Origin of the sequence: Burkholderia sp. 22313, from assembly GCF_052045245.1 — a bacterium.
In the GTDB taxonomy this organism is placed as follows: Bacteria; Pseudomonadota; Gammaproteobacteria; order Burkholderiales; family Burkholderiaceae; genus Burkholderia.
Genome location: NZ_JBQEON010000004.1, coordinates 190,533 through 246,790 on the forward strand (window position 1 = coordinate 190,533; position 56,258 = coordinate 246,790).

The 56,258-nt window shown below is 68.8% G+C and carries 52 protein-coding genes (2 of these 52 cut by a window edge); 22 read left to right on the top strand and 30 right to left on the bottom strand.

Annotated features, from left to right (window positions below):
* The 3 genes from dalD to ACTJKF_RS05740 all read left to right on the top strand — a co-directional run.
* Window positions 1-104 carry the end of a D-arabinitol 4-dehydrogenase gene (dalD, locus tag ACTJKF_RS05730; protein ID WP_440622590.1) on the top strand. 1,291 nt of this gene lie to the left of the window's left edge, so the window shows 104 of its 1,395 coding nt (coding positions 1,292-1,395); the start codon falls outside the window, past its left edge; it ends in the stop codon at window positions 102-104.
* A gap of 127 nt (window positions 105-231) precedes the next feature.
* A complete protein-coding gene (gene xylB, locus ACTJKF_RS05735) occupies window positions 232-1,713 on the top strand; it encodes a xylulokinase (protein WP_440622591.1) in 1,482 nt (493 codons plus the stop codon).
* Between the two features lie 124 nt (window positions 1,714-1,837).
* Entirely contained in the window at window positions 1,838-2,794 is a 957-nt protein-coding gene (locus ACTJKF_RS05740; protein ID WP_440622592.1) for a sugar-binding transcriptional regulator, read from the top strand.
* A 62-nt stretch (window positions 2,795-2,856) separates the two neighbouring features.
* Here ACTJKF_RS05740 and ACTJKF_RS05745 read toward each other — a convergent pair whose 3' ends face one another.
* From ACTJKF_RS05745 to ACTJKF_RS05780, 8 genes are all read right to left on the bottom strand, one after another.
* Entirely contained in the window at window positions 2,857-3,966 is a 1,110-nt protein-coding gene (locus ACTJKF_RS05745) for an ABC transporter ATP-binding protein (protein WP_440622593.1), read from the bottom strand.
* Window positions 3,967-4,042: 76 nt separating this feature from the next.
* The gene (locus ACTJKF_RS05750; RefSeq protein ID WP_440622594.1) at window positions 4,043-4,726 is read right to left on the bottom strand and encodes an HAD family hydrolase; all 684 of its coding nucleotides are present in this window, start codon (window positions 4,724-4,726) and stop codon (window positions 4,043-4,045) included.
* A complete protein-coding gene (locus tag ACTJKF_RS05755) occupies window positions 4,723-5,574 on the bottom strand; it encodes a carbohydrate ABC transporter permease (protein WP_440622595.1) in 852 nt (283 codons plus the stop codon). The genes ACTJKF_RS05750 and ACTJKF_RS05755 overlap by 4 nt, the downstream gene beginning before the upstream one ends.
* Window positions 5,571-6,524 (bottom strand): carbohydrate ABC transporter permease, encoded by a 954-nt coding sequence (locus ACTJKF_RS05760; RefSeq protein WP_440622596.1) that lies wholly within the window; start codon window positions 6,522-6,524, stop codon window positions 5,571-5,573. The genes ACTJKF_RS05755 and ACTJKF_RS05760 overlap by 4 nt, the downstream gene beginning before the upstream one ends.
* A gap of 114 nt (window positions 6,525-6,638) precedes the next feature.
* Window positions 6,639-7,964 carry an ABC transporter substrate-binding protein gene (locus ACTJKF_RS05765; RefSeq protein ID WP_440622597.1) on the bottom strand — a complete coding sequence of 442 codons (1,326 nt, stop codon included), beginning with the start codon at window positions 7,962-7,964 and terminating at the stop codon, window positions 6,639-6,641.
* An 82-nt stretch (window positions 7,965-8,046) separates the two neighbouring features.
* Complete coding sequence (locus ACTJKF_RS05770; protein WP_440622598.1) at window positions 8,047-9,405, bottom strand: D-tagatose-bisphosphate aldolase, class II, non-catalytic subunit; 1,359 nt, start codon at window positions 9,403-9,405, stop codon at window positions 8,047-8,049.
* Complete coding sequence (locus tag ACTJKF_RS05775) at window positions 9,393-10,349, bottom strand: sugar kinase (protein ID WP_440622643.1); 957 nt, start codon at window positions 10,347-10,349, stop codon at window positions 9,393-9,395. Before ACTJKF_RS05775 ends, ACTJKF_RS05770 begins: the two co-directional genes overlap by 13 nt.
* Window positions 10,350-10,421: 72 nt before the next feature.
* The gene (locus tag ACTJKF_RS05780) at window positions 10,422-11,198 is read right to left on the bottom strand and encodes an L-iditol 2-dehydrogenase (protein WP_440622599.1); all 777 of its coding nucleotides are present in this window, start codon (window positions 11,196-11,198) and stop codon (window positions 10,422-10,424) included.
* Window positions 11,199-11,526: 328 nt separating this feature from the next.
* On the opposite strand from ACTJKF_RS05780, the gene ACTJKF_RS05785 reads away from it, so the two are divergent.
* From ACTJKF_RS05785 to ACTJKF_RS05800, 4 genes are read left to right on the top strand one after another with little or no spacing between them, the layout of a single operon-like run.
* Window positions 11,527-11,988, top strand: coding sequence for a Fur family transcriptional regulator (locus ACTJKF_RS05785; protein WP_440622600.1), 462 nt, complete (start codon window positions 11,527-11,529; stop codon window positions 11,986-11,988).
* A gap of 47 nt (window positions 11,989-12,035) precedes the next feature.
* Window positions 12,036-12,959: a metal ABC transporter solute-binding protein, Zn/Mn family gene (locus ACTJKF_RS05790; protein WP_440622601.1), complete on the top strand. Its 924-nt coding sequence runs from the start codon at window positions 12,036-12,038 to the stop codon at window positions 12,957-12,959.
* Window positions 12,960-12,972: 13 nt separating this feature from the next.
* On the top strand, window positions 12,973-13,863 hold the full coding sequence (locus ACTJKF_RS05795; protein ID WP_440622602.1) for an ABC transporter ATP-binding protein: 891 nt from the start codon (window positions 12,973-12,975) through the stop codon (window positions 13,861-13,863).
* Window positions 13,856-14,638 (top strand): metal ABC transporter permease, encoded by a 783-nt coding sequence (locus ACTJKF_RS05800; RefSeq protein ID WP_440622603.1) that lies wholly within the window; start codon window positions 13,856-13,858, stop codon window positions 14,636-14,638. Before ACTJKF_RS05795 ends, ACTJKF_RS05800 begins: the two co-directional genes overlap by 8 nt.
* A gap of 113 nt (window positions 14,639-14,751) precedes the next feature.
* Here the strand turns inward: ACTJKF_RS05800 and fghA are convergent, their stop codons facing one another.
* Both fghA and ACTJKF_RS05810 read right to left on the bottom strand, forming a co-directional pair.
* The gene (gene fghA, locus ACTJKF_RS05805; RefSeq protein WP_440622604.1) at window positions 14,752-15,600 is read right to left on the bottom strand and encodes an S-formylglutathione hydrolase; all 849 of its coding nucleotides are present in this window, start codon (window positions 15,598-15,600) and stop codon (window positions 14,752-14,754) included.
* A 258-nt stretch (window positions 15,601-15,858) separates the two neighbouring features.
* Window positions 15,859-17,340 (bottom strand): xylulokinase, encoded by a 1,482-nt coding sequence (locus tag ACTJKF_RS05810; protein ID WP_440622605.1) that lies wholly within the window; start codon window positions 17,338-17,340, stop codon window positions 15,859-15,861.
* Between the two features lie 450 nt (window positions 17,341-17,790).
* On the opposite strand from ACTJKF_RS05810, the gene ACTJKF_RS05815 reads away from it, so the two are divergent.
* Window positions 17,791-19,167: a nucleobase:cation symporter-2 family protein gene (locus ACTJKF_RS05815; protein WP_440622606.1), complete on the top strand. Its 1,377-nt coding sequence runs from the start codon at window positions 17,791-17,793 to the stop codon at window positions 19,165-19,167.
* Window positions 19,168-19,436: 269 nt separating this feature from the next.
* On the opposite strand, the gene ACTJKF_RS05820 is transcribed toward ACTJKF_RS05815, so the two are convergent.
* Genes ACTJKF_RS05820 through ACTJKF_RS05830 form a run of 3 tightly spaced genes read right to left on the bottom strand, consistent with a single transcriptional unit; the run spans window position 19,437 to window position 25,447 of the window.
* Complete coding sequence (locus ACTJKF_RS05820) at window positions 19,437-20,960, bottom strand: efflux transporter outer membrane subunit (RefSeq protein WP_440622608.1); 1,524 nt, start codon at window positions 20,958-20,960, stop codon at window positions 19,437-19,439.
* Window positions 20,960-24,160: an efflux RND transporter permease BpeB gene (gene bpeB, locus ACTJKF_RS05825; protein WP_440622609.1), complete on the bottom strand. Its 3,201-nt coding sequence runs from the start codon at window positions 24,158-24,160 to the stop codon at window positions 20,960-20,962. The genes ACTJKF_RS05820 and bpeB overlap by 1 nt, the downstream gene beginning before the upstream one ends.
* A 15-nt stretch (window positions 24,161-24,175) precedes the next feature.
* Window positions 24,176-25,447: an efflux RND transporter periplasmic adaptor subunit gene (locus tag ACTJKF_RS05830; RefSeq protein ID WP_440622610.1), complete on the bottom strand. Its 1,272-nt coding sequence runs from the start codon at window positions 25,445-25,447 to the stop codon at window positions 24,176-24,178.
* Window positions 25,448-25,844: 397 nt separating this feature from the next.
* Between ACTJKF_RS05830 and ACTJKF_RS05835 the strand changes: the two genes are divergently transcribed.
* Window positions 25,845-26,486: a TetR family transcriptional regulator gene (locus tag ACTJKF_RS05835; protein WP_166725180.1), complete on the top strand. Its 642-nt coding sequence runs from the start codon at window positions 25,845-25,847 to the stop codon at window positions 26,484-26,486.
* A gap of 136 nt (window positions 26,487-26,622) precedes the next feature.
* Here ACTJKF_RS05835 and ACTJKF_RS05840 read toward each other — a convergent pair whose 3' ends face one another.
* Window positions 26,623-27,282 (bottom strand): cysteine hydrolase family protein, encoded by a 660-nt coding sequence (locus tag ACTJKF_RS05840; RefSeq protein WP_440622611.1) that lies wholly within the window; start codon window positions 27,280-27,282, stop codon window positions 26,623-26,625.
* Window positions 27,283-27,430: 148 nt separating this feature from the next.
* Between ACTJKF_RS05840 and ACTJKF_RS05845 the strand changes: the two genes are divergently transcribed.
* Window positions 27,431-28,432, top strand: coding sequence for a helix-turn-helix domain-containing protein (locus ACTJKF_RS05845; RefSeq protein ID WP_440622612.1), 1,002 nt, complete (start codon window positions 27,431-27,433; stop codon window positions 28,430-28,432).
* 54 nt (window positions 28,433-28,486) lie between these two features.
* On the opposite strand, the gene ACTJKF_RS05850 is transcribed toward ACTJKF_RS05845, so the two are convergent.
* From ACTJKF_RS05850 to ACTJKF_RS05875, 6 genes are all read right to left on the bottom strand, one after another.
* Window positions 28,487-29,194: a CoxG family protein gene (locus ACTJKF_RS05850; protein WP_440622613.1), complete on the bottom strand. Its 708-nt coding sequence runs from the start codon at window positions 29,192-29,194 to the stop codon at window positions 28,487-28,489.
* A gap of 28 nt (window positions 29,195-29,222) precedes the next feature.
* Window positions 29,223-29,582, bottom strand: a complete 360-nt coding sequence (locus ACTJKF_RS05855) for a DUF427 domain-containing protein (protein ID WP_440622614.1) — start codon at window positions 29,580-29,582, stop codon at window positions 29,223-29,225.
* Window positions 29,583-29,715: 133 nt separating this feature from the next.
* Window positions 29,716-30,150 (bottom strand): carboxypeptidase-like regulatory domain-containing protein, encoded by a 435-nt coding sequence (locus tag ACTJKF_RS05860; RefSeq protein ID WP_440622615.1) that lies wholly within the window; start codon window positions 30,148-30,150, stop codon window positions 29,716-29,718.
* A gap of 93 nt (window positions 30,151-30,243) precedes the next feature.
* Complete coding sequence (locus ACTJKF_RS05865) at window positions 30,244-31,731, bottom strand: DegQ family serine endoprotease (RefSeq protein ID WP_440622616.1); 1,488 nt, start codon at window positions 31,729-31,731, stop codon at window positions 30,244-30,246.
* Window positions 31,732-31,907: 176 nt separating this feature from the next.
* The gene (locus ACTJKF_RS05870) at window positions 31,908-33,254 is read right to left on the bottom strand and encodes an ATP-binding protein (protein ID WP_440622617.1); all 1,347 of its coding nucleotides are present in this window, start codon (window positions 33,252-33,254) and stop codon (window positions 31,908-31,910) included.
* A gap of 3 nt (window positions 33,255-33,257) precedes the next feature.
* A complete protein-coding gene (locus ACTJKF_RS05875) occupies window positions 33,258-33,920 on the bottom strand; it encodes a response regulator (protein WP_040141750.1) in 663 nt (220 codons plus the stop codon).
* 183 nt (window positions 33,921-34,103) lie between these two features.
* Between ACTJKF_RS05875 and dacB the strand changes: the two genes are divergently transcribed.
* The 3 genes from dacB to ACTJKF_RS05890 all read left to right on the top strand — a co-directional run bounded on the left by dacB (window position 34,104) and on the right by ACTJKF_RS05890 (window position 38,239).
* Window positions 34,104-35,639 (top strand): D-alanyl-D-alanine carboxypeptidase/D-alanyl-D-alanine endopeptidase, encoded by a 1,536-nt coding sequence (gene dacB / locus ACTJKF_RS05880; protein WP_440622618.1) that lies wholly within the window; start codon window positions 34,104-34,106, stop codon window positions 35,637-35,639.
* 449 nt (window positions 35,640-36,088) lie between these two features.
* A complete protein-coding gene (locus ACTJKF_RS05885; protein ID WP_440622619.1) occupies window positions 36,089-37,003 on the top strand; it encodes a sterol desaturase family protein in 915 nt (304 codons plus the stop codon).
* Between the two features lie 96 nt (window positions 37,004-37,099).
* A complete protein-coding gene (locus tag ACTJKF_RS05890; protein ID WP_440622620.1) occupies window positions 37,100-38,239 on the top strand; it encodes an SGNH/GDSL hydrolase family protein in 1,140 nt (379 codons plus the stop codon).
* A gap of 92 nt (window positions 38,240-38,331) precedes the next feature.
* Here ACTJKF_RS05890 and ACTJKF_RS05895 read toward each other — a convergent pair whose 3' ends face one another.
* From ACTJKF_RS05895 to pyk, 6 genes are all read right to left on the bottom strand, one after another.
* Window positions 38,332-39,360: an L-threonylcarbamoyladenylate synthase gene (locus ACTJKF_RS05895; protein ID WP_440622621.1), complete on the bottom strand. Its 1,029-nt coding sequence runs from the start codon at window positions 39,358-39,360 to the stop codon at window positions 38,332-38,334.
* An 11-nt stretch (window positions 39,361-39,371) separates the two neighbouring features.
* Window positions 39,372-40,568 (bottom strand): 5-(carboxyamino)imidazole ribonucleotide synthase, encoded by a 1,197-nt coding sequence (locus ACTJKF_RS05900; protein ID WP_440622622.1) that lies wholly within the window; start codon window positions 40,566-40,568, stop codon window positions 39,372-39,374.
* Between the two features lie 79 nt (window positions 40,569-40,647).
* On the bottom strand, window positions 40,648-41,169 hold the full coding sequence (purE, locus tag ACTJKF_RS05905) for a 5-(carboxyamino)imidazole ribonucleotide mutase (protein WP_012364611.1): 522 nt from the start codon (window positions 41,167-41,169) through the stop codon (window positions 40,648-40,650).
* 17 nt (window positions 41,170-41,186) lie between these two features.
* Window positions 41,187-42,077 (bottom strand): phosphoribosylaminoimidazolesuccinocarboxamide synthase, encoded by an 891-nt coding sequence (locus ACTJKF_RS05910; protein ID WP_440622623.1) that lies wholly within the window; start codon window positions 42,075-42,077, stop codon window positions 41,187-41,189.
* A gap of 231 nt (window positions 42,078-42,308) precedes the next feature.
* Entirely contained in the window at window positions 42,309-43,373 is a 1,065-nt protein-coding gene (gene fba / locus ACTJKF_RS05915) for a class II fructose-bisphosphate aldolase (RefSeq protein ID WP_440622624.1), read from the bottom strand.
* A 313-nt stretch (window positions 43,374-43,686) separates the two neighbouring features.
* Window positions 43,687-45,123, bottom strand: coding sequence for a pyruvate kinase (gene pyk, locus ACTJKF_RS05920; RefSeq protein WP_059447904.1), 1,437 nt, complete (start codon window positions 45,121-45,123; stop codon window positions 43,687-43,689).
* On the opposite strand from pyk, the gene ACTJKF_RS05925 reads away from it, so the two are divergent.
* Complete coding sequence (locus ACTJKF_RS05925; protein ID WP_021164118.1) at window positions 45,122-45,250, top strand: hypothetical protein; 129 nt, start codon at window positions 45,122-45,124, stop codon at window positions 45,248-45,250. The genes pyk and ACTJKF_RS05925 overlap by 2 nt on opposite strands.
* A 157-nt stretch (window positions 45,251-45,407) precedes the next feature.
* Here ACTJKF_RS05925 and ACTJKF_RS05930 read toward each other — a convergent pair whose 3' ends face one another.
* From ACTJKF_RS05930 to ACTJKF_RS05940, 3 genes are all read right to left on the bottom strand, one after another.
* On the bottom strand, window positions 45,408-46,604 hold the full coding sequence (locus ACTJKF_RS05930; RefSeq protein ID WP_175822409.1) for a phosphoglycerate kinase: 1,197 nt from the start codon (window positions 46,602-46,604) through the stop codon (window positions 45,408-45,410).
* Between the two features lie 270 nt (window positions 46,605-46,874).
* Entirely contained in the window at window positions 46,875-47,198 is a 324-nt protein-coding gene (locus ACTJKF_RS05935) for an AzlD domain-containing protein (RefSeq protein WP_124833665.1), read from the bottom strand.
* Window positions 47,195-47,950 carry an AzlC family ABC transporter permease gene (locus tag ACTJKF_RS05940; protein ID WP_440622625.1) on the bottom strand — a complete coding sequence of 252 codons (756 nt, stop codon included), beginning with the start codon at window positions 47,948-47,950 and terminating at the stop codon, window positions 47,195-47,197. Before ACTJKF_RS05940 ends, ACTJKF_RS05935 begins: the two co-directional genes overlap by 4 nt.
* A 207-nt stretch (window positions 47,951-48,157) precedes the next feature.
* Here ACTJKF_RS05940 and ACTJKF_RS05945 point away from each other — a divergent pair, with 207 nt between their 5' ends.
* The 6 genes from ACTJKF_RS05945 (at window position 48,158) to ACTJKF_RS05970 (ending at window position 52,735) form a co-directional block, all read left to right on the top strand.
* Entirely contained in the window at window positions 48,158-49,081 is a 924-nt protein-coding gene (locus ACTJKF_RS05945) for a branched-chain amino acid transaminase (protein WP_440622626.1), read from the top strand.
* A gap of 51 nt (window positions 49,082-49,132) precedes the next feature.
* Window positions 49,133-49,327, top strand: coding sequence for a zinc-finger domain-containing protein (locus ACTJKF_RS05950; protein WP_006749970.1), 195 nt, complete (start codon window positions 49,133-49,135; stop codon window positions 49,325-49,327).
* Window positions 49,328-49,468: 141 nt separating this feature from the next.
* The gene (gene waaF / locus ACTJKF_RS05955; protein ID WP_440622627.1) at window positions 49,469-50,506 is read left to right on the top strand and encodes a lipopolysaccharide heptosyltransferase II; all 1,038 of its coding nucleotides are present in this window, start codon (window positions 49,469-49,471) and stop codon (window positions 50,504-50,506) included.
* Between the two features lie 115 nt (window positions 50,507-50,621).
* Window positions 50,622-51,068 (top strand): nuclear transport factor 2 family protein, encoded by a 447-nt coding sequence (locus ACTJKF_RS05960; protein ID WP_096507184.1) that lies wholly within the window; start codon window positions 50,622-50,624, stop codon window positions 51,066-51,068.
* A 34-nt stretch (window positions 51,069-51,102) separates the two neighbouring features.
* Window positions 51,103-52,140, top strand: coding sequence for a hydrolase (locus ACTJKF_RS05965; RefSeq protein WP_440622628.1), 1,038 nt, complete (start codon window positions 51,103-51,105; stop codon window positions 52,138-52,140).
* Window positions 52,133-52,735 (top strand): DUF2946 family protein, encoded by a 603-nt coding sequence (locus ACTJKF_RS05970; RefSeq protein WP_440622629.1) that lies wholly within the window; start codon window positions 52,133-52,135, stop codon window positions 52,733-52,735. Before ACTJKF_RS05965 ends, ACTJKF_RS05970 begins: the two co-directional genes overlap by 8 nt.
* Before the next feature lie 36 nt (window positions 52,736-52,771).
* Here ACTJKF_RS05970 and ACTJKF_RS05975 read toward each other — a convergent pair whose 3' ends face one another.
* Window positions 52,772-54,466, bottom strand: coding sequence for a M48 family metalloprotease (locus ACTJKF_RS05975; protein WP_440622630.1), 1,695 nt, complete (start codon window positions 54,464-54,466; stop codon window positions 52,772-52,774).
* Window positions 54,467-54,676: 210 nt separating this feature from the next.
* On the opposite strand from ACTJKF_RS05975, the gene moaC reads away from it, so the two are divergent.
* Window positions 54,677-55,165: a cyclic pyranopterin monophosphate synthase MoaC gene (gene moaC, locus ACTJKF_RS05980; RefSeq protein WP_440622631.1), complete on the top strand. Its 489-nt coding sequence runs from the start codon at window positions 54,677-54,679 to the stop codon at window positions 55,163-55,165.
* A gap of 91 nt (window positions 55,166-55,256) precedes the next feature.
* Window positions 55,257-56,258: the 5' portion of a hypothetical protein gene (locus ACTJKF_RS05985; protein ID WP_440622632.1), read on the top strand. The gene runs 204 nt beyond the window's last position; the window shows 1,002 of its 1,206 coding nt (coding positions 1-1,002); it begins with the start codon at window positions 55,257-55,259; the stop codon falls past the right edge of the window.

Below are 56,258 nucleotides of genomic sequence, written 5' to 3' on the forward strand. Positions count from 1 at the left end.
GCGCGAGCCGCGCGCTATGGGGCTCGCTCGCCGGCAACGCGGCGCTGTTCGACGCGCTGCGCGCCGGGCTCGCACGCGTCGACGCCTGGCTCGCGCAGCGCTGACGCGCGGCGGCCCCCGGCCCGGCATCCGGCCTCCCGCAGGCTGCCGGGCATCCGGGCGAACCTGCGTTGGCATGCGCGCGTGCGTGCGGCTAAAGTAGCGGCTCCTCACTGACGGAACGGATCGCTCATGTATCTCGGCATCGACCTCGGCACCTCGGAAGTGAAGGTGCTGCTGCTGGCCCCGGACGGCTCGGTGGTCGGCACCGCGGGCACGCCGTTCAGCGTGTCGCGGCCGCACCCGCGCTGGGCCGAACAGCATCCGGACGACTGGTGGCACGGCACCCTCGCCGCGCTCGCGGCGCTGCGCGAACGGCACCGCCAGGCCTTCGCGCAAGTGCGCGGGATCGGCCTGTCGGGCCAGATGCACGGCGCGGTGCTGCTCGGCCGCGACGACCGCGTGCTGCGCCCCGCGATCCTGTGGAACGACATGCGCAGCGCCGACGAATGCGCGCGGCTCACCGAACGCGCGCCCGACCTGCATGCGCTGGCCGGCAACCTCGCGATGCCCGGCTTCACCGCGCCGAAGCTGCTGTGGGTCGCGAAGCACGAACCGGCCGTATTCGCCGCGACCGCGTGCGTGCTGATGCCGAAGGACTACCTGCGCTTCCGTCTCACCGGCGCGAAGGTGTCCGATCCGTCCGACGCGGCCGGCACGCTGTGGCTCGACGTCGCGCGCCGCGACTGGTCCGACGCGCTGCTCGCCGCGTGCGACATGACGCGCGACCAGATGCCCCGCATCGTCGAAGGCAATGCGCCGTCCGCCACGCTGCGCGCGGACGTCGCGCGCGAACTGGGGCTGTCGGAAGCCGTCGTGGTCGCGGGCGGCGGCGGCGACAACGCGACGAGCGCGCTCGGCATCGGCGCGATCCAGGCGGGCGACGGCTTCGTGTCGCTCGGCACGTCCGGCGTGCTGAGCGTGGTCGGCGACCGCTTCATGCCGAATTCCGCGTCGGCCGTGCATGCGTTCTGCCATGCGATTCCCGACCGCTGGCAGTTGATGAGCGTGGTGCTGTCGGCCGCGAGCTGCCTGCGCTGGGTCTGCAAGCTGACCGGCACCGACGAGCCCGCGCTGCTCGCCGAAATCGGGTCACTCGACGCGGACGCGCTCGCGACGGCGCCGCTGTTCCTCCCCTACCTGTCCGGCGAACGCACGCCGCACAACGATCCGTATGCGCAGGGCGTGTTCTTCGGGATGACGCACGCGACCGAGCGCGCGCACCTCGGCTATGCGGTGCTCGAAGGCGTGACGCTCGGCCTCGCGGACGGCCTCGACGCGCTGCATGCGGCCGGCATCGAAACCGACCGGCTGTCGCTGATCGGCGGCGGCGCGCGCAGCGCGTTCTGGGCGCAGTTGATCGCCGATGCGCTGAACGTGCGCACGCGCCAGCACGGCGGCGGCGAAACCGGTGCGGCGCTCGGCGCGGCGCGCCTGGGCTGGCTCGCGGTCGGCGGCGATCCGCGCACGGTGCTGACCAAGCCGCCGGTGCGCGCCGAATACGCGCCCGACGCCGCGCGTCATGCGCTGCTGCGCGAGCGCCTCGACGCGTTCCGCTCGCTGTACCGTCACGTGCGCCCGCTGTACGAGCCGTCGCGCACGCGGCTCGCATAAGCGCCGCCGGCGCGACGTGCGGCGGCCGTCGGCCGACCGCCCGGCATGCGTTACAGTGGATGCCGTTGCGCCGCCCGACGGCCGGCCCGCGGGGCGGCCCCCAGATCAGAACCAAACCGCTATCGTGTCCAAGTCCTCAGAAAAACTCGATCTCGCCACGCGTGCCGCGTGGCTCTACTACGTCGCGGGCGACACGCAGAACGAAATCGCCGAGAAGCTGCAGGTGTCGCGCCCGGTCGCGCAGCGCCTGGTCGCGTTCGCGGTCGAGAAGAACCTGATCCGCGTGCGCGTCGATCATCAGCTCGCCGGCTGTCTCGATCTTGGCGCGCAGTTGTCGAAACGCTATGGCCTCGCGATGTGCGAAGTCGTGCCCGTCGATGCCGATGCGCCCGACGCGATCGACCGCAAGCTCGCGGTCGCCGGCGCGCAGGTGATGGAGCGCTACCTGAACGAAACGCGGCCGATGGTGATCGCCGTCAGCAGCGGCCGGACGCTGAAAGCGGCGGTCGCGCAGATCGCGCAGATCGAGCGGCCGCAGCACCGGCTCGTGTCGATGGTCGGCGCGATCGCCGCCGACGGCTCGTCGAACCGCTACGACGTCGCGCAGTACATCTCCGAGAAGACCGGCAGCAAGCACTTCCTGCTACCCGCGCCGCTGTTCGCCGACAGCGCCGCCGAGCGCGCGCAATGGTGCAATCACCGGCTGTACCGGATCGTCGACAAACTGTCGGCGCAGGCCGACGTCGCGTTCGTCGGGATCGGCAACATCGGCCCGCACTGCCCGCTCTATGAAGACGGCTTCATCACCGAACAGGAACGCGACGAGATGACCGCGCTCGGCGCGGTGGCCGAACTGCTCGGTGTGCCGATCGACGCGCAGGGCAAGCTGATCGACGTGTCGACCAGCGCGCGCGTGACGAGCGTCGCGCTCGACACGCCGCCGAAGCGCCCGACGATCGCGTTCGCCGGCGGCCCGAAGAAGCGCGATGCGGTGATCGCCGCGCTGCGTGGCGGCTGGCTGTCCGGGCTCGTCACCGACGAGACCTGCGCGCGCGCGGCGCTGGAGGCGAAGGCGGCCTGACGCCGCTGAACGCGCCCCGCCTCGCCACTTTCATGCGGCCACGGCCGCACGCGGCTCACGCATCACGCCGCCTTCGCGTGCACGCTCAGCCGCCTGAACGCCTGCCCCTGCTCGTCGAACAGGTGACAATGCCCGGCCTGCGCATGCACGTGCAGCGCCTCGCCCGTGCGGTACGTATCGAGCGGCGGAATCCGCGCGATCAGCCCGTCCGGTGCGACAGTCGACTCGGCATACAGATACGCGGCATCGCCGAGCGACTCGACGGCCATCGTTCGCGCGGCGACACCCCCGGCCGCCGCACCCACCAGCAAATGCTCGGGCCGCACGCCGACGGTCACGGCCGCGCCGCGCTGCAGCCCCGCCGCGTCGACCGCGACATGCTGCGCCTCGCCGCTGCCGAAGCGCACCAGCACACCGGTCGCATCGACCGATTCGACCGTCCCCTTCAGGAAGTTCATCTTCGGCGAGCCGATGAAGCCCGCGACGAACTGGTTCGCCGGCGCGTGATAAAGCGCGTTGGGCGTGCCGACCTGCTGCACCGCGCCGCCCGACAGCACGACGATCTTGTCGGCAAGCGTCATCGCCTCGACCTGGTCATGCGTCACGTAGATCATCGTCGTCTTCAGCTCGTCGTGCAGCCGCGCGAATTCCAGCCGCATCTTCACGCGCAGCGCGGCGTCGAGGTTCGACAACGGCTCGTCGAACAGGAACACCTTCGGTTTGCGCGTGATCGCACGGCCGATCGCGACGCGCTGCCGCTGGCCGCCCGACAATTGCTTCGGCTTGCGGTCGAGCAGGTGGTCGATGTGCAGGATCTTCGCGGCCTGCTTCACCGCCTGGTCGATCTCGGGCTTCTTCGCGCCGGCGAGTTTCAGGCCGAACGCCATGTTGTCGTACAGCGACATGTGCGGGTACAGCGCATAGGACTGGAACACCATCGCGATGCCGCGCTTCGCGCTCGGCACGTCGTTGACCTTCACGTTGTCGATCAGCAGGTCGCCGCTCGAGATCTCCTCGAGCCCGGCGATCATCCGCATCAACGTGGATTTGCCGCAGCCGCTCGGGCCGACGAACACGACGAATTCGCCGTCGGCGATGTCGAGGTTCACGTTGCGCAGCACTTCGGTGTCGTCATAGCGCTTCGCGATGTTGCGCAGGAGCACGCTTGCCATGGTCTGTCTCCGTTCGTTCGTGATGCGGGATGTGTCATGCGCCGCGTCGAGCGCGGCGCGCAATCGTTCGTGGTTGCTAGCCCGGCAGCACCGCGCCGGTCGCCTGCCAGCGGGCGACGTAGCCGGGCAGCTCGTGCATGTCGTCGAAGACGTGACGCGCGCCGATACTGCGCAGCGCGTCGATCTGTGCCGCCGATGCGTGCCCGCCGCCGACGAAGCCGAGCACGGTCATGCCGGCCGCTGCGGCCGCGGTGATGCCGGTCACGCTGTCCTCGACGACGAGGCATTGCGCCGGCAGCGCGCCGAGCGCGTGCGCGGCCGCGAGATACACGTCGGGCGCCGGCTTCGGCCGCGCGACGGCGTCCGCGCAGAACAACCGGTCGCCGAAGAAGCGCACGAGGCCGGTGCGCGCGAGCGCCGCCTCGACGTACGCGCGATAGCTGTTGCTCGCGCAGGCCGTCGTCAGCGTGATCGCCGCAAGCGCCGCATCGATGCCGTCGACCATCGGCGCGTTGACGGCCGCGGCCTCGACCGCGCGGCGGATCGCGTCGACGTCGTCGGCCGACAGCATGCGGCCGACGGCCTCGCTCGCGCCGGCCAGCACGCGTTCGATACGCAGCCCGAGCAGCGGCATCACCGCGGGACGCGCATCGACTCCGGGCCAGCGCGCGTCGAGCTCGCGCACGATCACGTCGGCGGCAACCGCCTCGCTGTCGATGAGCACGCCGTCGCAATCGCAGATCAGCACGTTCGCGCTCATTTGACCGCCCCGAACGTGAGCCCGCGCACGAGCTGCTTCTGCGACAGCCAGCCGACGATCAGGATCGGCGCGACCGCGAGCAGCGACGCGGCGGACAGCTTCGCCCAGAACAGCCCTTCGGGGCTCGAGTACGACGCGATGAACACGGTCAGCGGTGCGGCGTTCGAGCTCGACAGGTTGATGCTCCAGAACGCCTCGTTCCACGACAGGATCACGAGCAGCAGCGCGGTGGACGCGAGCCCCGGCAGCGCCATCGGCATCAGCAGGTAGACGATCTCCTGCCACGTCGACGCGCCGTCGATACGCCCGGCCTCCAGGATGTCCTTCGGGATCTCGTTGAAATACGTGAAGGTCATCCACACCGCGATCGGCAGGTTGATCAGCGTGTAGACGATCACGAGCCCCGACACCGTATCGAGCAGCCCCGCGTTCTTCCACAGCAGGTAGATCGGCACCAGCACGCCGACCGACGGCATCATCTTGGTCGACAGCATCCACAGCAGCACCTTCTGCGTGCGGTGGTTCGGGAAGAACGCCATCGCGTAGGCCGCCGGCACCGCGAGCAGCAGCGAGATCACCGTGACGCCGGCCGAGATCAGCACCGAGTTCCACGCGAACGCGAAGTAGTTGCTGCGCGCGAACACCTCGCGGAAGCTGTCGAGCGTCGGCACGAAGAACAGCGTCGACGCGTACGCCTGCTGCTCGGTCTTGAACGCGGTGATCGCCATCCAGAAGATCGGGAAGAACAGCAGCAGCGCGATCAGCCATGCGAGCACGCCAGGCAACGCGCGTCGCACGAGGTCGAACGCAGCCGGCGCGCGCCGGCCTTGCAAAGTCAGGTCGCTCATCTTTCGTACTCCCCCTTCAGGTTGCGCGCGAGCATCCGCACCAGGAAGAACGACACGACGTTCGCGACCACGACGGCGATGATCCCGCCCGCGGATGCGAGGCCGACGTCGAACTGCTGCAGGCCGAGCGCGTAGATCAGGTACGACAGGTTGGTCGTCGCATCGCCCGGGCCGCCGCCCGTCGTCGTGTAGATTTCCGCGAAGATCGACAGCAGGAAGATCGTCTCCATCATCACGACCACGGCGATCGCGCGCTTCAGGTGCGGCAGCGTGATGTAGAAGAACATCGCGATCGCGCCCGCGCCGTCGATGCGCGCGGCTTCCTTCTGTTCCTGGTCGAGCGACTGGATCGCGGTGAACAGGATCAGGAACGCGAACGGCAGCCACTGCCACGCGACGATCATGATCACGGCGGTGAGCGGATAATCGGCGAACCAGTCGATCGGCGTCATCCCGAGCGCGCGCATCGCGTTCGCGACGAGCCCGTACACCGGATGCAGGATCATGTTCTTCCAGATCAGCGCGGCGACCGTCGGCATCACGAAGAACGGCGCGATCGCGAGCAGGCGCGCCACGCCCTGCCCGTAGAACTTGCGGTCGAACAGCACGGCCATCAGCACGCCGCCGACCACGGTGATCGCAAGCACCGCGCCGATCAGCACGAGCGTGTGCCAGATCGCGGGCAGGAACGACGGATCGGTCGCGAGGAATCGGTAGTTGTCGAGCCCCGCGAAGCCCTTCACGTCCGGGTTCAGCAGGTTGTAGCGCGAGAACGAATACCAGATCGTCATCGCGAGCGGAATCGACATCCACAGCAGCAGCACCGCGACGGACGGCGACACGAGCCAGCTGGCGCCGCCGCGCGCACGGCGCGGGGCGCCCGGCGGCGACGACGCGTCGCCGACCGACGGCGCGTGAGCGTGACTCAGGGGAAGACGCAGGTGACGCATGATCGGAGTCCCTCCGGTTGATGCGCGGGCGCGAACGGCCTGCCCGCCTGTCCGCCTCGCCGGCCCGCGCCGTGTGCAACGGCGCACGGTGCGGGCCGCGCGACGGCTTGCGCGTTACTTCTTGTAGCCGGCCTGCCGAACCGCGCGGTCCGCGGCCGCCTGCCCCGCGGCAAGCGCCTGGTCGACCGTCATCTGGCCGGCGACCGCACCGGCAATCGATTGGCCGACCACCGTGCCGAACGACTGGAATTCAGGAATCCCGACGTACTGCACGCCCGTGTACGGCACCTTCTTCAGCGACGGATCGTTCGGGTCGGCCGTCTCGATCGCCTTCAGCACGAAGTCCGAGAACGGCGCGGCGGCCTTGTACTCGGGCCGCTGGTAGGTCGACGCGCGCGTGCCCGGCGGCACCGACGCCCAGCCTTCGTCCTTGCCGACCATCTCGATGTACTGCTTCGACGTCGCCCATGCGATGAACTTGCGCGCGGCGTCCTGCTGCTTCGACGTCTTCGGCACGGCCAGCGCCCACGCCCACAGCCAGTGCGAGCCCTTCGGCGTGACGGCGACCGGCGCAGCCGCGAAACCGATCTTGTCGGCGACCTGCGACTGCTGCTTGTTATAGAGCATCCCGGCCGCGACCGTCGCGTCGATCCACATCGCGCACTTGCCCGAGGCGGTCAGCGTCAGGTTCTCGTTGAAGCCGTTCGAGCTCGCTCCCGGCGGGCCGTCTTTCTTCAGCAGATTCACGTAGAAGTTGATCGCCTTCTTCCATTCCGGCGACGTCAGCTGCGCGTTCCAGTTCTCGTCGAACCAGCGCCCGCCGAACGTGTTCACGACCGTCGACACGTACGCCATGTTCTCGCCCCACCCGGCCTTGCCGCGCAGGCAGATCCCGTAGATGCCCTTTGCCTTGTCGGTGAGCTTGTCCGCGAACCCGGCGATCTGGTCGTAGGTCGGCTGGTCGGGCATCTTGAGCCCCTTCGCCGCGAACAGGTCCTTGCGGTAAAACGTCATCGAGCTCTCGACGTAGAACGGCAGCGCATACAGCTGGCCGTTGTACGACAGGCTGTCGCGCGCCGTCTTCACGATGTCGTTCAGGTCGTAATCGGCCGGCAGCCCGGTCATCGGCGCGAGCCAGCCGCGCTTGCCCCATTGCGGCGCCTCGTAGGTGCCGATCGCCATCACGTCGAACTGGCCGCTGCCGGTCGTGATGTCGGTGGTCGCGCGCTGGCGCAGCACGTTCTCCTCGAGGATCACCCAGTTCAGCTTGATGTCCGGGTTCGCCTTCTCGAACGCCGGCGACAGCTTCTTCAACTCGATCATGTCCGGGTTGTTCAGCGTCGCGATCGTCAGCGTGCCGGCGGACGCCGCGCACGCGGCCGTCGCGAACGCGGCCCCGGCGAAGCAGCGTGCGGCGGCATCGAGCATCTTTCGTTGCATGGCTTGTCTCCAGTGATTATTCGAACTGTCGTCGGTGTTGCGTGTTGCGTATGTCGTGTTGCGTCGTTTCCTTCTCGGCCCGTCACGCCGGCCGCTGCATCCCGCACGCGCGCGCATAGTGCGCGATCACGTCGCGTATCCGGTGGCGCACCCATGCGCGCGGCTCCTTCGCGAGGCCGCCCGCGCGGCACGCCGCGTATACGTCCGGCAACCATTGCGCGACGAGCGTTTCCGGCACCGGCTGCCGCGCGAGATTGCCGAACAACTGCTCGACCGCCGCCGCGACGGCCGGCTGCAGCCAGTAGTAGCGGATCCGGTCGCTGTAGCTGAACTGGCGCGCGAGCCGCTGCTCGGTCTCGTCGCCGCGATAGTACGGCGCCCAGTGCTCGGGTTGCGCGCGCATCGCGGCGTCCACCACGTCGCGCAATCGCGAGCGCTGCGCGACGTCGTCGATCAGCGCGTCCTCGATGAAGGTGAGCGCGAACAGCGCCTCGCGCAGCGCGAACGTCAGCGCGGGGCCGACCTTCAGCACCGCGAAGTGGTCGCGCACGAGCGCGGCGAGCGCGCCTTCGGTCTGGTAGTCGGTCGAATGCGCTTCGAACACGAGGCGCGGCGTGCGCAGGATGCTCGCGCCGAGCGACGCGGCCTTCGCGCTGTCGTAGTCGAGCACGTTCCGGTCGTCGAAATCGACGCCCGGCTGCGCGACGATCGCGACCACGCGGGTCCATGCATCATCGAGCCCTGCCGCCGCGAATGCACGGCGGTGTGCGTCGAGCGTCGCGGCGATGCTGTCGCTGCGCGTGACCGCGATCCGCGCGATCGCGGCGCCGTCGGCATCGCCCTCGCCTGCCATTTCGCCGCCCGGCGTCGGCACCTCGGTGCCGATCACGTAGACGGGCGCGACCCCGGCGCGCGACGCTGCGTCTTCCGCGGCGCGGCACAGCTCGGCCGCGCGTGCGGCAATCGTCCGGTCGTCGAGCCGCGCGGGATCGTCCGCGCACGCCATGCTCGCATCGAGGTGGATCTTCTCGAATCCGGCTTCGACGTACGCGACGACCATCGCCGCCGCTTCGCGCATCGCGTCGGCCGCGCGGCGATGCCGCCACGGGTTCGGGCCGAGATGGTCGCCGCCGAGCACGAGCGCCGACGGCGCGAGCCCGCAGCGCTGCGCGATCGCATCGACGTCGCGCCGGAAATCGGCGGGCGTCATGCCCGTGTAGCCGCCGAGATGATTCACCTGGTTGCAGGTCGCCTCGATCAAGAGCGGCGAGCCGTCCGCGCGCGCGGCTTCGCACGCGGCCTCCAGCACGAGCCGGTGCGCACTGCAGATCGAATAGATGCCGCGCTGCGCATCCGCGCGGTTCGCGTCGAAGATCATCCGCAGCACGGCATCGGCGTGCGCGCTGCGCGGGCGTTCGGCGATGGGCGTCAGGCCGGACATGCGACACCTCGTTCGGTCAGGAAACGGTCGATCTCGGCCGCGCTGCTGTTGCCCTCCATCGGGCCGCGCCGCGTGACCGCGATCGCACCGGCCGCGTTCGCGCGGCGCAACGCGACGTCGGTCGGCAGGCCGGCGACGAGGCTCGCGACCAGCGTGCCGCCGAAGCAGTCGCCGGCGCCGGTCGGATCGACTTCGTCGACCTGGAACGCAGGCGCTTCGGCGCGGTTCGCGCGGTCGAACGCGACGCTGCCTTGCGCGCCGCGCTTCAGCACGACGCGTTCGAGCAGCGGATGCGTCGCAAGCAGGCCGGCGATCGCGCGCTCGGCCGGTTGCGGCCCGCAGAAGAACGGCAGATCGGCCTCGCTCGGCAGGAACAGGTGGCACGCGGCGAGCATCGCGTCGAGCGCCGCGCGCATCGGGCGGAAGCTCAGCATCTCGGGCCGCACGTTCGGATCGAACGACACCTTCGCGCCGGCGCGCGCCGCTTCGATCACGCCGCGCTGCACGGCCGCGATCGCCGATTCGCTCGTCAGCGACGAGCCCATCACATGGAAGTAGCGGCAGCCGTCGAACATCGCGGTGTCGACGTCCGAGGCGTCGACGCACGCGGCGGCGCTGCTGGAAAGACTGAACACGAAGCTGCGCGAGCCGTCGTCGCGATACGCAACGAACGCGGTGCCGGTCGGACGCGCGACGCGGCGAATGCGCGCGACGTCGACGCCGTCGCACTCGAGCCGCGCGACGATCGCATCGCCGAACGCATCGCGGCCGACGCAGCCCGCATACGCGACGCGCGCGCCGAGCCGCGCGGCCTGGTCGGCGAAGATCGCCGGCGCGCCGCTCGGGAACGGGCCCGCGAACAGGCCCGGCGTATCGAAGCCCTGGCCGCGCTCGGCGGCGACGAATTCGGCCAGCAGTTCGCCGGCGACCACGATCTCGGCCATCATGCGTGCCCTCGTGCGGCGGCGGCCGCGCGCAGCGGCTCCGCCTGGGTTGCGCGTGCGAGCGGCGTCAAGTCAGCTCATCCAGTTGCCGCCGTCGACGTTCAACGTCTGGGCGGTGATGTAGTCCGCGTCGGCCGACGCGAGAAATAGCGCGGCGCCCGTCAGGTCGCCCGGCACGCCCATGCGGCCGAGCGGCACCGCTTCGCCGACGAGCCGCTTCTTCTCGCCGAGCGGGCGATGCTCGTAGCGGGCGAAGAGCGCATCGACCTGCTCCCACATCGGCGTGTCGACCACGCCCGGCGCGATGCCGTTCACGTTGATCCGGTGCGGCGCGAGCGCGAGCGCGGCCGACTGCGTGTAGCTGATGACCGCCGCCTTGGTCGCGCAGTAGTGCGAAACGAGTGCCTCGCCGCGACGCCCGGCCTGCGACGACATGTTGACGATCTTGCCGCCGCGCCCCTGCTCGACCATCCGCTGCGCGACCGCCTGCATCAGGAAGAACAGCCCTTTCACGTTGACCGCGAACAGCTGGTCGAACACGTCCCAGGATTCGTCGAGGATCGGGCGCATGTCGAACAGCGCCGCGTTGTTGAACAGGATGTCGACACCGCCGAAGCGCTCGACCGCGGTCGCGACGATCCGCTCGATGTCGTCACGGCGGGTGACGTCCGCGGTGACGGCCACCGCGCGGCCGGGATGCGCTTCGATCAGTTGCGCGAGCGAACCGCTCGCCGGCTTCAGGTCCACCAGCACGCAGCGCGCGCCCTCGTCCAGATAGCGTTGCGCCACTGCCTCGCCGATGCCGCTTGCCGCGCCCGTCAGGATCGCGACCTTCTCTGCCAGTCTCACGGGTTGTCTCCGGTTCGTTCTGCTGCACGAAGGTCACGAGGTGAGCGAACGCTCGCTGATCGATCAATTGCTCTGTTGTTGGTCGAATAATCGGATACGCGATTCGCGCTGTCAAGGCGGCACGACGGCTTTCGATGATGCGCTGCGGCACGGCCGCACCTCGCACGGGCCGGCGCGCCACGCCCGGCAAGGCGCGGCGTGCTGGGTGCGGCGCGGCTGAAACGGCGATGAAGGGGACGGAAGAGCTGTTCGGGGCGGAATTCGGGCTGCACGGCGGCGAGATACGTTATATCATCGCCATACTTCGTTTCATTGCCTGCTTCACGCCATGGCTACCTCATCGCCCATCGACGCCCGGCTCTCCCGGGCCGATACATTCGCCGCCGAGCACGGGCTCGCGTGGACGCCGCTGCGCCGCCAGGTCTACGAACGCGTGCTGGCCGCGCAGCGCCCGATCGGCGCGTACGACCTGCTCGCCGAGCTCGAGCCGCAGCGCGGCCGGGTGCCGCCCACGACCGTCTATCGCGCGCTGGATTTCCTCGTCGAGCACGGCTTCATCCACCGGATCGAATCGAAGAACGCGTTCTTCGCGTGCTGCGAGATCGGCGTGCCGCACGAAGGCCAGTTCCTGATCTGCGATTCGTGCGGCGAGACCGTCGAGATTCCGGGCAGCGACCTCGCGAAGCAGCTGTCCGCGAGCGCGCCCGCGCACGGGTTCGAAGTCCACCATCAGGTCGTCGAGCTGAACGGCCTGTGCGGGCACTGCAAGGGCAAGCCCGCGCACCGCTGACACCGCACGCGCGCGGCGCCCCGCCGTCCCTTCCAACGAGGAGTTCCATGCCCATTGCCCTGAAGCGCGCGCCGCGGCGCGCCCTGTCGCTTGCCCGCCTGCTGGCCGCCACGGCCGCTGCGGCGGCCGGCCTGTCGATCGCCGCACCCGGCGTGGCCCACGCCGGGACCGTCAACGTCGTCGCTGCCGAGAACTTCTACGGCGACGTCGCGTCGCAGATCGGCGGCCGCCATGTCGCGGTGACCAGCATCCTCAGCAATCCCGACCAGGATCCGCACCTGTTCGAAGCGAGCCCGAAGACCGCGCGCGCGCTGCAGCATGCGCAGGTCGTGATCTACAACGGCGCGGACTACGATCCGTGGATGGGCAAGCTGCTGTCCGCCTCGAAGCAGGCAAAGCGCGCGACGATCGTCGTCGCCGATCTGGTCGGCAAGAAGGCCGGCGACAACCCGCACCTGTGGTACGACCCGGCGACGATGCCGGCCGCCGCACGCGCGATCGCGGCCGAGCTCGGCCGCGCCGACCCGGCGAACAAGGCCGACTACGACGCGAACCTGCAGAAATTCGTCGCGTCGCTGAAGCCGATCGACGACAAGGTCGCCGCGCTGCGCACGCAATACAAGGGCGTGCCGGTGACGGCCACCGAGCCCGTGTTCGGCTACATGTCCGACGCGATCGGCCTCGACATGCGCAACCAGCGCTTCCAGCTCGCGACGATGAACGACACCGAGGCGAGCGCGCAGGACGTCGCCGCGTTCGAGAACGACCTGCGCAAGAAGCAGGTGCGCGCGCTGATCTACAACAGCCAGGCCGAAGCGCCGATGACCAAGCGCCTGCTGAAGGTTGCACGCGACGGCGGCGTGCCGAGCGTGAGCGTCACCGAGACGCAGCCGGCCGGCAAGACCTTCCAGCAATGGATGGCCGGCCAGCTCGACGCGCTCGCGGCCGCGCTTTCCGTCAGCAAGAAATGATCAACCCTACGAAATGACCGCCACTCCTCACGCACTCGCCCTCGATCGCGTCACGCTCGAACTGGGCGGCCGCACGATCCTGCGCGACGTCAGCTTCTCGATCGAACCCGGCGAATTCGTCGGCGTGCTCGGGCCCAACGGCGCGGGCAAGACGACACTGATGCGCGCGGTGCTCGGCCTCGTGCCCGTCACGGGCGGCACGCTGTCGGTCGGCGGCGTGCCGGTCGTGCGCGGCAACGCATCGATCGGCTACATGCCGCAGATCAGGAGCGGCCTCGCGAATCGCCGGATGCGCGGTTACGACTTCGTCGCGATGGCCGCTGACGGCCACCGCTGGGGGCTGCCGCACACGAACGCCGCGACGCGCCGCGATGTCGATCGCGTGCTCGATCTCGTCGGCGGTCCGACGCTCGCGCGCCGGCCGCTGTCGGAACTGTCGGGCGGCGAGCGGCAGCGCCTGCTGCTCGCGCAATGCCTGCTCGGCAGCCCGAAGCTGCTGCTGCTCGACGAGCCGCTGATCAGCCTCGACCCGAACCACCAGCGCGGCGTCGTCGAACTCGTGCGCAACGTGCAGCGCGAGCTCGGCATCACCGTGCTGTTTTCCGCGCACGAACTGAATCCGCTGCTGAACGCGCTCGACCGTGTGCTGTATCTCGGCAACGGCGTCGCGGCGCTCGGCACCGTCGACGAGGTGATCACCCGGCCCGTGCTGTCGCGGCTCTACGGCTCGCCGATCGACGTGATGCGCGTGAACGGCAAGATCTTCGTGATGTCGGGCGACGTCGAGATCGAAAAGCACGATCACGAACACGAGGACGACGACGGTCACTCGCACGGCAGCGGCGGCGGCCACGACCATCACCACCACGGACACGCTCATCCCGGGCATTCGCACGATGTTTGAATACGACTTCATGATCAACGCGTTCGCCGCGTCGGGGATCGTCGCGGTGCTCGCGGGCATCGTCGGCTACTTCCTGGTGCTGCGCGGACAGACCTTCGCCGGCCACGCGCTGTCGCACGTCGGCTTCACCGGCGCGACCGGCGCGGTGCTGCTCGGCATCTCGCCGATCTGGGGGATGGTCGGCTTCACGCTTGCGGCCGGGATCGGGATGGGCGCGCTCGGCGAACGGCTCGCGGGCCGCGACGTCGCGATCGGCGTGATCCTGTCGGGCGCGCTCGGCTTCGGGCTGCTGTTCCTGCACTTCTACACGTCGTTCGCGACGCAGGTCACCGCGCTGCTGTTCGGCAACGTGCTCGCGGTCAGCCACGACACGCTCGCGGTGCTGGCCGGCATCGGCGCGGTGAGCCTCGTCGCGCTGGCGCTGATCGCACGGCCGCTGCTGTTCGCGTCGCTGCAGCCCGAGCTGGCCGAAGCGAAGGGGGTGTCGCTGCGCACGGTATCGATGCTGTTTCTCGCGGTGTGTGCGCTCGCAGTGGCCGCCGCAACGCAGATCGTCGGCGTGCTGCTGGTGTTCACGCTGCTCGTCGGGCCGGCCGCGGCCGCTCAGAACGTGTCGACGCGGCTGTCGACCGGCGTGGTGCTCGCCGCGCTGTTCGCGCTGTTCGAGGCGTGGGCCGGGATCGCGCTCGCGTATCACACCGACTGGCCGACGAGCTTCTGGATCACCGCGCTGTCCGGGCTTGTGTATGGGGCGAGCTTGTTGCGGCGCCGCTGATCGCGTCGAATGGCCACAACGAAAACGCCGGCATGCCCGACGGGCAGTACCGGCGTTTTTTCATGCGCGCACGATTTGCGGCGCGCGAGGTACGCGTTGCCTGCTTGCTGCGCTCATCGCGCCAACACCCGCGCATGATGCGCGATGTGATCGGCGATGAACGTCGAGATGAAGTAGTAGCCGTGGTCGTAGCCTTCATGGCGGCGCAGCGTCAGCGGCTGGCCGGCCTTCTCGCACGCCGCTTCGAATACGTCGGGGTTCAGCTGGTTCGCGAGGAACTGATCGGCGAGGCCCTGATCGACGAGGATGCCGCCAGCGAACTTCGGTGCATCCGCGCGCGCGACGAGTTCGCTCGCGTCGTGCTGCTTCCACGCTTCGCGATCGGCGCCGAGGTATCCCGAGAACGCCTTCTCGCCCCACGGGCAGCGCGTCGGCGCGGCGATCGGCGCGAACGCCGACACCGACCGGTACAGGTCCGGATGGCGCAACGCGAGCGTCAGCGCGCCATGCCCGCCCATCGAGTGACCGAAGATCCCGAGCCGCGCGCCGTCGATCGGCAGCGCGGCCGCGACGAGCTCGCGCAGCTCGCCCGTCACGTACGACTCCATCCGGTAATGCGTCGACCACGGCGCTTGCGTCGCGTCGACATAGAAGCCCGCGCCGACGCCGAAATCCCACGCATCGGTTTCGCCCGGCACACCCGCGCCGCGCGGGCTCGTATCGGGCATCACGAGCGCGATACCGTGCTGCGCCGCGTACTGCTGCGCGCCGCCCTTGATCGCGAAAGTCTCGTCGGTGCACGTGAGCCCCGCGAGGTAGAACAGCGCCGGCACGCGACCGTGCGCGGCCTGCGGCGGCAGGTACACCGAGAACTTCATCGGCAGGCCGATCGCCTTCGAATCGTGGCGATAGAAGCGTTGCTCGCCGCCGTGGCAAGCATGCGAAGAAACGAGTTCGAGCATGGGATTCCCTTCCGTTCAATACAGCACGATCGGGCGAAACGATTCGCCCGTCTTCATCGGGTGGGCGCCGCCGCGGAGCTTCGTGAGCGGCGCACGTGCGAGATCAGGTCAAGGCGTGCCGTGCGGGTTCGCATCCGACACCGCAAAACCGCATCGTGCTCGCCATGATCGCCGATCGCGCCGCGCATCGCGCGCGCGAAACAGCCGCCGGCTTGCCACGGTGCGTCACCGCTGACGCAACACGACACGTGCCCGAGTTTAAACGCCGGTCGCAAACCACGCATCCGTTCGCGCATACAGATCGATGAAACGCGCGTGGCGCGCGGCCAGCGCACGATCGTCGCGCGGCGCGGCCACTGGCGATGCGGCCGGCGCCAGCATGCGCAGCGCGTCTTCGCGCCAGTGCCCGATCGCGACGCCCGCGAGCAACGCGGCGCCGCGCGTCGCGGCGTTCGGGCAGTCGACCGCGTCGAGCGACGCGCCCAGCGCATCCGCGAGCAACTGGCGCCAGCGCGGATCAACCGAGCCGCCGCCGGCGAGGCGCAGCGTCGTCACCGGATCGGCCCGGTTCGCGTCGCGAATCGCATCGAGCCCCGCGCGCAATGCGAACGCGACGCCTTCGAAGGCGGCACGCATCATCGCACCGCGCGTGTCGCCGAGCCCGAGGCCGAGCCAGCCGCCGCGCGCATCGGGATTCATCCACGGCGACCGTTCGCCCGTCAGGTACGGCAGAAAGCAAAGCCGCCCGGACGCCGGCTGCGCGAACGCGTCGTCGTATGCGTCCGGCCAGCCCGGATAGCCAAGCCAGCCGCGCACGGCTTCGAGCGCGAGCCCGACGTTCTGCATCGCGGCCATCGTGTAATAGCCGCCGCCGGCCGCCGTGCGATAGCGATGCAGCCCGCGCCGCGCGGGCGGCAACGCATCCGCGAGCACGACGATCTGGCCGCCGCTGCCGGTGGTCAGCAGCGCGTCTCCGGCTGCGACGAGCCCGCTGCCGAGTGCCGCGCACGCGGTATCGGCCGCCCCCGTCGCAAGCGGCACGCCGGCCGGCAGCCCGAGTGCCGCCGCGGCTGTTGCATCGAGCACGCCGCAGCGCGCGCTCGACGCACGCACCGGCGCGAACCGGTCGGCCGGCAAGCCCAGCGTATCGATCAGCGCCGTATCCCATGCGCCGTCCGGCGTCGCGAGCGCGGTCGCGCACGCGTCGCTCGGATCGGCCGCGACCTCGCCGCCGAGCGCGACGCGCAGCCAGTCCTTCGGCTGCACGGCCCAGCGCGCGGCCCGCAGTGCCTGCGGTTCGTGTGCGGCCAGCCAGCGCAACAGCGGCCCCGCCATCCCGGGCGCGACCGGGTTCGGTGCGACGGGCATACCGGCGACGGACATACCGGCGACGGGCATACCGGCATCCGGCCAGTCGGCCGCGTCCGCTTCGCGCACCGCGCGCGTATCGGGCCACAGCATCGCAGGCCGCACCGGCTGCCCGGCCGCGTCGATCGGCACGACGCCATGCATCTGGCCGGAGAAGCCGATCGCGGCGACCTGCTCGCGCTCGCCGGCCGGCAGCCGCGCGGCGGCGCGCACGAGCGCCTGCCACCACACGTCGGGCGCGATCTCGGCCCAGCCGGGCTGCGGCGACGACAACGCATAGGGTTCGCTCGCGACCGCGCGCTCGACGCCATCGGCATCGAGCGTGACGAGTTTGACGGAGCCGGTACCGAGGTCGATTCCGAGCAGGCGCATGACGGGATCAGGTATTCGAGTGGACGGATGACGATGATAGCGGGATCGCGACATGCGGCCCGATTTACGCAGTAGTTGCCGGCCGCGCGGGCGCTGCGAAAACGCGACTGCGCACGGCCGGTTCCATCCGGCTGCACCGTGCCGGCCAAAACGGCCGCTCGCGGGTTAACCCGGCACGATTTTTCACCGGTCGTTTTTGCCACTATGCCGCAATCGCGATACACACCATAAAGCCGCCGATATTTGGCATGGGGGCCCGCACTATTTTGAAGGGCTATAAAACCCGGAAACCTCACTCCAGCGGCAGTTTCCGATGATCGACACCCTGTTTCATGCCCAATTGGCATATCGAACCAGCAAAGAACGGAATAGAACCCAGCGCTCTTGTTGCGATGGTGCATTCCGCATAACTTCGTATCACCCCGAAAACAAGATCATGGAGTGAGACAGATGCAATCGAACACGGTCCATCCGTGCGATGAGGTGCTGCCGACCGGCAAGCTTGTAACGCTTGGTCTCCAGCACGTCCTCGTCATGTACGCCGGCGCTGTCGCCGTGCCGCTTATCGTTGGCGGCGCGCTGAAGCTGCCGAAAGACCAGATCGCGTTCCTGATCAGCGCCGATCTGTTTTCGTGCGGCATCGCCACGCTGATCCAGACGCTCGGCCTGTGGATCTTCGGGATCCGCCTGCCCGTCATCATGGGCTGCACGTTCGCGGCAGTCGGCCCGATGCTCGCGATCGGCACCAACCCCGGCCTCGGCATTCTCGACATCTTCGGCTCGACCATCGCGGCCGGCATCATCGGCATCGTGCTCGCGCCGATGATCGGCAAGCTGTTGCGGTTCTTCCCGCCGGTCGTCGTCGGCACCGTGATCGCGGTGATCGGACTGTCGCTGATGGAAGTCGGGATCAACTGGGCGGCCGGCGGCGTCGGCAACCCCGAATACGGCAGCCCCGTCTACCTCGGCCTGTCGCTGCTCGTGCTCACGCTGATCCTGCTGATCAACAAGTACGGTCGCGGCTTCCTCGCGAACATCTCGGTGCTGCTCGGCATCGTCGCCGGCTTCGTGATCGCGTTTGCGATCGGTCGCGTGAATACCGACGGCGTCGCGCACGCACCGTGGGTCGGCTTCGTGATGCCGTTCCACTTCGGCCTGCCGCACTTCGACCCGCTGTCGATCGCGACGATGGTCACGGTGATGTTCGTCACGTTCATCGAGTCGACCGGCATGTTCCTCGCGGTCGGCGACATGGTCGATCGCCCGGTCGACCAGGAGCGCCTGGTGCGCGGCCTGCGCGTCGACGGCCTCGGCACGCTGATCGGCGGCATCTTCAACTCGTTCCCGCATACGTCGTTCTCGCAGAACGTCGGCCTGATCGGCGTGACGGGTGTGAAGAGCCGGTTCGTCTGCGCGACGGGCGGCGTGATCCTGGTGCTGCTCGGCCTGTTCCCGAAGATGGCGCAGGTCGTCGCGTCGGTGCCGCCGTTCGTGCTCGGCGGCGCAGGCATCGTGATGTTCGGGATGGTCGCGGCAAACGGCATCAAGGTGCTGTCGAAGGTCGACTTCGTGAACAACTCGCACAACCTGTTCATCGTCGCCGTGAGCGTCGGCATGGGCCTCGTGCCGGTCGTGTCGCCGCACTTCTTCTCGAAGCTGCCGCCCGCCCTCGCACCGATCCTGCACAGCGGCATCCTGCTCGCATCGGCCACGGCCGTGATCCTGAACATCGTGTTCAACGGCGTGAAGGGCGAGAAGGACGCGAAGTGCGAGATCCGTCGCGCAGGCCATGACTTCGACGGACGCGCGGCCGACGTGCATCACTGATCCGCCCTGTCGGGACGCGCCGAAGCACGGCGCAGCACGGTAAAGGACAAACGCCACGGCTTGCCGTGGCGTTTTGCCTGGTGGGGCGCGGCGCAGCGAGGCGATGGTCGGCGCGAGCCGGCCGCCTGCCGCCGCCCTTCCTCTCCGCATGCGCCGAACCGGACACGGCAAAAAAAACGCCACGGACTTTCGTCCGTGGCGTTGTCGCATCGCGGGAGCCGCGACGCCAGCGAACCGGTGCGGTCGCCCGCGCCAGCCCGCCGTCGCGCTTACCCGTTCGTCGCCGCTGCCGACGCAGGCGCCGGCGCGGCCGCCTTGTCGTAGTCGACCGTCTGGTCCGGCGCACGCGGCGTCTCGCCCGCGTGCTGGATCCAGCCGCCGCCGAGCGAGCGGTACAGATCGACGAGGTTCGTCCAGCGTGCCAGACGCGCACTGATCAGCGTCTGCTGTGCCGAGTACAGATCGGTCTGCGCAGTCAGCACCGACAGGTAGCTGTCGACCCCGTTCTTGTAGCGCAGGTCCGACAGATCGAAGCGGCGCTGCTGCGCGTGCTCGTTGCGCTCGAGCGCGGCGATCTGCTGGTCGTATGTGCCGCGTGCTGCCAGCCCGTCGGACACTTCGCGGAACGCCGACTGGATCGCCTTCTCGTAGTTGGCGATCTCGATGCGCTTCTGCACGTTTGCGAGGTTGAGGTTCGCGAGGTTCTGCCCGCCTTCGAAGATCGGCATCGTGATCTGCGGCGCGAACGACCACGCCGCCGTGCCGGCCTTGAACAGGCCGCCGAGCGTCGGGCTCGCGGTGCCGAACGCGCCCGTCAGCGAGATGCGCGGGAAGAATGCCGCGCGTGCCGCACCGATGTTCGCGTTCGCGGCGAGCAGCGTCTGCTCGGCCTGCATCACGTCCGGACGACGCGTCAGCAGGTCGGACGGCAGACCGGCCGGCACGTCGGTCAGCAGGTTCTGCGCGTCGAGCGGCATGCCCGCCGGCAGATCGTCCGGCAGCGGCTCGCCGATCAGCAGCACGAGCGCGTTCAGCGCCTGCGCACGCGCACGCGCCTGCGCCTGCTGGTTCGCGAGCGCCGTCTCGACCACCGTCTGCGCCTGACGCAGGTCGAGCTCGGAGCCCGTGCCGTTGTCGAACTGCAGCTTCGTCAGGTCGTACTGCGCCTGAGCGGACTTCAGCGTGTTCTCCGTGACCTGCAGCAGGTCGTCGGTCGACAGCAGCGTCAGATACTGATCCGCGACTTGCGACACGAGCGAAATCTCGGTGGCCTGCCGTGCGTACGACGTCGCCAGGTACTGCGCGAGCGCCTGGTCCTTCAGGCTCTGCACGCGGCCGAACAGGTCGAGCTCCCACGACGCGGACGCGCCGACGTTGTAGGTGCGCGAGATGTACGGCTGCCCCGTCTGCGAAATGCCGCGCGGCACGCGCTGGATGTTGCCCGTACCGGTGCCGTCGAGCGTCGGGAACAAACCGGCGCGCGTGATCTGGTACTGCGCGCGCGACGCCTCGATGTTCAGCACCGCGACCCGCAGGTCGCGGTTGTTCTTCAGCGCGATTTCGATCAGCCGCTGCAGGCGCGGATCGACGAAGAACTCGCGCCAGCCGATGGCGGTCGCAGCTTGCCCGTTCGCGCTGCGCGCGCCGGCAGCACCCGGCTGCGTCGCATAGACGCCGCCGGCCGGGTACGCCTGCGCGACGGGTGCATCGGGCCGCGTGTAATGCGGCGCCATCGTGCAGCCCGTGGCAAGGAGCGCGACCGCGATTGCAGTCAAAGCGTGTTTTTGCATCATCACTGTCCCTTGTTGCCTTCGTCGCCGTTGCCCGGCGTCTCTTCGTGGTGCGAGTGCTCCTGAGCCAGGCGCAGCGCCTCGTCGACGTCTTCCTTCTCGCCGCTGAAGATCGCGCGGATCTTCACGAAGAACATCGGGATCATGAAGATCGCGAGGAACGTCGCCGTGATCATCCCGCCGATCACGCCGGTACCGATCGCGTGCTGGCTGGCCGAACCCGCGCCGTTGCTGATCGCGAGCGGCATCACGCCGAGAATGAACGCGAGCGACGTCATCAGGATCGGACGCAGCCGCAGGCGCGCGGCTTCCAGCGCGGCCTCGATCGGCCCCATCTTCTCCGTCATCTGCAGTTCGCGTGCGAACTCGACGATCAGGATCGCGTTCTTCGCGGACAAGCCCACCGTGGTCAACAGGCCGACCTGGAAGAACACGTCGTTCTCGAGGCCGCGCATCGTCGCCGCGAGCAGTGCGCCGACCACGCCGAGCGGCACCACCATGATCACCGAGAACGGGATCGACCAGCTTTCATACAGTGCCGCGAGACACAGGAACACGACCAGGATCGAGATCGCGTACAGGATCGGCGCCTGCGAGCCCGACTGGATTTCCTGGAACGACAGGCCGGTCCACGAATAGCCGATACCGACCGGCAGCTTCTTCGCGAGCCCTTCCATCGCGGTCATCGCCTGACCGGTCGACTTGCCCGGTGCGGCCTGACCCTGGATTTCCATCGCCGACACGCCGTTGTAGCGCTCGAGCTTCGGCGAACCATACGTCCAGTGACCGGTCGCGAACGCGCTGAACGGCACCATCCCGCCCGACCCGTTGCGCACGTACCAGATGTTCATGTCTTCCGGGGTCATCCGGAACGGTGCGTCCGACTGCACGTACACCTTCTTGATCCGGCCGTCCGTATCCAGGAAGTTGTTCACGTACTTCGACGCCCACGCGATCGAGAACGTCTGGTCGATCGCATCCGCCGTCACGCCGAGCGCGTTCGCCTTCTCGCGATCGATGTCGACCTTGTACTGCGGCGTGTCGTTCAGCCCGTTCGGACGCACGCCCTGCAGCGTCGGATCCTTCGAGGCCATCCCGAGCAGCTGGTTACGCGCGGCCATCAGCGCATCGTGACCAAGACCCGCGTTGTCCGTCAGCTCGAAGTCGAAGCCGGCGGCCGTGCCGAGTTCCGGAATCGACGGCGGGTTGAACGGGATCACGATCGCGTCCTTGTAGCCCGCGTAGCGTCCGAACATCCGGCCGATCAGCGCCTGGACCTTCTGGTTCGCGTGCTGACGCTGCGAGTAGTCCTTCAGCTTCACGAACACGAGACCGGAGTTCTGGCCGCGGCCGGCGAAGCTGAAGCCGTTGACCGTGAACGCGGACTCGACGATTTCCTTCTCGTCCTTCAGCAGGTAGTCGGAAATGTTCGCGAGCGTCTTCGCGGTCGTTTCCTGCGTCGAACCCGACGGCGTCTGCACGATCACGAACATCAGGCCCTGGTCTTCATCGGGCAGGAACGACTTCGGCAGGCGCACGAACAGCAGCCCGACCGCGACGATCACGACCAGATAGATGATGAGCCAGCGGCCCGAGCGCTTGATCACGTGGTGCACGCCGACGTGGTACTTGTCGCGGCTGTTGTTGAACGTGCGGTTGAACCAGCCGAAGAAGCCCTTCTTCTCTTCGTGATGGCCCTGCGGGATCGGCTTGAGGATCGTCGCGCACAGTGCGGGCGTCAGAATCAACGCGACCAGCACCGACAGCACCATCGCCGACACGATCGTCAGCGAGAACTGACGATAGATCGCGCCGACCGAACCGCCGGAGAACGCGACCGGCACGAACACCGCCGACAGCACGAGCGCCACGCCGACGAGTGCGCCGGTGATCTGGCCCATCGCCTTGCGGGTCGCCTCCTTCGGTGACAAGCCCTCTTCCGCCATCACCCGTTCGACGTTCTCCACCACCACGATCGCATCGTCCACCAGCAGGCCGATTGCGAGCACGAGGCCGAACATCGACAGCGTGTTGATCGAGAAGCCCACCAGCGACATGATCGCGAACGTGCCGAGCAGCACCACCGGCACCGCGATCGTCGGGATGATCGTCGCCCGCAGGTTCTGCAGGAACAGATACATCACAAGGAACACGAGCACGATACCTTCGAGCAGCGTCTTGACCACTTCCTCGATCGACAGCTTCACGAACGGCGTCGTGTCGTACGGATACTTCACGACGAGGCCGTGCGGGAAGAACGGTGCGAGCTCGTCGATCTTCGCGCGCACGGCCTTCGCGGTCGCGAGCGCGTTCGCGTTGGTCGCGAGCTGGATACCGAGTGCCGCGGTCGGCTGACCGTTGTACTTCGTGTCGAAGTTGTAGTTTTCGCCGCCGAGCTCGATCTTCGCGACGTCCTTCAGGCGAACCTGCGAGCCGTCCTGGTTGACCTTCAGCAGGATGTTGCCGAACTGCTCGGGCGTCTGCAGCAGCGTCGATTCGGTGATCGTCGCCTGCAGCACGGTGCCCGGCTTGGCCGGCGTGCCGCCGATCTGGCCGCCCGCGATCTGCACGTTCTGCGCGGTGATCGCGGTCGTCACGTCGACCGGCGTGAGGCCGTAGTTGGTCAGGCGGGTCGGGTCGAGCCAGATCCGCATCGCGTACTGCGAGCCGAACAGCGTGACGGTACCGACGCCGTTCAACCGGCTGATCGGATCCTTCACGTGCGACGCCACGAAGTTCGCGAGGTCGTACTTGTTCATGCTGCCGTCTTCGGAGTTGAAGGCGAGCACCAGCAGGAAGCTGCTGCTCGACTTCGTCACCGACAGGCCGAGCTGCTGCACGACCTGCGGCAGAACCGGCGTCGCGAGCGACAGCTTGTTCTGCACCTGGACCTGCGCGATGTCGGCGTTGGTGCCCGGCGCGAAGGTCAGCGTGATCGTCGCGTTGCCCGAGTCGTCACTCGTCGACGACATGTACAGGAAGTTGTCGAGACCGCTCATCTGCTGCTCGATCACCTGCGTCACCGTGTCTTCCACCGTCTTCGCGGAAGCGCCCGGGTAGTTCGCGGTGATCTGGATCGATGGCGGCGCGATCGTCGGATACTGCGCGATCGGCAGCGTGAAGATCGCCGCGACCCCGGCCAGCATCAGGATGATGGCGATCACCCACGCGAAGATCGGGCGATCGATAAAAAACTTTGCCATGAAACAGGCCCCCTGTTATTGCGCGCTCGAAGCAGCCGCGGCGCTCGCCGGCGCTGCACCCGAAGCGGCGGCGCCCGAGGCGGCTGCGGCGCCCGAACCGGCGGCGGCCGGCGCGGCGGATGCGGCGGCACCCGAGGCGGCATCCGCGGCCGGCAGTTGCGCCGCGACCGACTTCACCGTCGCGCCCGGACGCACCTTGTCGACGCCCTGCACGATCACGCGGTCGCCCGCTTCCAGGCCACCCTCGACGACCCAGTTCTGACCCTGCATGCCGGTCGTCTTCAGCGGCCGCGGCTCGACCTTGTTGCTCGCGTTCACGACCATCGCGACCGCCTGGCCCTTCTGGTCATGCGTGACACCGATCTGCGGCACCAGGAACGCGTTCTCGTTCACGCCTTCCTCGATCCGCGCGCGCACGAACATCCCCGGCAGCAGCACGCGGCCCGGGTTCGGGAACACCGCGCGGATGGTGACCGAGCCCGTGGCCTGGTCGACCGTCACGTCCGAGAACTGCAGCTTGCCGGCTTCCGAATAGGTCTTGCCGTCCTCGAGGATCAGCGACACCTTCGCCGCGCCCGGACCGGTCGTCTTCAGGCGGCCGCTCTGCACGTCCTGGCGCAGCTTCAGCCCGTCGAGGCTCGACTGCGTGAGGTCGACATAGACCGGATCGAGCTGCTGCACCGTCGACATCAGCGTCGCCTGGCTCGCCTGCACGTACGCGCCCGGCGTCACTTGCGAAATACCGACGCGGCCGGTGATCGGCGACACGACGTCCGTATAGCCGAGGTTGATCTGCGCGGTGTCGACCGCGGCCTTGCCGGCTGCGACGTCCGCCGCGGCCTGGCCTTGCGTGGCCACCGCGTTGTCGTATTCCTGCTTGCTGACCGCGTTCGCGGCCACCAGCACCTTGTAGCGTGCGACCAGCGCGTTCTGGGTGACGAGATTCGCCTGCGCCTTCGCGAGCGTCGCCTTCGCGCTGTTCAGCGCGGCAATGTACGGCGCCGGGTCGATCTTGTAGAGGCGCTGGCCGGCCTTGACGTCGCTGCCTTCGGTGAATTCACGGCGCAGCACGATGCCGTCGACCCGTGCGCGCACCTGCGCGACGAGGAACGCACTGGTGCGGCCCGGCAGTTCGGTGAAGACCGGTACGTTTTGCGGCTGGACGGTGACGACGCCGACTTCCGGCGTTTGCGGCGGCGGTGCCGATTCTTTTTTTCCGCAGGCAGCCAGGAAAACCGCGGCTGCCGCGACAGTGATCAAGCGGTATGGAACCCGTTCGACGCGCATGGAGCGACCTCTGTGTGTAACCAATGGAATGAGTGCAGCGCCCAGCGGGAGCGCGCACGGATGCGCCTTGCGGCGCAGATCGAACACCTGAATTACTGGACTACTGGATACAGCAAGTCGGCACGAGACCTCCATGCCGACGAGATGCCGCGAACTGCGGACTATTACTTTGGCGGGAATCAGCAGAGTGGGATATTAACTGATTGCCACTTGGGTCATTCGATCGTAGGGTGGTATTGTATATACATTCACGAATGTATGTAAAAAGCCCGCGCACCCGCCGCCAACCGTCAAGTCTTACGAATTATTACCAATCGCAAGCATAGCGGCTCCGCGATACCGCGACGAGGGTTGCAGACCCTATATTCACCTACGATCGATTCATTCAGGCCTGCACATGGTCAGACGCACCAAGGAGGAGGCACTCGAGACGCGCAACCGCATTCTCGACGCCGCCGAACACGTGTTCTTCGAGAAAGGCGTGTCGCACACGTCGCTCGCGGACATCGCCCAGCACGCCGGCGTGACGCGCGGCGCGATCTACTGGCATTTCGCGAACAAGAGCGAGCTGTTCGACGCGATGTTCGACCGCGTGTTCCTGCCGATCGACGAACTCAAGCGGATGCCGCTCGACGCGCCCGGCGGCAATCCGCTCGACAAGATCCGCAAGATCCTGATCTGGTGCCTGCTCGGCGTGCAGCGCGACTCGCAGTTGCGGCGCGTGTTCAGCATCCTGTTCATGAAGTGCGAATACGTCGCCGACATGGAACCGCTGCTGCAGCGTAACCGCGCGGGGATGAGCGAGGCGCTGCATGCGATCGACGCCGATCTCGCCGGCGCCGTGCGGCTCAAGCTGCTGCCCGAGCGGCTCGACACGTGGCGCGCGACGCTGATGCTGCACACGCTCGTCAGCGGTTTCGTGCGCGACATGCTGATGCTGCCCGACGAGATCGACGCCGAGCAGCATGCGGAACAGCTCGTCGACGGCTGCTTCGACATGATGCGCTACAGCCCCGCGATGCTGAAGACGGGCGACTGACGGACCCATCCGCCAGCGACGGCGCAGGGCGCGCCGTTTCATCGCCGTCGGCCGGTCGATCCGGCCGCGCGCGGGCGGCGGCCATGCCGCCCAGCCCGCCCAGCCCGCCCAATTCCCCCTGCTCTCCCCGCTTCGCTCAGGCCGCCTTCGCGCGTCGCGCGCGAGCCCGCCGGTTCGACGCGGCCACCGAATCGCAGGTCGGCATCGCCGCGCCGCCGAGCCCCGCGATCCATGCGCCGGTCGACATCACCGCCGCGAAATTCGACTGGAACACCACCGAGTACGCGCGGTGAATCGCTTCGGCGCTCGCCACGCCCGCGTCGTTCTCGTACGGCAACGCACCGGTCGCGTCGGCCAGATACTCGACGGCCAGCCCCGTGTGCGCCGCGTGATAGACCGTCGCCGCATTGCAGTTGTGCGTCATGTAGCCGGCGACCGCGAGCGTGTCGATGCCGTGCGCGTCGAGCCATGCGCCAAGATCGGTGCCGGCGAACGCGCTGGCCTGCGCCTTCACGATCAGGTGTGCGTATGGGCGGTCGGCGACGACCGGATGCAGCGCGACGCCGTCGGTGCCCGGCGCGAAGATCGGCGCGCCCGCAGGCGCGACGTGCTGGACGACGATCACCGGCACGCCGGCCGCGTGCGCGGCGTCGATCGCACGGCCGATGTTCGCGAGCGATGCGTCGACGGGCGGATATTCGATCGGCAGGTTGCCCGTCACGTATTCGTTCTGGACATCGATCACGATCAGCGCACGACGGGAAACGGAAGAGGACGGCGACGCGGCATTCGACATGGCAGGCTCCGGTTCGGCGCCGCCCCGCTCCGGAACGGGGCGGCCAGCAGCGCGATGCGATGCATTGTCCGACCGCATCGCGTCCGCGGACAGTGGCCCGATTGCCATTCTTCGATAGAATCGGGCCATCGCCATTCCGGAGCCCGCCATGCGCGCCGCTGCGTCGTCCGTTGCCCCCGCCCCGACCGTCGTCGCCGTGATCGCGTACGACGGCATCAGCCCGTTCCACCTGTCGGTGCCGTCCGTCGTGTTCGGCAAGGAGCGCGATGCGGCCGCGGCGCCCACGTTCGAGTTCCGCGTATGCTCGGCCGAGCGCGGCCCGCTGTCGACCACCGGCGGCTTCACGATCACCGCGCCGCACGGGCTCGACGCGCTCGACGACGCCGACATCGTCATCGTGCCGGCTTGGCGCGATCCGGACGAAGCGCCGCCGGGGGACATGGTCGATGCGGTGCGCGCGGCGGCCGCGCGCGGCGCGCAGGTCGTCGGCCTGTGCCTCGGCGCGTACGTGCTCGCCGCGGCCGGGCTGCTCGACGGGCGGCCGGCCACGACGCACTGGGCATGGGCCGACGACTTCGCGCAACGCTTTCCGCGCGTGAAGCTCGACCCCGACGTGCTGTACGTCGACGACGGCAATCTGATGACGTCGGCCGGCACGGCCGCGGGGCTCGACTGCTGCCTGCATGTCGTGCGGCGGCGCTTCGGCTCGGACGCCGCGAACCAGATCGCGCGCCGCCTCGTGATCCCGCCGCACCGCCAGGGCGGCCAGGCGCAATACGTGCCGCAACCCGTCGCCGCGCATCCGCGCGACGCGCGGCTCGCGGGCCTGCTCGACTGGGTGCGCGCGCATCTCGACGTCGCACATGGCGTCGACTCGCTCGCCGAACGCGTGCTGATGAGCCGGCGCACGTTCACGCGCCACTTCCGTCAGGCCACGGGCACGACCGTCACCGCGTGGCTGCAGGCCGAGCGTCTCACGCGGGCGCAACATCTGCTGGAAACCACCGGTCAATCGATCGACGCGATCGCGCAAGCGGCCGGCTATGGCTCGAGCGTGTCGCTGCGCCAGCATTTCGCGGGCGCGCTCGGCACGTCGCCGTCGGCGTATCGAAGGGAATTTCGCGGCGCCGGCCCCGACGCGCGGTCGTGACCGCCGCGCCGCCATCGCCGGGCGGCCGGGCCAAGCGCGGGCGGGCGCGGTTGCTCAGCCGCCGTTGATCCAGCGCGCCGCATACAGCAGCAGCGCGACGAACACGATGATCGCCGCCCATGCCCAGACAGGCAGCGGGCCCGATTCGCGCTGATGGACCGCACTGGCCGCGCGACCGCTCAGCGCGCCGCCGAGGTGCGGCAGCGGCCGCTTCGCCGCAGCCATCAGCGACGCCGGCCGCAGGAACACATGCTGGCGACGCTGCGCGCCGGCGCGCGCGCGGTTCGGTACGAGACCGTGCTTCGCCTGCACGACCGCGCAGAATTCGCGGAAGAAATCGTCGGCCCACTCGCGCAACGCATTCTCGATCTGCCGGGTCGGCAGTTCGGCGAGCGGCCCGCTCGCCGTCGTCCACACCACGTACTCGATGCGCGTCGCGTCGGCGTCATCGCCGTCCGGCAGCAGCATGACCTCGACCTGGCCGCGCAGTGCGCCGAGGCCGTCGGCCCGCGCCTTGAAGTTGAGCACGCGACGCGGCTGCCCTTGCGCATCGCCCTGCTCGCTCGCCGAATGCACGCGCACGTCGTAGCGCGCACGCAGCGGACCGAGCGGCACCGTGATCGTCAGCGCGAACTCGCCGTGCGCGAGCTTCACGAACGATTCGCAATGATCGAAGCTCGCCCGCAGCAACGCGAGATCCTCGAGCGCCTCCCGCACGACAGCCGGCGCGAGCGGTACGCGTAACGTGTCGTTCAGTTCCATGATGCCTCCCCGATGAACGCGCGCCGCATCAGGATGTCTCGATGAGACTGTCGACCCGCGCGACATCGAAGGCGACGTAGTGCGCAAGCGCGGACGCGGCCGCCCCCGGTTCCTCGTAGCTCCATGCGGCGCTCTCGATCACGCCGTCTTCGGTCTGCAAGTCGAAATACACGGCCTGGCCTCTCAACGGGCAGGCCGTCGTGACGTTCGACTTCACAAGCCGGTGCATGTTGACGTCGCCGCGCGGCAGGTAATGGATGTCCGGCAGGCCGGATTCGCGCACGGTCAGCGCGCCGTGCGAATCGGCGTACGTGATGCCGCGATGAATCACCCGCACGCGATGGCGGTTCGGCACGATTTCGAGGCGAGGGTCGGCGGCATCGGACATCGTTTTTCCTCAGGGCGGCCCGGCAGGCGAGCCGGGCGCAGGAAACGAAAAAGCCACGGCACGGGGCCGTGGCTCTCATTATGGGCGAAAGTTGGTCCGATTGCGCGACCCGGGCCGGCTCGCGCGCGACGCGCTACTGCGCACTCCACTGGAACGCGGCCTTGGCGCCGCCGTTCGCGCCGACCGTGACGGCGCGCGATTCGTCGCTGCCCTGGTATGACGCATGCACGGTGTAACGCCCCGGCGGCAGCTTCACGAGCATGTACGGCCCGCGCGCGTCCGTCTTCAGCAACTCGGTGCCCTTGCCGTCGACGATCCGCACATGAACGTCGGCCAGGTACTCGCCGCCCTTGCCGGTGAAGCGCAGCGCGAGCGGCCACGCCGCTTCGTTGTGCTCGAAGGCTGTCGATTGATCCTTGCCGATGCCCCCTGACACATAGCTGACATCGCCCTGCTGGCTCGCCGCCGGCAATTCGTCCGATTGCGCGTACGCGCCGGGCGCGGCGGCGAGGCCGGCGGCCAGCGCCGCGGCGGCGGCAATTCGGGACACATTGCGTAGATATTGCATGGCTCTCTCCTTTCGGGTCGGAACACAGCACTACGGGCCGAACGCCGGCGGCGCCCGCGAGGGCCGGCCAGGCCGGCCCGCAACGGCCGCCGGTCAGCTCAGGTCGACCGGCACGAAGATCTGTGCATTATCGCGCTGGATCAAGAGAGCAAGACTGTTGCCTGCTCCCTTGACCGCATCGCGCAACTGCTCGGGGCTCGTGACCGGGCGGCCGTTGACCGCGAGGATCACGTCGCCGGGCTGGATGCCCGCGCTGGCTGCCGGGCCGCCGGCCTGCTGCACGATCAGCCCGTGCGACAGGTTGGCGGCGCTGCGCTCCTGCGGCGTGAGCGGACGCACCGCGACGCCGAGGCGCCCCTGCTCGACGGGGCCGCCGTCGTTCGACGCCAGCTTCGCGTCGGTCATCGCGCCGAGCGTCACGCTGATCGACTTCTTCGACTTGTCGCGCCACACCTGCAGGTCGGCCTTCGAGCCCGGCTTCAGGTTCGCGATCTGCGCGGGCAGCGACGTGGAATCGGCGACCGGCGAACCGTTGACCGACAGGATCACGTCGCCCGGCTGCAGGCCGGCCTTCGCGGCCGGGCCGTGCGGGTCGACCGAGCTGACGAGCGCGCCGTCCGGCTTCTGCAGCCCGAACGAGCTCGCGAGCGTCTGGTTCAGCCCCTGCACGGCGACGCCGAGACGGCCGCGGCTCACGTGGCCCGTCTTCACGAGTTCATCCTTGACCTTGATCGCCTCGTTGATCGGGATCGCGAACGACAGGCCCTGGAAGCCGCCCGTCTGCGAGTAGATCATCGAGTTGATGCCGATCACCTCGCCCTGCAGGTTGAACAGCGGGCCGCCCGAGTTGCCGGGGTTCACCGGCACGTCGGTCTGGATGAACGGCGTGTAGTTCTCGTCGGGCAGCGCGCGCGATTTCGCGCTGATGATGCCGGACGTGACCGTGTTGTCGAAGCCGTACGGCGAACCGATCGCGACGACCCACTGGCCGACCTTGCTTTGCGCCGGGTCGCCGATCTTCACGGTCGGCAGGCCGCTTGCGTCGATCTTCAGCACCGCGACGTCGGACTGCTTGTCGGAGCCGACGACCTTCGCCTTGTACTCGCGCTTGTCGGTCAGCTTGACCGTCACGACGTTCGCGCCGTCGATCACGTGCGCGTTGGTGAGGATGTACCCGTCGGTGCTGACGATGAATCCCGAACCGAGGCTCGCGCTCGGCTGGTCGTCCGGCTGCGCGTCGCCGCCCATGCCCGGCGGCACCTGGCCGTAGAAGTGCTTGAAGAACTGGTAGAACGGGTCGCTCGGATCCATCGGCAACTGCGGCTGCTGCGCCCGTCGCGACACCTGCTTCACGACGTGCTTGGCACTGATGTTCACGACCGCCGGGCCGTAGGTCTCGACCAGCCCGGAGAAATCGGGGATGCCGGTCTTGGCCGCGGCCTCGGCCGGCATCAGCGCGGCGGCCTGTGCGGGCGTGATGATCTGCGGATCGGCACGGCGGGTGCCTGCGACATAGCCGGCGGACAGGGCAGCCGCCACGGCGACCGCGACGGCGCCGCGCGCAAGGAATCGGGTGTTCATCGTAGGACCTCCTCTTTGATAGGTCGCAGCGTAACGACCCTGACTTAAAGGAGGCTTAATCGGCCTTGAGTCGGGCCTGGGCCTGCTCCCGCCCATCACGCACGTTCCGCCGTCCGGACCGAATCATGCGAGGAGCCGGCCCCAGGCCGCCGTCGGCGCCCTGACGGCGCCGTTCTTCATACGGATTCGGACGCCTGCGGCGCCGGCGCCCGCAGCTCGGCATCGAGGAACACGACGCTCACGAGCAGGCCGCCCGCGGCCGCGTCGCCGAGCGACACCGTCGCGCCCTGCTGCGCCGCGACGCGCTTGACGATCGCGAGCCCGAGCCCGCTGCCCGACACGTCGGTGCGCGCCCGCGCGGAGCTGTCGCGGTAGAAGCGGTCGAACACGCGCTCGCGTTCGTCGGCCGGAATGCCGGGCCCGCTGTCGCCGATCTGCACACACGCGCGGCCGGCTGCATCGCACGTCAGCGACACGTCGATGCGACCGCCGTCGGGCGTGTACTTCACCGCGTTGTCGAGCAGGTTGCCGAACATCACGCGCAGCGCGCCGACGTCCGCGACGACCGTCGCCGCGCGCGTCTCCTCGAAGCCGAGATCGATGTGGTGCCGTTGCGCGAGCGGTGCATGCGCGGCCACGCATTCGACCAGCAGCGCCTGCAGGTCGACCGGCTCACGCATCGTCGCGCCGTCGGGTTCGGCGCGCGCGAGCGCGAGCAGCTGCTCGGCGAGACGCGTCGCGCGCGTGACGCCGTCCTGCAGATCCGCGACCGCCTCGCGGCGCGACGTGTCGTCCTTCGCGCGTGCGACGAGCTGCGCCTGGATCTGCACGGCCGCGAGCGGCGTGCGCAGTTCGTGCGCGGCATCGGCGACGAACGCCTTCTGCGTGTCGAGCGCCGCCGACAGTCGCGCAAGCAACCCGTTCAGCGCGCGCACGAGCGGCTGCACCTCGAGCGGCAGGCGCGCATCGGGCAACGGATCGAGCGCCTCCGGCCGGCGCGCCTCGACCGCGTGCGTCACGCGGGCCAGCGGCGCGAGCCCGCGCCCGACGATCACCCAGACCGCCGCGCCAAGGAACGGCAGCAGCACGATCAGCGGCCACAGCGTGCGCAGCGCGACGTTCGCCGCGAGCCGGTTGCGCACCGACACCGGCTGCGCGAGCTGCACGACGTTGTCGCCGACGATCGCGCCGTACACGCGCCATTCGCCGCGGTCGGTGCGCTCCGTCGAGAAGCCGAGTTCCGCGCGCGGTGCGATCGGCGCACGCGGATGCGAGAAGTACATCAGCACGCCGTTGCGGTTCCAGATCTGGATCACGATGCCTTCGTCGCCGTTGGTGCGCGAACCGAACACCTGCGAGAACGGCTCCGACGGCAGCGCCGCGGCGATTTCCTGCAACTGGTAGTCGAACAGCTCGTTCGCCTCCGCGAGCGCCTGCCGGTAGATCAGCCAGCCCGCGAGACCCACGCCCGCGACGACGATCGCCAGCAGCCAGATCAGCAATTGATGACGAATCGACCTCACGCGTCAGCTTTCCTTGACGACCATGTAACCGAGCCCGCGCACGTTGCGGATCAGGTCCGAACCGAGCTTCTTGCGCAGCGCGTGGATGTAGACCTCGACCGTGTTGCTGCCGATCTCCTCGCCCCAGCCGTACATCTTCTCCTCGAGCTGGCTCTTCGACAGCACCGCGCCGGGCCGCGCGAGCAGCGCTTCGAGCAGCGCGAACTCGCGCGCGGACAACGCGACGGGCGCACCGTCGAGCGTCACCTGGTGCGACGCCGGATCGAGCGTCAGCGCGCCGTGGCGGATCAGCGACTCGCTGCGCCCCGCCTGGCGGCGGATCAGCGCGCGCATCCGCGCGCCCAGTTCGTCGAGGTCGAACGGCTTGACGAGGTAGTCGTCGGCGCCCGCGTCGAGGCCTTTCACGCGATCGGCAACCGCATCGCGCGCGGTGACGATCAGCACCGGCAACGACAGCCCGCGCGCGCGCAGCGTGCGCAGCACGTCGATGCCGTCGCGCTTCGGCAGGCCGAGATCGAGCAGCAGCAGGTCGTACGTCTCGCCGCCGAGCGCCGTGAGCGCCGCGTCGCCGTCCTGCACCCAGTCGACCGCGAAGCCATCGGCACGCAGCGCCTTGCGCACGCCTTCGGCAATCATTCGATCGTCTTCAACTAGCAGAATCCGCATCGGAACCGGAACCCATGGGTTGAGTAAAACATGGCAACCATTGTAGCGCCGCGCATCGCGGGCGCTCCCTGCAATGCAACAGAAAGGCGAATTGCAAGGGGCGCGTGCGGACTTGTCTCTACAATGTGCGCTCCGGCGCCGCGCGCGCCCTGCCCGAGCCCCGTGCCTTTCCCGTATTTGCCCATGCCGATTTCCGATCTTTCCGCCCGGCTCGCCCCCCGCGCCCGCTTCTGCCTGCGGGCGGCCGCCGTCGTCGCCACCTGCACGGCCCTTGCGTTCGCACCGTCCGCGCAAGCCCGCAAGAAGCCCCACAAGGAAGCGCGCAAGACCGCCGTCGTGTCGCCGGCCGCACGCGCGGCCGGCCTGCCGGCGTCCGTGCTGGTCGCGCTGCAGCGCGCGAAGGTGCCGGCCTCGGCGATGAGCGTCGTGGTCGAGCGTGTCGGCAATCCCGAGCCGCTGATCGCATGGAACGCGGACCGGCCGATGCTGCCGGCGTCGACGATGAAGCTCGTGACGACCTTCTCCGGCCTGTCGATCCTCGGCCCCGACTTCCGCTGGCGCACCACCGCGTATGCGGACGGCCCGGTCGACCCGGACGGCACGCTGCAGGGCAACCTGTACATCAAGGGCACCGGCGATCCGAAGCTCGTGCCCGAAGAACTGATCGACCTGGTCGACAAGATCCGCAAGGCGGGCATCAAGCGCGTGGCCGGCGGCCTCGTGCTCGACAAGAGCTACTTCGCCGCGTCGACGCGCGACTTGCCGTCGTTCGACGACGACGTGAGCGCGCCGTACAACGTCGGCCCCGATCCGCTGCTGTACGCGTTCAAGGCCGTGTCGTTCACGGTCACGCCGGGCGACGACGGCAAGGTCGCCGTCGACGTGCTGCCGCCGCTCGCGAACCTGTCGATCGACAACCAGCTGGTCGAAGGCTCGGGCTCGTGCAGCGCGGCCGCCGCGGCCGCACGCCCGACGCTGTCGGCCGGCGGCGGCGGGCTCATGACCGCTTCGTTCGCCGGCGACTATCCGCTGCGCTGCGGCGCGCACACGACCAACCTCGCGATCCTCGACCACACGACGTTCTTCGCGCGCGGCTTCCTTGCGCTGTGGCAGCAGGACGGCGGCACGATCGCGGGCCCGGTCAGCGAAGGCAAGGTGCCGACCACCGCGCGGCCGCTCGCCGTCCACCACAGCCCCGTGCTCGGCAGCATCGTCTACGACATCAACAAGTTCAGCAACAACGTGATGGCGCGCAACCTGTTCCTGACGATCGGCGCGGTGGCCGGCAAGCCGCCCGCGACGCCCGAGCAATCGAGCCGCGCGATTCATGCGTTCCTGCAGAAAAGCGGGATCGCGATGCCGGACCTCGAGCTCGAGAACGGCTCGGGCCTGTCGCGCAACGAGCACGTGAGCGCGCTGTCGCTCGCCGCGCTGCTGCAGGCCGCGAATGCGAGCCCGGTCGCGCAGGCATTCATCGATTCGCTGCCGATCGCCGGCATCGACGGCACGATGAAGAACCGCCTGACCAACGCCGGCGTGCTCGGCAACGCGCACATCAAGACCGGCACGCTGCGCGACGTGCGTGCGATCGCGGGCTACGTGGCGGGTGCCGACGGCCAGAGCTACATCGTCGTCAGCTTCATCAACAACGATCACGCCGAAGCCGCGCGCGCCGCGCACGACACGCTGCTCGAGTGGATCTACGCGGGCGCGCACTGACAACGCACGCGCCGCAGCGATGCGGTGCGCCCCGCCATCTGCGTTGCGTCACAGGGGGCGGCACCGCCCGTCGGGGCAACCGGCCGCCCCCTCTGCCGCCGCCCCGCTCCCCGTCATTGCACCGTTCGCGGTTTGAAACGGCCGCCCCGCCTGCGCGCCGCGCACCGCGCCCCGGCGCTGCCCGCAAAACGGGGCCGCACCGCGCGGCCCCGCACCGCACGGCTTCCGTAGAAACCTTGTCCTCAAGAAAACGCCGGGCCGCCCCAAGTTTTCTTGCCCCTTCGGGGGCCTGGCGCGAAGCGACAGGTTTGGGGGCGCTCAGAGGGAACCCTCTACGCTGCCCCCTCGCCTAGCGCGTGGCGATTGCGTAGGCTGTTGGCCTGACCGATATCTACAACGGGCCACAGGCCCGGCCTCACGGCTTGCAGGGGAAAGGAGGAGACACGCCCATGCGATTCGACGTCGAATTGCTTCTGCTCGCGCTGGCGCCCGTCTTCCTGCTCTGCATCGCGTGGGAAGCCTGGCACCTCGCCCGCACACGTGCGCAGGACCACCTCTATGCGTGGCGCGACACGCTGTGCAATGCGGCGCTCGCGCTGATGCACCAGGGTGCCGACAAGCTCGCGTGGCTGTTCGTGATCCCCGTTTATGCGTACTGCTACGCACGGTTCCGGCTGTTCACCTGGCACGACGGCTGGCTGTCGTTCGCCGTGCTGTTCGTCGGCCAGGACTTCCTCTACTACGTGTTCCATCGCGCGAGCCATCGCGTGCGCTGGCTGTGGGCCGCGCACGTGGTGCACCACTCGTCCGAGCGGATGAATTTCTCGACCGCGTTCCGGCAGAGCCTGATGTATCCGGTCGCGGGCATGTGGGCGTTCTGGCTGCCGCTCGCGTTCCTCGGCTTTCCGCCGCAGCAGATCGTCGGCATCGTGCTGATCAACCTCGCGTTCCAGTTCTTCGTGCACACGCAGGCGATCGGCAAGCTCGGCTGGCTCGAATACGTGCTCAACACGCCGTCGATCCATCGCGCGCACCATGCACGCAACCCGCGCTACATCGACCGCAATTACGCAGGAGTACTCGTGATCTGGGATCGCCTGTTCGGCAGCTACGTCGAGGAGTCGCCCGACGATCCGCCGCAGTACGGAATCGTCGAGCCGCTCGGCTCGAACAACCCGCTCGTCGCGACGTTCCGCGAGTGGGTGTCGATGGCGGCCGACGCGTTGCGCGTCCCTGGATGGCGCAACAAGCTGCGCGCGATTTTCGGTCCGCCCGAATGGGCGAGCGCTTATCATGCGCAGATCGCCGAGGCCGCAAACCACGATCCGCGCACCATGCCGCTTGCGGCCGTGCGCGACCAATAAACCACTTCAGCCAACGGCCGCCGCGCAGCCTGGACCTGAGCAGGCACGCGGCAGATGCACGATACATCTAGGCCATATCTACGAGGAGATCCATCGATGCAGACACAACAACGCACTCCGTCACGCACCCCGCAACGCCTGCTGCGCACCGCGCAGGTCGCGATCGCGGGCGCCGCGCTCGCGCTGCTCGCCGCGTGCGGCGGCGGCGACGACAACAACAGCAGCAGCGCGTCGAACACGCCGCCGTCCGGCGTGAAAATGCAGATCGTGTCGTTCGGCGACAGCCTGTCGGACGCCGGCACCTACTCGCAGATCAAGCTCGGCTTCGGCGGCGGCCGCTTCACGACCAACCCCGGCCAAGTGTGGACGCAGGACGTCGCTCAGTACTACGGCGACACGCTGCAACCCGCGAACCAGGGCGGTTTCGGCATTCCGCTGCAGGCCACGGGCGGCCTCGGCTACGCACAGGGCGGCTCGCGCGTGACGCAGCAGCCGGGCATCGGCCACGCGGCCTCGAGCGTGCCGAACGCCGACTACGCGCAGGCCACGACGACGCCGATCGCCGACCAGGTCAAGCAGTACCTGTCGCAGCACGGCAGCTTCAACGCCGGGCAGATCGTGCTGATCAACGGCGGCGCGAACGACATCTTCTATCAGGCGCAGGTCGCGCAGGCGCAAGGCAACACGCCGGCCGCGCAGCTCGCGGCCGCGCAGGCGATCGGCCTCGCCGCGCAACAGCTGGGCGGGATCGTCCAGCAGATCGTCGCGGCCGGCGCGACGCACGTATTCGTCGCGAACGTGCCGGACATCGGCGGCACGCCGCTCGCGCTGCAAGGCGGCACGCAAGCCGCGTTCACGCAACTGTCGGGCCTGTTCAATCAAGCGCTGGCCGGCACGCTCGTCGCGCTGAAGGTCGACCCGACCAAGTACGTGATGGTCGATTCGTTCACGTGGCAGGACGGCGTCGCGGCCAGCTACCAGGCGAACGGCTTCAGCGTGTCGAACACCGACACCGCGTGCAACCTGAAGGCGATGGTCCAGGCGGCCACGCAATACGGCGTCGCGGACGCAACCGCATTCGGTTCGTCGCTGTTCTGCTCGCCGCAGACCTACACGGTCCCGAACGCGGACCAGACCTACATGTTCGCCGACACGGTCCATCCGACGACGCGCCTGCATGCGCTGTTCGCGCAATACGTCGAACAGCAGATCGCGAAGTCCGGCGTGGGCAAGTAAGCCGCCGGCCACGCGCCCAAACGAAAACGCCCGACCGGCTCATCTCGCCGGTCGGGCGTTTTTTATTTCCGAAGGGGATGCGGGAGCCGGCGTCAGTCGCGCGCCTCGAACGCGGCGGCCGCACGGCCAAGGCGATCGTTGACCGCGATCCACTCGACGGTCTCGGGCAGCTTCTCGACGAGAATGCGTGCGACCTGCGCGCGGTCGAGCGCGCGCAGCATGCCGTACAGGTCGCGCGCATACGCCTGCGGATCTTCCGGCGCCGCGACGAAATGCACGCCGTCGGCTTGCGCCCAGCGTCCCGCACGCGATGCGCGCGCGACGAGCGCGACGCGTTCGCCATCGGTCTGCGCGGCCGCGAGCAGCGGCTCGAGCGCATCGAACGGCAGCAGCGCGAGCGGCGTGCGCGGCGCGTAATGCGCCTTCAGCGTGCCGGATGCGCGCGGCGCGGTCGCGTCGCTGCCGTCCGGCAGGCGCGGCGCGCGGCCGAGCACGTCGGCGATCTGCTGCGGCGTCACGTGGCCCGGCCGCAACAGCGCGGGGAAGCCGCGCGACAGGTCGAGGATCGTCGATTCGATACCGACTTCGGACGCGCCGCCGTCGAGCACGTGCACCGTGTCGCCGAATTCTTCACGGACGTGTTGCGCGGTGGTCGGACTCACATGACCGAACCGGTTCGCGGACGGCGCGGCCACGCCGCCATGCCCGCCACGCCGCGCGCTGAACGCGGCCAGCAGCGCCTGCGCAACCGGATGCGACGGACAGCGCAACCCGACCGAATCCTGGCCGCCGCTCACGGCGTCCGGAATGCGCGCATGGCGCTTCAGGATAAGCGTCAGCGGGCCCGGCCAGAATGCGTCGATCAGCGCGTGCGCGTCGGCCGGCAGGTCGTCGGCCCAATAGCCCGGATCGCCGCCGGGCGGCAGATGCACGATCACCGGATGGTTCGCCGGGCGCCCTTTCGCCGCGTAGATGCGTGCGACGGCCTCGGGATTCGCCGCATCGCCGCCGAGCCCGTACACGGTTTCGGTCGGGAACGCGACGAGCTGCCCCGCGTCGAGCAGCGCGGCGGCCGCGTCGATCTGCGCGGGCGTCACGTGCTTCGGGAGATCGCTGGACATCTGCCGGCGCCTCAGTCGAGCGCCACGCGCAGCAGCTGCGCGCAGGCGGTAGCGGCGGCGACGGCGTCGTCGCGCGTCTCCGCCGTGAAGTTCACGTGGCCCATCTTGCGGCCAACGCGCGCTTCTTCCTTGCCGTACAAGTGCAGGTGCGCGGCCGGCATCGCGGCGACCGTGTCCCACGGCGGCGTGACGGCGTCAGCCGCCGCACCGTCCGGGAACCACACGTCGCCGAGGATGTTCAGCATCGCGGCCGGCGAATGCTGGCGCGGGTTGCCGAGCGGCATGCGCGTCATCGCGCGCACCTGCTGCTCGAACTGGCTCGTTGCGCACGCATCGACCGTGTAATGACCGGAATTGTGCGGGCGCGGCGCCATTTCGTTCGCGACGAACGAGCCGTCTTCCAGCACGAAGAATTCGACGCACAGCACGCCGACGTAGCCGAGCGTGTCGGCGATCCGGACGGCCGCCTGCTGCGCCTCTTCGACGCGCGCCCCATCGGCGGCCGGCGCCGGCACCACCGTCAGCGCGAGGATGCCGTTGTGATGCACGTTCTGCGCGAGCGGGAACGCGGCCGAGCGGCCGTCCGCGCCGCGCGCGATCAGCGCGGACACTTCGTATTTCAGCGGCAGGCGCTTTTCGAGCACGCACGGCACGCCGCCGAGCGCCGCATGCGCGTCGCGCGCTTCCCGCGCGGTGCCCACGCGCACCTGGCCCTTGCCGTCGTAGCCGAGGCGCGCCGTCTTCAGGATGCCCGGCAGCACCGCGTCGAGCGCGGCATCGTCGAGCGCGGCCAGTGCGGCCGCCGATTCGATCACGACGTGCGGTGCGACCGGCACGCCCGACGCTTCGATGAAACGCTTCTCCGCGATCCGGTCCTGCGCGATCGCGACACAGCGGCCGGCCGGCGCGACGAACGTCGTGCGCGCGAGGAAATCGAGGCTCGCGGCCGGCACGTTCTCGAATTCCGTCGACACGGCATCGCACAGCCCGGCCAGTTCGGCGAGCGCGGCTTCGTCGTCGTAGGCCGCGCGCAAGTGGCGGTCGGCGACCGTACCGGCGGGGCTCGTCGGATCGGGATCGAGCACGGCGACGCGATAGCCCATCGACTGGGCGGCAAAGCAGAACATGCGGCCGAGCTGGCCACCGCCGACCATGCCCAGCCACGCGCCGGGCAGGATCGGGGAAACGGAATCAGGAGTTGCGGTCATGTCAGTGATCGGTCGCGGCGGGCGCTGCCCGCCGCAGTGGGGAGGGTCAGGCGGCCGCAATGCGCGGCCGCCGGTGCCGTCATGCCAGCGGCGGCAGCACCATCGCGTGCGCGGCTTCGTTCTGGCGCACGCGGAACGCGGCGAGCCGGTTCGCGTAGTCGACCGACGTGCCGGACAGGATCGACACCGCGAACAGCGCGGCATTCGCGGCGCCGGCCTCGCCGATCGCGAACGTCGCGACCGGCACGCCCTTCGGCATCTGCACGATCGAGTGCAGCGAATCGACGCCCTTCAGGTACTTGCTCGCGACCGGCACGCCGAGCACCGGCACGGTGGTCTTCGCGGCCAGCATGCCGGGCAGGTGCGCGGCACCGCCGGCGCCCGCGATGATCGCGCGCAGCCCGCGCTCGCGCGCCTTCTCCGCGTAGTCGAACATCTCGTCGGGCATCCGGTGCGCGGACACGACCTTCGCTTCGTACGGCACGCCGAATTCCTGCAGGATCGCGACCGCGTTCTTCATCACGTCCCAGTCGGAACTCGAACCCATCAGCACGCCGACGAGCGGCGCGCTGTGCGTGTGGGCAGTCTGGACTTCACTCATTTCGTGCGTTCCTTCTGTCAGGCGAGCGGCTGGCCGGTGATGCGCTCGAGCGCTTCCTGGTACTTCGCGGCCGTCTTCTCGACGACGTCGGCCGGCAGCGCCGGCGCCGGCGCGGTCTTGCCCCACGGCTGCGCCTCGAGCCAGTCGCGCACGAACTGCTTGTCGAACGACGGCGGGTTGGTGCCGACCTGGTACTGGTCGGCCGGCCAGAAGCGCGACGAATCGGCGGTCAGCACTTCGTCCATCAGGTACAGCTTGCCGTGGTTGTCGAGGCCGAATTCGAACTTCGTGTCGGCGATGATGATGCCGCGCGTCGCCGCGTAGTCGGCCGCTTCCTTGTACAGGCGGATCGAGATGTCGCGGATCGTCGCGGCCAGCTCGGTGCCGATGCGGCGCTCGGTTTCCTCGAACGTGATGTTCTCGTCGTGCTCGCCGAGCTCGGCCTTCGCGGCCGGCGTGAAGATCGGCTCGGGCAGCTTCTGCGCGTTCTGCAGGCCTTCCGGCAGCGGCACGCCGCACACGGCGCCCGACGCCTGGTATTCCTTCCAGCCGCTGCCGGCCAGGTAGCCGCGCACGACCGCTTCGATCATGATCGGCTCGAGGCGCTTGACGACCGCGGCGCGGCCCTTGACCTGCTCGACCTCATCGGCCGCGACGACTGCTTCCGGTGCGTCGCCCGTCAGGTGGTTCGGCACGATGTGCGCGAGCTTGTCGAACCAGAAGTTGGCCATCTGGTTCAGCACGCGGCCCTTGTTCGGAATCGGCTCGCCCATGATCACGTCGAATGCCGACAGGCGATCGGTCGTGACGATCAGGAGCTTGTCGTTGCCGACCGCGTAGTTGTCGCGGACCTTGCCGCGACCGAGGAGCGGCAGCGAGCGGAGCGTGGATTCGTAAAGGGTAGACATCGTCTTTTCGCAGATAAGGAGCCAAACAAAAAGGGAAACGCCGTTCCCCGCGGCAGGCGGGAACGGCGGTCTTGCAATGCGTCGGCGAACCGCCGGGAGATCACGCCCGTCGGTTGCCGGCCGGCCCTCGTTCGGCCGGACGGAACGGCTGCCGAAGCCGGATCCGATCCGGCCCCAAGGCAGTCAGCCCCGGCCCGGCGCGACACCGGGCGGGGCAATCGTACTACAGTCTCAGCGCACGACCTGCGCGAGCGCGCCGGACTTGTACTGTTCGGCGATCTTGTCGAGCGACACCGGCTTGATCTTCGCGGCCTGGCCTTCGCAGCCGAACGCGAGGAAGCGGTCGACGCAGACCTTCTTCGCCGCTTCGCGCGCGGGCTTCAGGTAGTCGCGCGGATCGAACTTGCCCGGGTTCTCGAACAGGTAGCGGCGGATCGCGCCGGTAATGGCGAGACGCAGGTCGGTGTCGATGTTGATCTTGCGCACGCCGTGCTTGATGCCTTCCTGGATTTCCTCGACCGGCACGCCGTAGGTTTCCTTCATGTCGCCGCCGAATTCGCGGATCTCGGCCAGCAGTTCCTGCGGCACCGACGACGAACCGTGCATCACCAGGTGCGTGTTCGGGATGCGTGCGTGGATTTCCTTGATGCGCTGGATCGACAGGATGTCGCCCGTCGGCTTCTTCGAGAACTTGTACGCGCCGTGCGACGTGCCGATCGCGATCGCGAGGGCGTCGCACTGGGTCAGCTTCACGAAGTCGGCGGCCTGCTCCGGATCGGTCAGCAACTGCTCGCGGGTCATCGTGCCTTCCGCGCCGTGGCCGTCTTCCTTGTCGCCCTTCATCGTCTCGAGCGAGCCGAGCACGCCGAGTTCGGCTTCGACCGTCACGCCGATCGAGTGCGCCATCTCGACGACCTTGCGCGACACGTCGACGTTGTATTCGTACGAGGCGACCGTCTTGCCGTCGGCTTCGAGCGAGCCGTCCATCATCACGCTGGTGAAGCCGCTGCGGATCGCGGCCATGCAGACTGCCGGCGACTGGCCGTGATCCTGGTGCATCACGACCGGGATGTGCGGATACGACTCGACCGCCGCTTCGATCAGGTGGCGCAGGAACGGCTCGCCCGCGTACTTACGCGCGCCGGCCGATGCCTGCATGATCACGGGCGCGCCGACCTGATCCGCCGCCGCCATGATCGCCTGGACCTGTTCCAGGTTGTTCACGTTGAAGGCCGGCAGGCCATAACCTTGCTCTGCCGCGTGGTCCAGCAATTGACGCATTGATACGAGAGGCATTGTGGAACTCCTTGGAATGAAAACCGGTGCGCCCTGACGCCGGCGCGGCGCTCGCTCCCGTCTGGACCGGGACGGCACGGCGCGGCTGAGCGTCGAATAGCCGCATTTTATCGCGAAGCGCCTCCGATTCCGACCGACCGGTGACGCGTACTCGCAATTTGTTACCTTCGCACGGCACAATCCACCCAAAAAACAGAAAAAAAGCCGCGCGGGGCTCCAGACCCCGCGCGGCTTTCGTCAGAAAATGGCGCCCGATCGGCTCGGGCGGCTGCCCGGCCGGTCAACAGGCCGGCCGATGCATGCCGTGCCCGGCTCAATAATGCTCGCCGACCCGCACGATCTTCAGCGTGTTGGTGCCCCCCGCCTGCCCCATCGGCTCGCCGACGGTCAGCACGACCATGTCGCCGTGCTGCACGTAGCCCTGCTTCACGACGATCTCGAGTGCCGCCTGCAGCGCCGAGTCGCGGTCGCTGTTGAAGTCGACGTGCAGCGGCGTCACGTTGCGGTACAGCGCCATCGTGCGCTCGCTGCCGACGCGCGGCGTCAGCGCGAAGATCGGCACGTGCGTGTAGTGACGCGACATCCACAGCGCGGTCGCGCCCGATTCGGTCAGCGCGACGATTGCCTTCGCACCGAGGTGATACGCGGTGAACAGCGCGCCCATCGCGATCGACTGGTCGATCCGCGTGAACGTGCGGTCGAGGAAATCCTTGTCCAGCTCGACGTGCTCGGACTTTTCCGCCTCGACGCACACGGCCGCCATCGTCTCGATCGTGACGACCGGGTACTTGCCGGCGGCCGTCTCGGCCGACAGCATCACCGCGTCGGTGCCGTCGAGCACCGCGTTCGCGACGTCCGACACTTCCGCGCGGGTCGGCACGGGCGCGTGGATCATCGATTCCATCATCTGCGTCGCGGTGATCACGAGCTTGTTCGACTCGCGCGCCATCCGGATCATCCGCTTCTGCAGCGCCGGCACGGCCGCGTTACCGACTTCCACCGCGAGGTCGCCACGGGCGACCATGATGCCGTCGGATGCGTCGAGGATGCTCTGCAGCGCCGGAATCGCTTCCGCGCGCTCGATCTTCGCGATCATCTTCGGCTTGATGCCGTACGGCGCGCCCGCGATGTTCGCGAGCTGGCGCGCCATTTCCATGTCGGTCGCGTTCTTCGGGAACGACACCGCGACGAGATCCGCGCCGAGCGACATCGCCGTGCGGATGTCCTCCATGTCCTTCGCGGTCAGCGCGGGCGCCGACAGGCCGCCGCCCTGGCGGTTGATCCCCTTGTTGTTCGACAGCTCGCCGCCCACCTTGACGATCGTGTGGATCTCGTCGCCGAGCACGCGCTCGACCGTCAGCACGATCAGGCCGTCGTTCAGCAGCAGCAGGTCGCCCGGCTTCAGGTCACGCGGCAGTTCCTTGTAGTCGAGGCCGACCCGCTCGTCGTTGCCGAGCTCGCAGCCCGCGTCGAGGATGAAGGCCTGGCCCGGCACGAGCGTCGTCTTGCCGTTCTCGAACTTGCCGACGCGGATCTTCGGGCCCTGGAGGTCGGCCATGATCGCGATCTCGCGGCCGACCTTGCGGGCAGCCTCGCGCACCATCTCGGCGCGCTGGCGGTGATCGTCGGCCGTGCCGTGCGAAAAATTGAGCCGCACGACGTCGAGGCCCGCCTGCATCATCTGCAGCAGAATCTCCGGCGAACTGGAAGCCGGGCCGATCGTGGCGACTATCTTGGTGGCGCGCTGCATGAAACTCCTCATCTGGATCAAGGTGGATGCGCTGGGTGAAACGCTGCGAGAGCCGGAAGCGGCGGGCCCAGCGGCGGCCGTTCCGGGGGGCGTGCCGGTGCTTGCGCCCGGCATCGCTTTGTTCTGAATCTCGTGGTGCTGCACGGCCGCGTCGCCGGCGGCCGCCGGTGCGCGCGGGGCGGTGTTCGCCCGCGCGGGCGCGCGTTTGCGCTTGCCCGCGCCGGCCGGCTGCTCCGCTTTCGCGGAGCGCACGGCCTTCGTCACCCCTGCGCGCGCCGCCACGCTCAGGCCGCCCGCGTTTCGAGCACTTCCACCGCCGGCAGCTTCTTCCCCTCGAGGAACTCGAGGAAGGCGCCGCCGCCCGTCGAGATATAGCTGACCTGGTCGTGGATGCCGTACTTCGCGATGGCCGCGAGCGTGTCGCCGCCGCCCGCGATCGAGAACGCGGACGATTTGGCGATGGCTTCGGCGAGCGTCCTGGTGCCGTTGCCGAACTGGTCGAACTCGAACACGCCGACCGGGCCGTTCCACACGATCGTGCCGGCCTTCTCGAGCTGGCTGGCGAGCGCCTTGGCGGTGTCCGGGCCGATGTCGAGGATCATGTCGTCCGCTTCGATGTCGGCGACCTGCTTCACCGTGGCCGCGGCCGTCGGCGAGAATTCCTTGGCCGTCACGACGTCGGTCGGGATCGGCACCGACGCGCCGCGCTCGCGCGCTTCGTCGATGATCGCCTTCGCTTCCGCGACGAGATCGGCTTCCGCGAGCGACTTGCCGATCGACAGGCCGGCCGCGAGCATGAACGTGTTCGCGATGCCGCCGCCGACGATCAACTGGTCGACCTTCCCGGCCAGCGACTTGAGGATGGTCAGCTTGGTCGACACCTTCGAACCGGCGACGATCGCAACCAGCGGACGCGCCGGGTTGCCGAGCGCCTTGCCGAGCGCGTCGAGTTCGGCGGCCAGCAGCGGGCCCGCGCACGCGACCGGCGCGTACTTGGCGATCCCGTGGGTGGTCGCTTCCGCGCGGTGCGCGGTGCCGAACGCGTCGTTCACGTACACGTCGCAGAGCTTCGCCATCTTCTGGGCGAGCTCGTCCGAATTCTTCTTCTCGCCCTTGTTCACGCGGCAGTTCTCGAGCAGCACGACCTGGCCAGGCGCGACGTTCACGCCGTTCTCGACCCAGTTCGACACGAGCGGCACGTCCCGGCCGAGCAGTTCGGCGAGGCGCTTCGCGACCGGCGCGAGCGAATCTTCCGGCTTGAATTCGCCTTCGGTCGGACGACCGAGGTGCGACGTGACCATCACGGCCGCGCCGGCGTCGAGCGCGGCCTGGATGGCCGGCACGGACGCGCGCACCCGCGTGTCTTCGGTGATGTTGCCGTGATCGTCCTGCGGGACGTTCAGGTCGGCGCGGATGAATACCCGCTTGCCGGCGAGCTGGCCGGCGGCGATCAGGTCGGTAAGACGCTTGACTTGGCTCATGTTGAACAGATTGAAGTAGTGGATGGGGAAAGGGGGTTCACGCTGGACGTGCGCGGGCTGCCGCGAAAGGGCGCCGGATGCGGCCGTGGCTGGCGGTTCGCATGACGCGCACGGGAAAAAATCTCGAACGGGCATTCTAGCCGATCCACCCGGCAGACTGACCCGCGGGCGGCGAATTCCGCCTATTTGGGATCGCACGCGGCGATCGATACATTGCCGCAACGCAACAATGCCCGTGCGCAAGCGGCCGGCGGCCGGTGCGGCGATGCGTCAGAAGATCAGGCGCAGCACGGTGAAGACGAGCATTCCGACGATGATCGTGCCGAGCATGCTGCGGCGCCACAAAAACCAGCCGAGGCCGGCGAGCGCCGCGTAGAACGGATGGTTGGACAGCGCAAACGACAGCCCGGCCGGCGTTTCGAGCACGTCGGGCAGCACGACCGCGACGAGCGCGGCGGCCGGGGCGTAGCGCAAAGCGCGCTGCGCGCGCTCGGGCAGCACCGTGCGTTCGCCGCCGAGCAGGAACAGCGCGCGCGTGACGGCCGTGACGATCGTCATGCCGACGATCACGATCCAGATCTCCGTCGCGCTCATTCGATTTCCTTGTCGTGCACGGTTTCGGTGCGAATGCGGCGCCAGTCGGCGCGTTCGACGAAGAAATCGGCCGTGCAGCCGGCCGCGAGCGCGGCCAGCACCGCGATCGGCAACGCGAGCCGGTACGGCAGGTCGAACGCGATCAGCGACACGATGCCCGCGACCGCGACGGCCGCGAGCGTCGAGCGGTTCGCGACCGCCGACACCATGATCGGGATCAGCGCGAGCGTGCCGGCCAGCTCCAGCCCCCAGCTCGCGGGAAAGACGCTCGCGAGCAGGATGCCGGCGAGCGACGACACCTGCCACGACGCCCAGCTCGCGAGCGCCATCCCCCAGAAGTACGCCTCCTTGCCCGGCACCTGGCCGTACGCGAAGCCCTGTTTCTGGAACAGCAGGTAGATCACGTCGCCGTTGAAATAGCCGATCGCGAGGCGCCGCCACAGCGGCAGGTAGGAAAAATGGGGAGCAAGCCCGGCGCTGAAGATCACGAAGCGCATGTTGACCATCGCGGCCGTAAGCAGGATCGTCCAGACCGGCAGCTTCGCGACGAGGAGCGGCAGCACCGCGAGCTGCGACGAGCCCGCGTAGACGAAGATCGACATCGCGCTCGCCTGCCCGAGCGTCATCACCGACTTGCTCATCGCGACGCCGGTGACGAGCCCCCAGGACAGGATCGCCATCAGTGTCGGGGAATAGTCGCGCGCGCCCTGGATCAGCGCGAAGCGGTCGGTGGCGGACAATCGAGCGTGCATGGGAAAGCGGGCCGCAGCGGGCGGTTCGTCCGGGCCCCGGCGCCTCCTGCCGGCACGGCCCGTCGTTATTGGAATCGGTGCCGGACGATTATAGCGCCGGCCCCGCGCCGGCCGACCGGATCGACACCAAATGACGCTAAAATGTGCGTCTTTCCGGCTCAACGCTGCACACACCCCGCAGCACCTCACCGCTTCCAGGAGAATCCTATGTCAATGGCCGACCGCGACGGCAAGATCTGGATGGACGGCAAGCTGATCGACTGGCGCGACGCCAAGATCCACGTCCTGACCCATACGCTGCACTACGGCATGGGCGTCTTCGAGGGCGTGCGCGCGTACAAGGCGGCCGACGGCAGCACCGCGATCTTCCGCCTGCCCGAGCACACCAAACGTCTGCAGAATTCGGCGAAGATCTTCCAGATGGACGTGCCGTTCGACCGGGAAACCCTCGAAGCCGCGCAACTCGAAGTCGTGCGCGAGAACAAGCTCGAGTCGTGCTACCTGCGCCCGATCATCTGGGTCGGCTCGGAAAAGCTCGGCGTGTCCGCGAAGGGCAACACGATCCACGTCGCGATCGCCGCGTGGCCGTGGGGCGCCTACCTCGGCGAGGACGGCCTCGCGAAGGGCATCCGCGTGAAGACGTCGTCGTTCACGCGCCACCACGTGAACGTGTCGATGGTGCGCGCGAAGGCGTCGGGCTGGTACGTGAACTCGATCCTCGCGAACCAGGAAGCGACTGCCGACGGCTACGACGAAGCGCTGCTGCTCGACGTCGACGGCTACGTGTCGGAAGGCTCCGGCGAGAACTTCTTCCTGGTCAACAACGGCAAGCTGTACACGCCCGACCTGGCGTCGTGCCTCGACGGCATCACGCGCGACACGGTCATCACGCTCGCGAAGGACGCCGGCATCGAGGTGATCGAGAAGCGCATCACGCGCGACGAGGTCTACACGGCCGACGAAGCGTTCTTCACGGGCACGGCCGCCGAAGTCACGCCGATCCGCGAGCTCGACAACCGCACGATCGGCAGCGGCGCACGCGGCCCGGTCACGGAAAAGCTCCAGTCGGCGTTTTTCGATATCGTGTCGGGCAAGAACGCGAAGTACGCGCACTGGCTGACGAAGGTCTGAGTGCGCTGCACCACCGACCGCCCCACAAAAGAGTGATAAAGAGAAAGTCTCATGAGTGAAATCAAGGAAATGCCGCTGGTCGAGCTGACGGCCAAGGATCTCCCCGCCTACTGCCCGAACCCGGCCATGGCACGCTGGAGCGCGCACCCGCGCGTCTTCATCGACGTGTCGCACGGCGAAGCGCGCTGCCCGTACTGCGGCACGCGCTACAAGCTGCGCGACGGCGAGGTGGTCAAGGGCCACTGAGCCCCGTCAGCCGGGCCCGAGGGCCCGCCGCTCGCGAGGCGGCGCAGCCGGCATGCCGGCGCGCCGCCCTTTTCCCGTTCTGAACAACCCGAACGCGGTGCCTGTGCACCGTGCTTCATTACGACATCGGAAGTCGACCTGATGCGTCGAGCGCTGGTTATCGCACCGAACTGGATCGGTGACGCATTGATGGCGCAGCCGCTTTTTGCGCTGCTGAAGAAGCTCCATCCCCGCATCGCGATCGATGCCGTCGCGCCCACCTGGGTCGCGCCCGTGCTCGAGCGGATGCCCGAGATCCACGATGTCCACGCGACCGACCTCGCGCACGGCAAGCTGCAGCTGCTGCGCCGCTGGCAGCTCGCGAGCGACCTGCGCGACGTCGGCTACGACGCGGCGTACGTGCTGCCGAATTCGCTGAAGTCCGCCGTGATCCCGTGGCTCGCGAACATTCCGCTGCGGATCGGCTATACGGGCGAGCACCGCTACGGCCTGTTGAACGTGCGTCACGCGAACCCCGACAAGTCGGCCGAACGTCCGCCGATGACGACGCACTACGCGGCGCTCGCGTATGCGCCGGGCGCGAAGCTGCCCGAGTCGATGAAGACGCTGCCGCCGCCGCGCCTCGACGCCGACCTGAACGAGACGGCGCGCGTGTCCGCACGTTTCAATCTCGATACACGCAAGCCGCTCGTCGTGTTCTGCCCCGGCGCGGAATACGGTCCGGCCAAGCGCTGGCCGCCCGAGCATTTCGCGACGCTCGCGACGATCGTCCACCAGTCGTTCCCGTACACGCAGATCATCGCGCTCGGCTCGCAGAAGGACGCCGCCGCCGCGCAGGCGATCGCCGACCACGCGCCGAACGTGCGCAACCTGTGCGGGCAGACGTCGCTGTCCGAGGCGTGCGCGCTGATCGCGCGCGCGAATGCGGTCGTGACCAACGATTCGGGGCTGATGCACGTCGCCGCCGCGCTGCGCCGGCCGCTCGTCGCGCTGTACGGCTCGACGGATCCGCGCCACACCCCTCCGCTGTCGGAGCTGGCGAAGGTACAATGGTTGCATCTCGAATGCAGTCCCTGCTTCCAACGCGAGTGCCCGCTCGGCCATCTGAACTGCCTGCGCGAACTCGGTCCCGAGCAGGTATTCGGCGATTTGCGCGGCATGCTCGTCGGGCAGCGCTGACCCTGACCGGCAGCGCCGCACGACGCGCCGGGCAATCCGATTCACCGGTGCACGGCGGCTCCACCCGGGCCGCCGTGCTGAATACGGCGCGCGACGCGCGCGAGAGATAACCCCGATGCCACGTTTTGCCCGCCTTTTCGAAGCCGCTGCCGATACGCTGAACGCCTACTACCAGGCCGTCGCCGATGCCAATCTCGACGCGCTGCTGGGGTTGTGGATCGACGAGGACTTCGCCAGCTGCGTCTGGGCCGACGGCGAGCATCTGCACGGCCTCGACCAGATTCGCAGCGGGCTGGCCAACCGGCTCGCAACGCGCCCGGTGACGATCGAACCGCTCGACATTCGCGTGTACGACAGTCTCGGCACCGTCGTCTACACGATCGCCGAAGCACATCAGCAGGCCGACCTGACGGCCGACCCCGACATGGTTTTCGCCACGTACGTGATGATCCACGAACGCGGCGAGTGGCGCATCGCGCATATCCACGCGAGCCCGATTCCTGAACAGGCGGCCGGACAATTCGCCGCGAAGATCCGTCACGGGCAGGGTCCGCTGCACTGACGACGTAACGAAGCAACGCATTAGCGGGGCGATCATGAGTACGGCTTCTCCGCCCACCTCGCCGCTGACCGGGGCCCCGGCCCCCGACGACGATTCATTGCGCTATCGCGCACCACGCTGGCTGCCGAACAGCCATGCGCAAACCATCGTGCCCGCGCTGTTCGCACGGCGCCCGGCCGTCGCGTACCGACGCGAGCGATGGGAAACCCCCGACCACGACTTCATCGATCTCGACTGGGTCGCGCATCTCGACAGCGCGGCGCCGGCACCCGATGCGCCGCTGTTCGTGCTGTTCCACGGCCTCGAGGGCAGTTCCGGCTCGCACTACGCGCTGGCGATGATGGCCGCCGCGCGCGCAAAGGGCTGGCACGCGGTCGTCCCGCACTTTCGCAGTTGCAGCGGCGAGATCAACCGGCAGCCGCGTTTCTACCATCTCGCCGACAGCGCCGAGGTCGACTGGATCCTGCGCCGGCTCGCCGCGCAGCATCGCGGGCCGGTCGTCGCGGCCGGCGTGTCGCTCGGCGGCAACGTGCTGCTGCGCTGGCTCGGCGAACACCGCAGCGACACGTCGATCGTGCACGCGGCCGCCGCGATCTCGACGCCGATCGACGTGCATGCGGGCGGCCGTGCGTTGTCGCAGGGTTTCGCGATGGTCTATACGCGCAGTTTCCTGAAGACGCTGAAGCGCAAGGCACTCGCGAAGCTCGATCAGTATCCGGGGCTGTTCGACCGCGACGCGATGCTGCGGGCCGTGACGATGCGCGACTTCGACGAAGTCGTGACCGCGCCGCTGCACGGCTTCGCCGACGCCGACGACTACTGGACCCAGGCGACGACGCGTCCGCTGCTGCCCGCAATCGACGTGCCCACACTGATCCTCAACGCCCGCAACGATCCGTTCCTGCCGGAATCCGCGCTGCCGAGCGCCGCCGACGTGTCGCCGGCCGTCGAGCTCGACCAGCCCGAGCACGGCGGCCATGCGGGATTCATGACCGGGCCGTTCCCCGGCCGACTCGACTGGCTGTCGGCGCGGGTGTTCGGCTATTGCTCCAAATTCGTCGACCATGGATGACATCGTCAGGCAGGCCCTCGCCAAGTGGCCGAACGTCCCGCACTGCACCGGCTGGCTGCTGCTCGACCGGCGCGGCGAGTGGCGGCTGCGCGACGCCGCCGCGCAAGCCGCCGGCGAGCTCGGCTCGCCGATCCGGCATGCGGCGCTGAACGCGTTCATCGGACGCAATTTCGAATGCGACGCGCACGGCCAGTGGTTTTTCCAGAACGGGCCGCAGCGCGTGTACGTCGAGCTCGCCTATACGCCGTGGGTCGTGCGCCTGGCCGAACGCGACGGACGGCTCACGCTGGCCGACCAGACCGGCGCACCGTTCGAGCCCGACGCCGCGTGGCTCGACGATGCGGGCGGCGTGCTGTTTCGCGCGGCCGGCACGCCGCCGCGCGTCGCGGCGCTGCACGACCATGATCTCGGCCTGTTCGCCGATCACGCGGACTTCGACGCGACGCCGCCCGTGCTGCGCTGGCGCGACGGACGCACGCTGCCGCTCGGCAACCTCGTCTGCGCCGACGTGCCGGCCACGTTCGGCTTCGTCGCGAGTCCTGCGCAGCGGGCGCTTCGCGACGCGTCGCCGGATGACGGCAACGTCGAAGGCTGAAGGCGCGACCGCCCTGCCCTGCCCGCCTGGCGGCCGTCATCCGCGGCCGTTCTTTTCGTCCTCGCGCTCTTCCTTGTAGCGCGCCTCGAATTCCAGCAGCCGCGCGCCGATGATCGACTGGTCGTAGAACGACACGTCCTTCGCGTCGCGCGCCTCCTTCAACTGCCGGATCGCCGACGGCCACGCACCGTCGAGCGCGAGCTTCTCCGCAAGCGCACGGCGCCGCGCCAGCACGTCGCCCTTGCCGTCGCTCGCCTTCGCGAGGTAGTCCCACCAGTCCGGCTGCTCCGGGTCCGCCTTCGCCTGGGTGTGCGCGAGCGCCTGTGCTTCGGCGAAGCGGCGCGCGGCGATCAGCGCCTGCAGGTGCGCGACGATCGCCGCATGCGACGCCGGCCAGCGCCGCTGCGCGAGTGCCGCGAGCCGCACCGCGTCGTCGGTCCGGCCCGCGCGGCGGGCGATGTCGGCGGCGAGCACGTCGAGGCTCGGCGAACTCGTCGCCGGATCGTCCGCGCGCCGCTCGCGTGCGTCGAAGCCGGCGCGTGCCGACGCAAGCGCCTTGTCGGCCGCGTCGTACTGGCCGAGCAGCGTGTTCGCGAGCGCAATCCCGTACTCGTTCGCCGCGACGTTCGGCGCGGTGCGATCGTCGAGCTCGAGCTGCATCCGGCGCGCCTCCGCCGCGATGTCGTTCGGCGCGCGGTTCTGCAGAATGCGCAGCCGCGCACGCACGAAGCCGTATTCGGCCGACTGGCGCGGCTGCCGGTACGGCGCGCGGCGCGCGCGATCCTCCATGTCGGCGATCCGCTCGCCCGTCAGCGGGTGCGTGCGCGCATAGGCCGGCACGCCCGCATCGCCCATCGACGCGCGTTCGAGCCGTTCGAAGAAGCCCGGCATTCCGTACGGGTCGTAGCCGGCGCCGGCGAGCAACTGGAACCCGACACGATCGGCTTCGCGCTCGGCCGTCCGCGAGAAACGCAGCTGGTTGTCGACCGCATACGCCTGCCCGCCCATCGCGATCGCGCTGCCGAGATCGCCGCTGCGTGCGAGCACGCCCGCCAGCACGCCGAGCAGCATCGACGCGAGCGCGGCGTAGCCCGTCTTCTCGTTCGCGCCGATCATCCGCGCGATGTGCCGCTGCAGCACGTGGCCCATCTCGTGGCCGACCACCGACGCGAGTTCGGATTCCGTCTGCGTCGTGACGACCAGCCCGCTGTTGATCCCGATGAAGCCGCCCGGCATCGAGAACGCGTTGATCTGCGGATCGCGCACCGGAAACAGCTCGAAGTCCGGCGTGTAGCCGCCGATATAGCGCGCCGCCGCCGCGGCCGCGAGCCGCTTCGCGATCGCGTTCAGGTAGTCGCGCACGAGCCAGTCGTCGAGATAGTCCGGGTCGCGCCGCACCTCGCGCATCACGCGTTCGCCGAGACGGCGCTCGGCCTGCGGCGTGAGCGAACCGCCGGAGCCGTCGCCGAGGTCGGGCAGCTCCAGCGCGCGCAGCGGGGCGCGCAGGCCCGCAACGGGCGCGGATGCGCCGTCGGTGCCCGACAACCGGCTTTCCGCGCCGCCGTAGGTGCCGAATACGCCGGTCGCGATGCCGGGCGGCACCGTCGAAATCGACGGCGACGCGCCGGCCGCCGGTTCGAGCGGCAGCGCGGACGCACGCTGTGCGTAGCCGCTCGGCGGCAGCACGAGCGCCGCCGACAGCAACACGGCAAGCAACTGTTTGACACGCATGGCAGGTTGAAGGCGACGCCGTCCCGCGCGCCGGGCGCGCATCGCGGCGGTTGGTCTGAATATTCGGGTCATTGTACCGGTGCGATCGCGACTGTTCGGTGCGGCGGATGCGTCATCTGCGCGCCTGGCGCAGCACGGGCCACTGCTATGATAGGCGCCCGTCGGATGCGGTGGCTCGACCTGCCGCGAAACAGGAGATCGGAGCAAGACATGTCAGGACTTACCCATTTCGACGCCGCCGGCCACGCGCACATGGTCGACGTCGGCGGCAAGCAGGAAACGCAACGCATCGCGGTCGCGCGCGGCACGATCCGGATGCTGCCGGCGACGTTCGCGCTGATTCGCGACGGCAAGGCGAAAAAAGGCGACGTGCTCGGCGTCGCGCGCATCGCCGCGATCCAGGGCGCAAAGCGCACCGCCGACCTCATTCCGCTGTGTCACCCGCTCGCGCTGACGCGCGTGGCCGTCGACTTCGAACTCGATGACGCACTGCCGGGCGTGCACTGCGTCGCGCAGGTCGAGACGTTCGGGCGGACCGGCGTCGAGATGGAAGCGCTGACCGCCGTGCAGGTCGGGCTGCTGACCGTGTACGACATGTGCAAGGCGGTTGATCGGGGGATGGTGATCACCGATGTGAGCGTGCGGGAGAAGCGCGGCGGGAAGTCGGGAGACTGGAGGGCGGACGACGCGGCGGGTTGAAGCACGCGTGCGCCGGGGCAGTTCGGGATAAATCGTCGGCCGTAACGATTCCCCATTTCAAACAATAGAAAATCAGAAGAACAAGTCATCGATGAAGAAGACGCTGCAGTACGCCGCGCCGATACTGTGCGCACTGTTCACGCTGCCCGCCGCGAGCTTCGCCGCCGGCCCATGCCCCGCCGCCGACACCGCCGCACGCGCAGCCATCGACGCGCAGCACCGCGTCCAGCAAGCCCGCAATCCGCAAAGCGACGGTGGCGGCACCGTCGACGTCTCGCCGCCTTTGCGCGACGCGATCCGCGCGTACAAGCAGGCGCTCGTCGGCGCGATCGACGCACGGCTCGCATGCAGCGACGAACACGTCGATCCGGCCGCGCTGCAAAGCACACTGGCGGCAACGCTCGGCGTCCCCGCCCAACCTGCGCAGCCGAAAACCGGCGAATCGGCGTTCGGCCACAACCCGGACGTCGACGTCACGCGCGACGGCACGTCCCGCCCGCTTCTCTTCGTGCGCGCCGGCTTCGACATCGCGTGCGGCGACGACAACCTGCTCACGGCCTTTGCATGGGAAAACGGCGGCTGGCGCCGCGTGCTGCGCTGGCAAGCCGACGACTACAAGAACATTGGCGGTGCCTACGGCAGTGGCTTCTGGTTTGGCGCGTTGCCCGACGGGCAGGTGGCAGTCGTCCACGGCACGCCGTGGTGCTCGTCGCGCTGGAGCCGGTTCGGCGCGGACGTGGTCGCGCCGGCGAACGGCGCGGCCGCGCAACGCACGCTGTTCCACACGGATCACGGCTACGTGCTCGACGACAACGCGATCCGCTTCAAGGTGCGCCCCGACGGCTTCGAGATGCGCACGACGGTCGGCTCGCGCGACAGCGACGTGATGACGCGACCGGGCATCTTCCGCTATCGCGTCGACGGCGACACCGTGCAACGCGTGCAGCCCGTCTCGGTCAACGGCCGCGATTTCGTCGACGAGTGGCTCGAAGCGAACGATGCGTTCGCGCGCGAATGGACCGAGCCGGCGGCGGCCGCGGCGGCGCTGAAGGCCCGGCAGGCGTTCAATGCGGAAAGCAAGGCGCCCGATATC

Coding starts and splice junctions, on each gene's coding strand:
- ACTJKF_RS05930 (WP_175822409.1), bottom strand. CDS start 46,604: ATGAGCCAAGTCAAGCGTCTTACCGACCTGATCGCCGCCGGCCAGCTC.
- bpeB (WP_440622609.1), bottom strand. CDS start 24,160: ATGGCAAAGTTTTTTATCGATCGCCCGATCTTCGCGTGGGTGATCGCC.
- ACTJKF_RS05835 (WP_166725180.1), top strand. CDS start 25,845: ATGGTCAGACGCACCAAGGAGGAGGCACTCGAGACGCGCAACCGCATT.
- ACTJKF_RS05970 (WP_440622629.1), top strand. CDS start 52,133: ATGGATGACATCGTCAGGCAGGCCCTCGCCAAGTGGCCGAACGTCCCG.
- ACTJKF_RS05875 (WP_040141750.1), bottom strand. CDS start 33,920: ATGCGGATTCTGCTAGTTGAAGACGATCGAATGATTGCCGAAGGCGTG.
- ACTJKF_RS05885 (WP_440622619.1), top strand. CDS start 36,089: ATGCGATTCGACGTCGAATTGCTTCTGCTCGCGCTGGCGCCCGTCTTC.
- ACTJKF_RS05810 (WP_440622605.1), bottom strand. CDS start 17,340: ATGCGCCTGCTCGGAATCGACCTCGGTACCGGCTCCGTCAAACTCGTC.
- fba (WP_440622624.1), bottom strand. CDS start 43,373: ATGCCTCTCGTATCAATGCGTCAATTGCTGGACCACGCGGCAGAGCAA.
- ACTJKF_RS05950 (WP_006749970.1), top strand. CDS start 49,133: ATGAGTGAAATCAAGGAAATGCCGCTGGTCGAGCTGACGGCCAAGGAT.
- ACTJKF_RS05960 (WP_096507184.1), top strand. CDS start 50,622: ATGCCACGTTTTGCCCGCCTTTTCGAAGCCGCTGCCGATACGCTGAAC.
- ACTJKF_RS05785 (WP_440622600.1), top strand. CDS start 11,527: ATGGCTACCTCATCGCCCATCGACGCCCGGCTCTCCCGGGCCGATACA.
- ACTJKF_RS05755 (WP_440622595.1), bottom strand. CDS start 5,574: ATGAGCGACCTGACTTTGCAAGGCCGGCGCGCGCCGGCTGCGTTCGAC.
- ACTJKF_RS05775 (WP_440622643.1), bottom strand. CDS start 10,349: ATGGCCGAGATCGTGGTCGCCGGCGAACTGCTGGCCGAATTCGTCGCC.
- waaF (WP_440622627.1), top strand. CDS start 49,469: ATGCGTCGAGCGCTGGTTATCGCACCGAACTGGATCGGTGACGCATTG.
- ACTJKF_RS05845 (WP_440622612.1), top strand. CDS start 27,431: ATGCGCGCCGCTGCGTCGTCCGTTGCCCCCGCCCCGACCGTCGTCGCC.
- dacB (WP_440622618.1), top strand. CDS start 34,104: ATGCCGATTTCCGATCTTTCCGCCCGGCTCGCCCCCCGCGCCCGCTTC.
- purE (WP_012364611.1), bottom strand. CDS start 41,169: ATGAGTGAAGTCCAGACTGCCCACACGCACAGCGCGCCGCTCGTCGGC.
- ACTJKF_RS05820 (WP_440622608.1), bottom strand. CDS start 20,960: ATGATGCAAAAACACGCTTTGACTGCAATCGCGGTCGCGCTCCTTGCC.
- ACTJKF_RS05935 (WP_124833665.1), bottom strand. CDS start 47,198: ATGAGCGCGACGGAGATCTGGATCGTGATCGTCGGCATGACGATCGTC.
- ACTJKF_RS05760 (WP_440622596.1), bottom strand. CDS start 6,524: ATGCGTCACCTGCGTCTTCCCCTGAGTCACGCTCACGCGCCGTCGGTC.
- pyk (WP_059447904.1), bottom strand. CDS start 45,123: ATGCAGCGCGCCACCAAGATAGTCGCCACGATCGGCCCGGCTTCCAGT.
- ACTJKF_RS05800 (WP_440622603.1), top strand. CDS start 13,856: ATGTTTGAATACGACTTCATGATCAACGCGTTCGCCGCGTCGGGGATC.
- ACTJKF_RS05745 (WP_440622593.1), bottom strand. CDS start 3,966: ATGGCAAGCGTGCTCCTGCGCAACATCGCGAAGCGCTATGACGACACC.
- ACTJKF_RS05850 (WP_440622613.1), bottom strand. CDS start 29,194: ATGGAACTGAACGACACGTTACGCGTACCGCTCGCGCCGGCTGTCGTG.
- ACTJKF_RS05940 (WP_440622625.1), bottom strand. CDS start 47,950: ATGCACGCTCGATTGTCCGCCACCGACCGCTTCGCGCTGATCCAGGGC.
- moaC (WP_440622631.1), top strand. CDS start 54,677: ATGTCAGGACTTACCCATTTCGACGCCGCCGGCCACGCGCACATGGTC.
- ACTJKF_RS05945 (WP_440622626.1), top strand. CDS start 48,158: ATGTCAATGGCCGACCGCGACGGCAAGATCTGGATGGACGGCAAGCTG.
- fghA (WP_440622604.1), bottom strand. CDS start 15,600: ATGCTCGAACTCGTTTCTTCGCATGCTTGCCACGGCGGCGAGCAACGC.
- ACTJKF_RS05860 (WP_440622615.1), bottom strand. CDS start 30,150: ATGCAATATCTACGCAATGTGTCCCGAATTGCCGCCGCCGCGGCGCTG.
- ACTJKF_RS05765 (WP_440622597.1), bottom strand. CDS start 7,964: ATGCAACGAAAGATGCTCGATGCCGCCGCACGCTGCTTCGCCGGGGCC.
- ACTJKF_RS05770 (WP_440622598.1), bottom strand. CDS start 9,405: ATGTCCGGCCTGACGCCCATCGCCGAACGCCCGCGCAGCGCGCACGCC.
- ACTJKF_RS05750 (WP_440622594.1), bottom strand. CDS start 4,726: ATGAGCGCGAACGTGCTGATCTGCGATTGCGACGGCGTGCTCATCGAC.
- ACTJKF_RS05910 (WP_440622623.1), bottom strand. CDS start 42,077: ATGTCTACCCTTTACGAATCCACGCTCCGCTCGCTGCCGCTCCTCGGT.
- ACTJKF_RS05855 (WP_440622614.1), bottom strand. CDS start 29,582: ATGTCCGATGCCGCCGACCCTCGCCTCGAAATCGTGCCGAACCGCCAT.
- ACTJKF_RS05900 (WP_440622622.1), bottom strand. CDS start 40,568: ATGACCGCAACTCCTGATTCCGTTTCCCCGATCCTGCCCGGCGCGTGG.
- ACTJKF_RS05865 (WP_440622616.1), bottom strand. CDS start 31,731: ATGAACACCCGATTCCTTGCGCGCGGCGCCGTCGCGGTCGCCGTGGCG.
- ACTJKF_RS05815 (WP_440622606.1), top strand. CDS start 17,791: ATGCAATCGAACACGGTCCATCCGTGCGATGAGGTGCTGCCGACCGGC.
- xylB (WP_440622591.1), top strand. CDS start 232: ATGTATCTCGGCATCGACCTCGGCACCTCGGAAGTGAAGGTGCTGCTG.
- ACTJKF_RS05840 (WP_440622611.1), bottom strand. CDS start 27,282: ATGTCGAATGCCGCGTCGCCGTCCTCTTCCGTTTCCCGTCGTGCGCTG.
- ACTJKF_RS05965 (WP_440622628.1), top strand. CDS start 51,103: ATGAGTACGGCTTCTCCGCCCACCTCGCCGCTGACCGGGGCCCCGGCC.
- ACTJKF_RS05830 (WP_440622610.1), bottom strand. CDS start 25,447: ATGCGCGTCGAACGGGTTCCATACCGCTTGATCACTGTCGCGGCAGCC.
- ACTJKF_RS05890 (WP_440622620.1), top strand. CDS start 37,100: ATGCAGACACAACAACGCACTCCGTCACGCACCCCGCAACGCCTGCTG.
- ACTJKF_RS05925 (WP_021164118.1), top strand. CDS start 45,122: ATGAAACTCCTCATCTGGATCAAGGTGGATGCGCTGGGTGAAACGCTG.
- ACTJKF_RS05895 (WP_440622621.1), bottom strand. CDS start 39,360: ATGTCCAGCGATCTCCCGAAGCACGTGACGCCCGCGCAGATCGACGCG.
- ACTJKF_RS05795 (WP_440622602.1), top strand. CDS start 12,973: ATGACCGCCACTCCTCACGCACTCGCCCTCGATCGCGTCACGCTCGAA.
- ACTJKF_RS05790 (WP_440622601.1), top strand. CDS start 12,036: ATGCCCATTGCCCTGAAGCGCGCGCCGCGGCGCGCCCTGTCGCTTGCC.
- ACTJKF_RS05975 (WP_440622630.1), bottom strand. CDS start 54,466: ATGCGTGTCAAACAGTTGCTTGCCGTGTTGCTGTCGGCGGCGCTCGTG.